This window comes from Marivirga sp. (assembly GCF_051117495.1).
Lineage (GTDB): Bacteria > Bacteroidota > Bacteroidia > Cytophagales > Cyclobacteriaceae > Marivirga.
This window is the reverse complement of sequence record NZ_JBNPEF010000019.1, coordinates 68187-125857: the sequence shown is the minus strand read 5'-3', so window position 1 is coordinate 125857 and position 57671 is coordinate 68187. Positions and strand designations below refer to the sequence as shown.

Here is a 57671-nt window from a genome sequence, read left to right as displayed (position 1 = left end):
CAATTTCACAAAAAACAATTTATGCTTATTGATAATAAGTTTCCCTTTGAAAGTATGTGCTAAAAAATTGTGATTATTGAATAAGCCTATTTTTGAATAATAAATCTTTCACTCGCAGTGATTCTTTTTGTATTGAGCCTTAGTATGTACATACCATCCGCCAATTGAGATACATTAAAGCTGATAAACTGATTTAGAATTTTTGGTTCTGTAAATTCCAGCATTACTTTTCCTCTCATATCCAGGATCTGAAAGAAACCTTCTTCTGCAATATCCAAATTCAAATGTAAATTCAGATCATTTTTAGCAGGATTAGGATAAATCACAAAAGGTCTGGCCGTGTTTGGATAGGGAGGTGGAGGCGACTGACCTACGAAAAATGTAATATTTTTTAAATATAAGTTATGGCCATTGTCGTGAGTAACCTTAAATGCTAACCTAATTTTTTCTTTAAACACATAAGGTGAAAGGTCAATAAATTCATTTCTCCATATTAATTGGTTCGAAACATCATTGCCAAAAGAGGTGGCTAGGGAATCTCCTGATTTACTATAGATTAGGGTGTTAAAATTTCGCCCATTGTTGTTTGAAATGAAAATCTCAAACTTTTCTGCTTGCCTAAATGCCTTTCTATATGATATATCGAATATTAGTCCTAAATAATTGGTATTGCTAACATCCATTAATGGACTTACTAACCAATCTTCGGAGGACTCTTTTGTTATTTCTGATGAATTACTATTAACAGCCATATTGTTACTACTGTAAGTCCATCCGGCATCTTTGTCCGGATTGAATTCAAACCAGTTGTCATTATTATTATCTCTTAAACTTAATCTTAATGGTGGTAATTCTTCGAAACAATTATTTTCAAAAGGAAGATAAAATGTATTGATGATTTCATCCTCTAATGAGCTAGTAATTGACCGAATTTCATATTCTCCAATATTTTGCTCTGGTTGAGGTATTAAAATGTCTATTTTAGATTCTTGACCTGCAACCAGCACCCCCTCATTTAAATTATATTCTTTTATGATTTCATCTTGCTTGCGTATTTCAATTTTGAAATTATTAATATTTTCCCGCCCCACATTTTTGACTGTTAATTTTCCCTCCAAAATCTCATCACAGAAAAGCGGATTGATATCATCCCATCTTATAATTTCAATCTCTCTATTTTTTTTGGTTGATTCTTCAACTTTGAATTCATTTATGTAGAAATTATTGGATAATCTATTTTCAGCCACTATGCTAAAACAGACCGATTCTTCATTTTTAAGTCTATTGAGGTCAATATTTAATGTGTCCCAATCAAGACGGTGTTTTGGAGTGAAAACAGAGTCAATTTCATAGGCTGTAGATATGTCCGTAATCGTATTGGTAAAAATAAGGTCATTAAAAGTCCTTCCACAGTCATAGGAGGCATAAATACTAATCTTATTTGGAATGGAATCGCCAACTTGTGCAAAAATAAAACTGAGTTCAGGCACATCTATACTTGTGAAATCAAAAATAGGGGAGACGATTTGTTCTATTTCGCCAAAGTTTTGACGGTTATCAAAGAAGGGCACACCCAAGCCTACATCAAACATTTTCCAAGTTTCCTCTCCATCCGGATTTCTTATAAACCACGGATTAATATTATTCTGGAATTTCTTTTCATAAGGAAGGCTTGCTTCTTCAAGTTTTTGATAATACTCTAATTTTTGGTTGTTTTCAAGCCGTTCATCTTCAAAACTTCCCTCTAAATTGACCCTATAGAAAAGGGAATACTGGCCAGTTTCATCAAAATTAAGCAAGGAAAAATATGCGATTTTTTCTTCACCGCTTTCTAATGTCTCATTGGATTCCAAGGTTTCTTCTAAAATACCATCAATAAATAATTGAACACTGAATTCCTCAATAGGAAATAACCCCTGATTCTTAATGATAATCTGAGGGTTGAAGTTTCCACTGCAACTACCATTAAACTGGGAATTTATTTCAGCCAAGCCCAAATCGCGATTGAAGATAGGGGGGGCTTCCAATCCCTTTGATTCGGTTAGACTTTTTCTTCTTGGGCTGTTTTCAACCACTGTTCTTACTCTCGATTTTTGATCAAAAGTGAAAATATTCATGCATGCATCATTTGTGTAGTCCATGAAATTTTGAACCATATCTAAACTTCCACATGTGGTTTTGCTGAGATTACAACCTGAACTGGAGCTGCTTGCAGATGGGGTATCTTCGCAAAAATCATCAATAGAACAGCCTCCATCTCCCCAAATATGGCGCAAACCAAAAAAATGACCCATTTCATGAGTTGCTGTTCTTCCTTTGCTTTCAAAGCTTGGGCTATCAGGATTTTCACCAAAATAGACATAATCAATGGTTACACCATCAATCAATCTGTTATTACTTGCCGCATCTAATCCTGCAAGATTCGAAACGGGAAATTCCGCCCAGCCTAAACTTCCTCCTGCCAAATCAGCCACCCATACATTGAGATAATCCTCTGCGGGCCAATAACTTTCAGAACTTAGTACAGCTCTTTCTTGATAGCTATAATTTGCTTGACTGCCCGGTACTCTAACAATTCCGTTTGTTTCAAATCCGTCCGGGCTTTGTTTGGCATAAATAAATTCGATTTCAAAGGAAGTAGCCAATTCTTGGAATTCCTCCAAAGTCTCACTTGCATCTATATTCAATCTATTAAAATCTTCATTTAGAATTTCCAGTTGTCGATCTATCCTACTTTTGAGCAGGTTTCCGCCAACACCAACAGGTTCTCCATTATGAATAATGTGGAATACAACTGGAATTTGAACTGTGGCTTGTTGTCTTTGAGAAAAATCACTGATTATTTTTTTATTATGAGCCAACCATTTTTCAAAATTTTCGGTATTGAGTTCCGGATATTTTTTTTCTCTTTCCTCTAAAATTTTTGGAACTGCACACCTTTCTTGCGCAAGAAGAAGTGGGGAATTGATTAATTGAAAAAGAATAAAAATACCACTCCCAACGATTATTTTGAAATAAGAGTGGTATAGTTTTTTCATTGGGTCTAAATAGTTTTCTCTAAATTTAAATAGACTCTAAATTAAAACCAAGTATTGCGTTGTAACTTAATTGAATGCATAATTTTCTATTGAAAATAATGTGAATTCAAAATATTATTAACGCATTGTTTCTGGTAATTCAGCATTTGGATCATCTGCGGAAGTAATGTTAATGGCTTCTACTGCAGTTACTTCCGGCACTGCCTTTTTAACAGCTTCTTCCACTCCAGCTTTTAAGGTCATAGTGGACATTGGACAATTTCCACATGCACCTAATAGTTCCAGGCGTAATAGCCCATCTTTTAAGTCCAAAACTTTTACATTTCCACCATCAGCTTCCAAATATGGCCTAATGGAATCTAAAGCTTTTTCTATTCTATCTAAAACATCCATAATTTTATTAATTTCAACTCGTCATTTCTACTGTTTTGGTTCCCGCCATGCTTGCATTTCTAATGGCAACTTGTCGGGCTAATTTTTGGGCTAAATCCTTAAATGCATCAGCAGACGGCCCGTCCTTCATTGCAGTTGGATAGCCCGAATCCCCACTTTCACGTATTGATTGTACCAATGGTATCTGACCTAAGAATGGAATTTCGTATTCTTCACTCATTTTGTAGCCTCCGCCTTCACCAAATATAAAGTACTTGTTATCAGGTAATTCGGCAGGGGTAAAGTAAGCCATATTTTCAACCAATCCTAAAATAGGGACATTGATTTGGGGCTGCTTGAACATTCCAATAGCTTTTTTGGCATCTGCTAAAGCAACTTTTTGTGGTGTGGTCACCACTACAGCACCTGTTACCGGAATGGTTTGTACCAAGGTTAAATGTATATCACTAGTGCCTGGAGGCAAGTCAATTAGCAAATAATCTAAATCTCCCCAATCTGTATCTCCAATAAATTGTTTTAAGGCTGAGCTTGCCATAGGTCCTCTCCAAACCACCGCATTATCCGGTGGAGTTAAAAACCCTATGGAAATAAGTTTTATCCCATATTGCTCAATTGGAACAATGATGTTTTTACCGTCAACTTGCTTAACTTCCGGCTGTTCTGCCTCACAATTGAACATGGTAGGTATTGAAGGGCCAAAAATATCAGCGTCAATCAATCCAACCTTAGCACCTTCTTGAGCTAGAGAAACTGCCAAATTTGCGGTAACGGTAGATTTTCCTACCCCACCTTTTCCTGATCCAATTGCTATAATGTTTTTTACATTAGGTAATAAAGGAGCAGTGCTTCTGGTGGAAGTAACATCAGAAGTCATATTAGGGAATACTTGTAAATCAGCATCAACATGTTTGTGAATTGCATTTATGCAATCATTTTTGATGATTTCTTTTAATGGGCAAGCAGGTGTGGTTAATACTACCGTAAAATAAACTGCATTTCCATCAATACTAACATCTTTTATCATATTGAGGGTCACCAAATCTTTTTTGAAATCCGGATCTTCTACTGTGCTTAATGCTTTTATTATGCTATCTTTAGTAACAGCCATATATGTTTTTTGTAATTAAAAAATCTTACTTTTACTTTTAATTTGTTGCAAGTTAATCTTTATCAATTTAGCTAACAATTCATACGGGAAATTAGTTGGAATTAGTTTAAATAAACACTAAAAAATTTAATAAATCAGTGGGTTTAAGTCCAAAAACGATACAAGATGTTCAAGATAGAGCTGAAATAGAGGAGGTAGTAGGCGACTATGTGCCGCTGAAAAAGAAAGGGCAAAATCTTTGGGCATGCTGTCCCTTTCATGATGAAAAAACACCTTCTTTTTCTGTGGCGCCTAATAAAGGGATTTATAAATGCTTCGGTTGCGGAAAGGCTGGTGATTCCATACAGTTTATCATGGATCTGGAAGGGTTGAATTTCCCCGAAGCTATACGGCAATTGGCGGATAAGTATGGGATAGAGATTGAAGAAACAGAATCTTCCCCCGAACAACAGGAAGCTTATAATGAAAGGGAGAGCTTATACATCGTTCTCAATTTTGCGGCTGAATATTTTAAAGATTTATTGCATAATCATCCTGAAGGCAAATCAATAGGTTTAAGCTATTTCAAGGAACGTGGATTTTCCAATGCTACAATTGAAAATTTTGACCTCGGATTTACACTTGATCAATGGGATGGCTTGATCAAAGCGGCTAAAAAGGCTGGGCATACAGAAGAAATATTAGAAAAAGCAGGTTTAATTATTAAAAAGGAAGATAAAACCTATGATAGATTTCGTAATCGAGTAATATTCCCCATTCATTCTATTTCAGGTAAACCTATTGCCTTTGGCGCCAGGATATTAATAAATGATAAAAAGCAACCAAAATACATCAATTCACCCGAAACAGATGTTTATCATAAAAGTGAAGTTCTCTATGGAATTGCTCAAGCCAAGAAAAGCATACGGGATGAGGAAAACTGCTATTTGGTAGAAGGTTATACGGATGTAATTTCCCTACATCAATCAGGGGTGGAAAATGTGGTAGCTTCATCAGGAACCTCATTAACAACGCAACAAATTAAGCTAATAGGAAGATATGCCCAAAATGTTACGGTATTATTTGATGGTGATGCAGCAGGCTTAAAAGCGGCCATGCGAGGGATAGATTTGATTTTAGAGGGTGGCTTAAATGTAAAGGTTGTCATCTTTCCTGACGGTGAAGATCCTGACAGTTATTCCCAAAAAATGGGGGATGAGGCTTTCAAAAGCTTTTTGAAAGAAAATGCCAATGATTTCATACGCTTTAAATCTGATCTTTTATTGGAAGAAACCAAAAAAGACCCTATAAGAAAAGCAGAAACCATACAGGATATTGTACGCTCCATTTCCAAGATTCCCGATCCCGTAAAAAGGGCTATTTACATTAAAGAATGCAGTGATATACTAGAAATTGATGAAGCACTATTAATTGCAGAACAGAACAAAGTAATTCTTAGAGAAAAGCAGAGTAAAGGAGATATTAGCAAGCGCCAAGCAAACTATCTAAGCGAAAGTTTTAACCAGGCACCAGAGCAAATTCAAAAGCAATATACTCCTTTTGAAGTGGCCGTCCTCCAAGAAAAAGAAAGTATCCGTTTATTGTTAACCTATGCTGAGTTACCCTTGGCAGATGATAAGTTGGTAATAGATTATTTATTGCAGGAATTAGCCGATACTGAATTTATCCATCCTGTATATGCTGAAATACTTCATGATTTTGTATCTCATTTGAAAGATGGGTCTATTTTAAATGAATCTTATTTTATTAAAAATGGATCAGAAGAAGTTAGGAAAGTAATATTCTCACTTTATACTGACCGTTATGAATTAAGTGAAAATTGGGAGAAAAAGTTCGAGATTTACACTCCGCATGAACGGCAAATTCTCAATGATTCGGTCTATACTCATGTGTTGAGATTAAAGCATCGATCCATCTTACATTTAATGGAGAAAAATACAGAAAAATTGAAGGACACCAATTCTAATGAGGACGAACAAATAATTTTGCAATATCTAATGCAACTCAATCAGGCCAAAATGGAAATTGGAAATTTATTGGGAATGGTAGTGGTGAAATAATACAATATTCAAACACTTAAAGCATGCATTCGTTTTAGTTTTTGTCGGGTAATCATGAAATAATGGCTACCTTTGTGATTTATTATTTTTCAAAGATTTATGTCATCAGAAAGAATCCAGTTAGACACTATAGAATCTGCTATTGAAGCGATTAAAAACGGGGAAATCATCATTGTTGTAGATGATGAAGACAGAGAAAATGAAGGTGATTTCATTTGCGCTGCCGAAAAGGTAACTCCTGAAATTATAAATTTTATGTCCAAACACGGAAGAGGATTAATTTGTGCCTCACTTCCGGAAGATAGATGCAATGAGCTAGGACTTGAATTGATGGTGGGTAAAAATACTGCCCAATTCGAAACTCCTTTTACGGTTTCAGTTGATTTAATTGGACAAGGCACTACCACAGGTATTTCAGCCAGTGATCGTTCCAAGACCATCCAGGCATTGGTAAATCCTAATACAAAACCTGAAGTTTTAGGTAAACCTGGCCATATTTTCCCCTTAAAAGCCAGGCAAGGTGGAGTTTTAAGAAGAACAGGTCATACCGAAGCGGCAGTTGACTTTTCAAGATTAGCAGGCTTAACACCAGGAGGTGTTTTGGTTGAAATCATGAATGAGGACGGTACTATGGCTCGACTTCCTGATCTGAGGAAAGTAGCAGATAAGTTCAATTTGAAATTAGTGGCGATTAAAGATTTAATCGAATACAGGTTAGATAATGAATCATTAGTAGAAGAAAAGGTAGATGTTGAAATGCCAACTGATTATGGTGATTTTAAACTTGTAGCTTTCGAACAAACTACTACTAAAGATAACCATTTAGCTCTGGTAAAAGGAGAATGGAAGGAAGATGAGCCGGTTTTGGTTCGTGTGCATTCTTCTTGTTTAACCGGTGATATTTTTGGTTCATGCCGATGTGATTGTGGTCCTCAGCTTCATCAAGCTATGGAAATGATAGAAAAAGAGGGGAAAGGTGTTATTGTCTATATGAATCAAGAAGGAAGAGGGATAGGTTTGATGAACAAGTTAAAAGCCTACAAACTGCAAGAACAGGGAATGGATACTGTGGAAGCAAACGTAGCGCTAGGCTTTAAAATGGATCAACGTGATTATGGCGTTGGAGCTCAAATTTTAAGAAAGCTGGGTGTTAGGAAAATAAGATTAGTTTCAAATAATCCAACAAAAAGAGCTGGTTTGCTTGGATATGGCTTGGAAATTGTGGAGAATGTTGCATTAGAAATTCCACCAAATAAGCACAATGAAAACTATTTGCGAACCAAACGAGATAAAATGGGACATAGCATTCTTAAAAACAGTTAATGTGAAATTTTTTATTCTCTGTACCATATCATTTTTTATTTTCATTTCGACTTCATTAAGTCAAAATTTGCCTCAAGAAATGTGGCATCCTGGCTATATTGTTTTAGATTCGGAAGATACCCTACAGGGAAAAGTACAATATGATTTTGAATCTAATTTAGTACAGTTTACTGTGGACAAAACAGTTAAGACTTTCACCTCTCAAAATATTCTTTTTTTTAGTTTTCATTGCCAATACTTTAAAAGGGTACGGTCAGTATATTCAATACCTTATGAACTAAAAGGGAGGGTTAAGACACCTGTTTTTTTTGAGATATTGGAAGAGGGGAAAATTACATTGATGACAAGGGAATACGTAACTATAGAAAATAATAATAGGTTTGGAAACCCTATGTATAGGACAAGAGGAGGGTTTGGAAGTAGAGAAATATTAACTTATGATTATTTTTTACTGACTGATGATGGTAAAATCCATAAGTTTAGTGAAAAGAAAAAGGACTTATTACTGTTTTTTGGAAGGTTTGAGTCAGATATGAAGGATTACATAAAAGACAGAAGATTAAAGGTGGACAGACAAGGCGACTTGGTTACCATCATGAAATATTATAACGGATTAGTTTCATCGAGATAATCGATATTGAAATATGGAAAAACCATTGATTTTAGTAAGCAATGATGACGGGGTAACCAGTAAAGGTATTCGTCATTTGGTCGAGTGTATGAAGGAATTCGGCGAAGTGGTAGTGGTGGCACCTAATAGCCCTCAATCCGGAATGGGGCATGCAATCACGATTGGTAACACCTTAAGATTGGATAGGACTGATATTTTTGGAGATGATATTTTGGCGTATGAATCTTCAGGAACTCCTGCTGACTGCGTAAAGTTGGCAAAACATCATGTTTTAAAAGATAGAACCCCTGATTTAATTGTGAGTGGAATTAATCACGGAAGCAATACATCGATCAGTGTACTTTATTCGGGTACAATGTCTGCCGCAATAGAGGGGGCTATCGAAGGCTGTCCCTCCATTGGTTTTTCATTGTGCGATTATGCCCAGGATGCAGAATTTGAACATGCTTTGGAATATGTAAAGGCTATTGCTAAACAAGTGCTTGACACTGGTCTGCCAAGGTACACCACCTTAAATGTGAATTTCCCACCTAAAAGGAATGAAAAGATTAAGGGAATTAAAATTTGTCGCCAAGCCAGAGCCAAATGGGAAGAGGAATTTGATCAAAGATATGACCCTAATGGCAGAAGATATTTCTGGATGGCTGGAAATTTTGTAAACTTTGATAAAGGAGAGGATAATGACGAATGGGCTATTGCCAATAATTTTGTTTCGGTAGTCCCTTGTCAATTTGATTTGACAGCACATCATACCATCAGCATGTTGAATGATGAATGGGATATCAAAATTGATTAGTAATGTTGATTAGATAGTTTTAAAGATTACAATGATATCATTTAATACTCAATTATAAATATTTATCATTTATTAATTTAATTTTAGATTTTACACTATAATGGCGAAAAGTAAAAAATTGGGATATGAAGAGTCTCTTCAAAAACTGGAAGGGATTTTACAAAAGGTAGAAAATGAAGAAATCCCTATTGATCAATTGACAGAATTAGTCAATGAGTCAATGGATTTGCTTAAAAATTGTAAATCCATGCTAAAGGGAGCAGAAAAACGAGTTGAAGATGCCTTTAATGATATGGAGGAATAGCACTAATCCTATAAGTTAGCCACATTGCAATATTTTATTAAATATTCTCTTGCTTTCTCTTCATTATACTTCGCCAATTCTTGATAATCTTTGCAGGCATTTCGATTTTGTTGGATATTTGAATAGCATTTTCCTCTTTTTAAATAAATATTTTCGTTTTCTAAGCCCAGTTCAATAGCCTTAGAATAATCATGTATTGCCCAATTAAAATTGTTCATGTGTTGATATATAATTCCTCTATTGTAGTAAGCATTTTTAAGAAGTTTTTTATTTCTTATCAGATTGTTGAAGTCAGACAAAGCAAATAAGGTATTGGCTTGGATAGCATAAAGGATTCCTCTGTTGTATCTGGCCTTGTAGTGATCTGGATTCATTTCCAATAATTCAGTAAATGCCTTTTGAGCCTTGCCGTAGATTGAATCCTTCATAAAACTTAATGCACCATAATAAAGGGCGTCCTCATTTTGATCATCATAGTAAAGGGTATTTCCAAAATCTATTACAGCACTTTTATAATTTTCACTTTTGAAATATGATCTTCCTCTCCCTAAGTATGCAATGGTCAGATCTCTTTTATAATAGATGCTTTTGTCATATTTTTTAATTGCTTTTTCATATTGTCCTAATTCCTCATAGCATCTCCCTGCATTATAAAGCATCATTTCATTTCTAGGATCAAGTTCCAGTACTTCCTCAAAATGTGTTATTGCAAGTTCATATTCACCTTTTTCAAATAGCTGGCTACCTAATTCTTTATGATTGGTGCATGCCGTAAAAATGAATATAACTATACTTATGATGAATAAATTTTTCATTGTAATTTTATGAGTTGGATCACTAAACTAATGAAATAGTATTTATTTTAAAAATTGGACACTCAATTTATATTAATTAATACGTTTCATATATTACTTTCTATAAAAACGAGTATGTTGGAATTCTCAAAGGCACAATCATTAAGGGATTATAATACTTTTGGATTTGATGTAAAGGCAGATTTATTTATTAAAATAAATACTTCTGATGAATTCCAGGATTTGCTGAAAACGAAAGAATGGAAAGAAAATAAGCATTTAATTTTAGGGGGTGGTAGTAATGTTTTGTTGACTGATCATTTTAATGGCTTGGTAATTTTAGATTGTATTTCTGGAATTGAAATTATAGAGGAGAATGATCAATCAATTGTTGTAAAATGTGGTGGAGGTGAGAATTGGCATCAATTTGTACTTTATACGCTCCAACAAAATTGGGGTGGATTAGAAAATTTATCATTAATCCCCGGAACAGTAGGAGCGGCCCCTATGCAAAATATTGGCGCTTACGGTGTAGAAATTAAGGATACATTCCACTCGTTGGAAGCAATAAATTTACAAACAGCTGAAATTGAAGTTTTTAATGCAAATGATTGTCAGTTTGGATATAGAGAAAGTGTTTTTAAGCATCATTACAAAGGAGAATATTTTATCTCTTCAGTTACTTTTAAATTAAGTAAAGTTGGTTATCATCATCTACATCTTGATTATGGTGCTATACAAAATGTATTAAAGGATAAGCATATCAAAAATCCTACTATTCAGGATGTGAGTGATGCAGTTATACAGATTAGACAATCAAAACTTCCTGACCCGGCTAAAATTGGCAATTCAGGCAGTTTTTTTAAAAATCCTATCATAGATTCCGCTCAATTTAATAAGCTAAAAGAGGAATTCCCGGACATGCCATTTTATGAATTGGAAAATGAGCAAATAAAATTAGCAGCTGGATGGCTAATAGAAAAAGCGGGTTGGAAGGGCCACAGTGAAAATGGAGTAGGGGTGCACCAAAAACAAGCATTGGTATTGGTGAATTATGGAGAAGGGAAAGGGAAATATATATTGAATTTGGCCAAAAAAATTCAGGACTCAGTTCAAAGCAAATTTGGAGTAGAATTGAGTCCTGAGGTTAATTTTATTTAGTTAATGTTAGATCCATTGACACAGTAAATTCATCTGGATTCCCATCAAAATCAATGTCAGAATCATCTGTTTCACTGTAATTTAATACCAAAGTATTTTTTGTAGAAGAGACAATATTAAAAGTAAATTCATCTGCTGTGCCATCATCTAAAATAAGAACATTTCCATCAGAATTTAATGACCAAGTTCCAGTATCAGTAGAACCATCACTGTCTTCTGATAAATAAGTTCCGTCACTATTAAATTCAATTGATACATCTTCAAACTCATCTTCAAATGCTTCTGTAAAGAAGGGTTCAAAAAGATCGGCTTCGTCCTCTCCAAAGTATTCACTTAAGCTTTCTCCATTAATAGTAATATCAAAAACTAATTCAGAAACTGCCCATACGCCCACTATATCGGCTTCCTTAGCTTCATCATCATTGTTACATGCTTGGAAAGCAAACAATACTACAAATAGAACTAATAATAATTTTACATTTTTCATGGTATTAAATTAGGTTTAAAAAACGAAATTAAATAAATAATTAGTTTTTTAGATCCTTTTGAGTATTTAAGTAATAAATAATATGATTTTAAATAATTCTAAATCATATGCGTAACATTCTCCAAACTCCCATGATATTTTTCTACTTCTACTCCGAATTTTTCCAAAAAATCTAATCCTTCATCTCTTTCTAAACCTTTATATTCAGCATAGGAGTTGAGGTAAATTACCTTTTTAATCCCCATGCTAAATATGATTCTGGCACAAGAAAGGCAAGGAGAGAGCGTCACATAAAGTGTGGAATTTTCAACCGAGGCATTATTTTTCACGGCATACATAATGGCATTTTGCTCAGCATGAATGGCCAGCATACAACTGCCTTTAGAGTCCAAGCCACATCCTTTGCCCGGAAATTCTTCATCGCAATTATGGGTGCCTGCTGGTGGTCCATTATAACCTATAGAAATAATCCTAGTCTCTTTTGTTAAAACAGCTCCCACATGTCTCTTGATACAATGAGAGCGTTTGGCCAAGTTAACGGCTAGTTCCATGAAAATATCATCGAATTGTGGTTTTTCCATGAAACAAATATAATGGATTATAGTGCGATGATTAATAAAATTGTAAATTGCTTTTAAAATAAAAACAGGATATTATGAAAAAATTAATCACATCGATTTTTGCTTGCTTTGCATTAATAGCTTTAATAAGTTTTGATTCACAGGCTCAGGAAGCCTTAAAACAGAAACCCAGTCCTTTGGGAATGGTGACCTACACTTTTGAAGATATTTATATGAAAGTAACTTATGGAAGACCCCATCTTCGAGGTAGGGAAGCTTTTACTTCTGGAGCTGAATTGGCTCCTTTAGGTAAAATCTGGAGAACTGGTGCGAATGAGGCTACTGAAATCACCGTAACGGATACGGTGAAAATGGCCGGAGAAACAGTGCCAAGCGGGACTTATTCGGTATTTACCATTCCGGGGGCGAAAAGCTGGACTATTATTTTAAACAAAGACGTAGGTCAATGGGGTGCTTATAAGTATGATGAGGAGAAGGACTTGGTTAGATTTGAAGTACCAGTTAATAAGGCAGATCAAATGTACGAGCCTTTTACCATTAGATTTGATCAAGTGGAAGGTGAAGTAAGTTTGCAAATGATTTGGGCTAATACTATGGTAAGTATTCCGATAGAATTTTAAAAATATTAAGACTTGATGGGGATTTTCCATTTAATGTAATTCATTTATTTCCCACATTTAGATGTTTTTATCTAAATGACTTGAAAACTCCTCCAAGAAGAACTTAAAAGATTTGAATACTCTAAAAATGATGAAAGGCTATAAGGAAAATAATCCTTGTAGCTTTTTTGCTTTTATAGTAATTTAAAAAAATCAATAATCTTATATTATTTTATTATGACTTTCTTCAAAGAATTTAAGGAATTTGCTATAAAAGGAAATGTTTTTGACATGGCGGTTGGTATTATCATTGGAACTGCCTTTACCAAGGTTGTCAATTCCATTGTGGCCGATTTGATTATGCCTGTTTTGAGTATATTCATTGGGAAAATTAATTTTCAAGATTTGGCCTATGTGTTTAAAGAAGCTGAATTAGATGCACAGGGAAATTTGATAAGTGCCGCGATCACCATTGAATATGGTAATTTGATTCAAGTTACTATAGACTTTCTCATCATTGCTTTTTGTATTTATTTAGTGGTCAGGATGTTTAATAAACTGAGGAAAAAATCGGAAAATGAACAAGATGGGACTGTGTCCACACCTCGCAATATTGAGCTATTGGCAGAAATACGGGATTTATTGAAGGAAAAGAAATAGCTAATGTTTTTGGCACTCTTATTTCCATGTATGTACAATTATTGTTAAATTCCGATATCAAAACATTAACACTATGAACAGACGAAAATTTATACAACAAGCAGGAATGGCTTCTGCTTTAGCATTAGTTTCACCATCCATTCTTTCATCTTGTACGCCTAAAACCCAAGGAGTCGCTAATGAAGCAGGGCTTCAATTATATACTTTAAGAGAAGCATTGGAGAAGGATTTTAAAGGGACAATTGAAAAAGTTGCTAAAATTGGCTATAAAAATCTGGAGTTTTTTAATTATTCTGATGGTAAGTATTTCGGAAATAATATAAAAGAAGTTAAGACTATTTTAGATGATCTTGGTTTAAAAGCCAAAAGCAGTCATGTTTTAACGGGCTGGGCGATGCCTAACAATGTAGGCACTATGACCAATGATTGGGAAAGAACAGTTGCCGATGCGGCAGAACTAGGTCAAACTCATATTGCATGTGCCTATCTTTTTGATTCTGAACGGGAAAGCATTGATGATTATAAAAAACTATCCGATTTAATGAATAGCTGTGGTGAAACCGCAAAGGAATATGGGATACAAATGGCTTATCATAATCATGACTTCGAATTTCAGGCTTTGGACGGAAAAATTCCTTATGATCTGTTATTGTCCCAATGTGATATAAACCTAGTAAAATTTGAATTGGATTTATATTGGACAGCAAGAGCAGGAGTCGATCCCGTGGAATATTTTAAAAATAATGAAGGTAGATTTCCTTTATGGCATGTGAAAGATATGGGAGCAGGGGAGGAACAATTCTTTTCAGCAGTAGGAGAAGGTGTTATTGACTGGCAAAGAATCTTTAATCATGCATCCACTGCAGGTTTAAAGCAATTCTTTGTAGAACAAGATGATACTAAAAGTGGTCAACCTTTTGAAGAAATCACGAAGAGTTACGAGTATTTGAAGGGAATTAAAAAGAGTTAAAAGTTAGAAGTCAGAAGTTGGAAGTTACTTCGAGCTTCCAACTTCTGACTTCTAACTTACTTCAATTCCTTAATCTTAATATTTCTGAACCATACATTATCTCCATGATCTTGAAGCGCAATATAGCCTTTAGAAGCGATATTACCCCAATTATCATTGCCGATGTCAGCCCATTTGCTATTGGCAATTAAGTTAGCCATTTCTTCAGACCCAATTGTATATTGCACTACGGTATCTCCATTTTGAATATGAACAATATTGTTTCCTTTAGCAATAACTTCAGCTGTATTCCAGGTGCCGTGACCTTTGAAATTTTGCGGATCTGCCGCAATAAGATCATATAGAGAGCCTGCTTGTCTGTTGCCATTCTTTCCTAATTTTGCATCAGGATGGTGCTTGTTATCCAAAACTTGCATTTCAGGAGCAGTTTTCCAGATGTAATCATATTCTTCTTTACCTCGGTACAAAATTCCTGAATTGGCAGCACTGTCCACCATCCATTCTACTTTTAGATGAAAATCACCGAATTCTTTATCATAAACGATATCTCCGCCATCTTTCGCACCTGCTTCGCCTCTGCCAGATCCTTGAATGTGCAGTGCATTTTTTTCAATGTTCCAAGCTACAGGGAAAGTTTCTTTTTTGTATCCTCGCCATCCATCAGTGCTTTTTCCATCAAATAAAAGTTTCCAACCATCTTCCTTTTCTTTTTCGGTTAATGTATTCGGTCCGGTTATTTCTTCTACTGCTTCAGAAACAACTTCTTGGACTTCTTCTACAGCACCATCGCTTTCTTCAGAATTAGATTTTTTATTGTCGCAAGCATAAATGGCAAACATTGCCAAACAGCCTATAAAAATTGATTTTTTCATTGTTCTATAATTTTAGTTTATTTAATAAAAATGTTGATTTCTTTTTTGAAAGTCAATAGCTGTCAGGTTTCATTAATTTGATTTTTAAATCAAAAAAGTAACCTGACAGATTTATTCAATTATTTATTTATTAATTAATAATTCCAGCCTTTTCTGTAAGGTCTCTTGATGTAATCCTCAGAAGCTTTTTTCGCATTGATGGTTTCATACTTAGTGTCGAACCTTGGATTGCCATCAACAACCGTGAAACTATCTGTACTTACCACTCTGATTTCTTCATCATCGCCAATGTTGGTGATTTTCATGTTTTCAGCATCCCAATCAAGTCTTCTTCTTAAATCTTGAAGTCTTACAGCTAGGTTACCAGCCACTACTACCTCATTTAAAGGACCTGCATAGGCAAAATTAGAGCTACATTCCACTCTTGATTTTTTATCCTCTTTGGCAGCACGAACAAAATCCATTTCATGACCGCCTTCCATTGCCTTAGGAATTCTTCTTAATTCATTGGTCACTGGGGGTGGATTGTCTTCTCTTCCAATAATAAATGGTTCCATGGCATAAGTACCACAGATTAATGTGCCTTTGGTACCGTAAAAAATAGCACCACCCCAGCCCATTTGGTCACCAGGATACCATCCATCTTTTAATCCTTCTGGTCTGTCAGGCTTCAATCCGCCATCATACCAAGTAAATTCAACACCTGGCATGTTGATTTTGCCTTTTTTAGGTCTTTCTCCAAAGTAGTATGTTACTTTTTCTGCCATTGGAGCACTCTCAGTATTTACTTGAGAAGAAGTGGCTTCAAATGCATAAGGATAGCCTAATTCCAATGCTTTATAAACCGGATCCATAATATGGCAAGCCATATCCCCTAAAGCACCAGTTCCGAAATCCCACCATGCTCTCCAATTCCAAGGGGTATAGGCTTCATGATAAGGTCTTTCAGCAGCTGGTCCTAAGAAAAGATCCCAATCTAAAGTGCTAGGTACCTCCATTTTCTCTTTTGGCCTCTCCAATCCTTGTGGCCATATAGGTCTGTCGGTCCATGCATCTACTTTGGTCACTTCACCGATTTCACCATTCCATATCCATTCGCAAACTTTGCGCATATCATCAGATGAATTTCCTTGGTTACCCATTTGAGTGGCAACACCTGTTTCATCTGCTAATTCCCTAAGTTTTCTTGACTCATATACAGAGTGAGTGAGTGGTTTTTGAAGATAGATATGTTTTCCTGCATTCATAGAATCCTTTGCAGACACGTAATGCGTATGGTCAGGGGTGCTAATCATCACTGCATCAATGTCCTTATCCATCTCTTCCAACATTTTGCGATAATCCTTATACTTTTTAGCCTTAGGGTAGTCTTTGAAAGTTTTATCGGCATACTTCCAGTCCACATCGGCTAAAGCCACAATATTTTGGGAATTCATATTCCTTAAATTGGTGCGACCCATACCACCAACTCCAATACCTGCGATATTCAATTTATCACTAGGTGCTGTGTGTCCTAGGCCTGCAATAACATTGCTGGGTACAATGGTGATTCCGGCAGCCGCCAGTCCCATATTGCGCAAGAATTTACGCCTGTTCAAATGATTGTCTTTATTCATGTCGTCCATATGAAATAGTTTTTAATAAGTTTAAGTGGAATGAAATTAGGAAATCTCTCGATTAAAACATAAAAATATTTGGTGAAAGGTTATAGTCTCGAATTTTAAAGGAAGTTAACTCACTGAAATACAGGGGTTAATTTGGTAAAAAAGATAGTGTAAAATTTACACTTAGTTAATATTGTCTGAAAGAAATATGTGCTTAAAACTAAGTTTTCTAAATTAATCTTCTTGTAAAAACAAAAAAGCCTTTCTGCATCACTGCAAAAGGGCTTTCTGTTTCTTAAATCTTTTAGTCTTAGAACTTAAGAATTATTTTCTTCTTCCACCAGAACCAGCTTTCACTCTAGCTCTTCCACCTGGTTTTCTATCGCCACTTCTTTTCTTGAATCCACTTCCGCCTCCACTATTTCTTTTGCCTTCCGGTCTGCTTGATTTCCTTGGTCCACCACCTGTTTTCGGTTCTGCCACCACTTTTCGTCCATCAAAATCACTTTTGTTCAAAGCTTCTAGAATAGTTTGCTCATGCTGGCTTTCAACTTCCATGAAAGTAAAGCTTCTTTGAACATCTATCTTACCAAATTCAATTCCGTTTGGAACGCTTTGTAAACCATTGATCCAGCCCAATAAAGTACCAGCATTCAAATTATCCTTTTCACCTATGTTCAAGAATAATTTATTGAAATTACCGTCTTTTCGTCTGCTGTCTCCTCTACTACCTCTTTCGCCTCTGTCGGAATCTCTACCCGCTTTGGCTTTTTGATTTAAGTCTGCAGAATTTTTGTAGTATTCCAAAAACTTATTGAATTCCAATGAAACGAATTTCTTGATTAAGTCTTCTCGGCTTAAATCTTCGAATTCAGCATTAATACTTTCAATGAAAGGCTCCATTTGTTTTTCATCTACCTCAGAAGCTTTCACTTTTTCAATAAAAGCCATCAATTGCTTTTCAATTACAGCATTTCCGGCAGGGACTTCAGATTTAGTGAAAGTCTTGCCTAAAATCTTCTCTAATTGTTTGATTTTATTGATGTCTCTTGGGCCTATAATGGCCATTGAGATACCTGCTTTTCCAGCTCTGCCTGTACGACCACTTCGGTGCGTATAAGTTTCCAAATCATCAGGGATATTATAATTGATGACGTGCGTGATTTCATTTACATCCAAACCTCTGGCTGCCACATCAGTAGCTACCAACATTTGCAAATTCTTTTTTCTATAACGACCCATAACAGCATCTCTTTGCGCTTGTGATAAATCACCGTGCAAACAATCAGCATTGTAGCCGTCCGCCATTAGTTGGTCAGAAATTTCTTGTGTTTCTCTTTTGGTCCTGCAGAAAATGATCCCGTAAATATTAGGATTTATATCAGCAATTCTCTTCAAAGCCAAATATTTATCCCTTCCGTTTACGACAAAATAGAAGTGCTCTACTTTATCAGCACCTTGGTTTCTTTTTCCTGATGATATTTCTTCAGGATTGTTCATATAGTTATTAGAAATCCTTAAAACCTCTTTCGACATGGTCGCAGAGAATAGTAAGGTTTGCCTTTGATCAGGAGTATGAGATAAAATGAAGTCTAAATCATCTTTAAAGCCCATATTCAACATTTCATCGGCTTCATCTAAAACTACCCACTCAATGTCTTCTAATTTCAATTTCTTTCTCTTGATCAAATCCACTACTCGGCCTGGAGTACCCACTACGATTTGTGCACCTTTGTTTAAGGCTTTGATTTGAGTTTCTATGCTTGAACCACCATAGACTGGTAAAACATCCAATTTCTTGGTGTATTTAGTATAAGCGTTAAAATCATTGGCGATTTGAATAGCCAACTCACGAGTTGGGCATAAAACCAATGATTGTGTCTTTTTGGAATCGCCATCAATTTGATTGATAACAGGTAATCCAAATGCAGCCGTTTTACCAGAACCTGTTTGGGCTAGGGCAATTAAATCTTGCTTAGTGTTTAATAAATGTGGAATCGTTTTCTGCTGAATGGCAGTAGGCTCCACAAAGCCAATTTCTAAAATAGCTTTTAGGATTTCAGGCTTAAGGCCTAATTCTTCAAATGTTAACATGTGTTGTTTTAAAAATTTAATACAATATCAGGGATATGTTGTGACATGACTGCTAAGCAGCCTATTGCATTAAAGCGACTCTCGATTATTCCCTGGCTTTACCCAAGCCATTTTCGAACCTTTCGAGTAGCCTAGGATTGTAATTGTGATGCAAAGGTATTAATACTTTTTAAATTAATCACTATGTATTTAAAAATAACCAAATAATATTTTGTTAGCTAATGGATTTAAGTGCATAATTTGATGCATATATTTCGTTTAAATAAAAATAGCTCATATTTGTGATGATATAATAATTGAATATTAGTGAAATATAATTTTCTACTTGTCTGTTTTATTTTCGTTTTAACGTTTTTAATTTTTAATAAAACTTATGCTCAGGAAAGATTTATTGAAAATGAAAATATAAATATTTATGTCAGAATAGGATTGAGTTTTCAACAAGGATCGCATCAAAATAGAATTGGCGTGAATTTCACCTCTTCCTTGGGTAAACCCAACAGCAATCTATCAATCCAATATGATCTTCTTTATACCCTCAAAGATCTTGGTTATTTTGAAAAATCGTTTCAGCATATAGTCGGACTCAAATTGGCTAGTGCTTTTCATGAGAATCCTACCATATTTCGACCTTATTTTTATTCACCCTTTTCCAATGGATATTTTTACGAATTTTATTATTTATATCGTTACTATTTTAATAGCTGGAGTACCCATCAGCCGACAGGGGAAATAGGATTGAATTTTGGGCATTTTTTCTTAATTCATGAAAATGATTTGTTAGCGGCAAATTCGGTTGATAAATTTAGAACTGCGGCCATGAGGCTAGGATACCAAGATTCTGTTCAACAAATGGCTACTTCTTTCATTCTCTGGACGGGGAACAAAGATCATCCTAATACTAAAAGGATTAATTCTTCTGATTTTTCAAGGTATGGTTATTTCGATTTGACTGAAACTCCTTATGGAAAGTATTCTCATGGAATATTATCCTTTGATTATATTCGCGAAATTTCTAATGGCAATAATCTGAGGTTTTCAGCTGGTTTTGATCATGAAAAAATCAGAAATACGATTCAAAATAAATTTATGCACGATTTACCAATTTGGCCACGTAAATGGAATACGGCAAAGAGTAGGCATATTCCCATGGTAGATGAAAATGGAAATGCTTTTTTATATAAACCAATTCAAAAATTACCTAAAGGACAATTCTATTGGAATCTTGCTTTAAATCCAACAGCCTTTTACTAATCATTTTTTGATTACCAATCCTGTAAAATTGAATTTGTCATAATTAATTAGCCTGTGATTTGATTATATTGGCAATCAAATTTACGCAATATTTAAAAATCATAATATGAAAAAGATATTTTACCTACTGTTTTTAGGGTTATGGGCATGTAGCGAGAAAAGTGAAACTAAAATAGAAACTTGGGTTCCATATGATGAAACGGCTATCATAGCTGAAAATGCTGATCATGAATCCCAGCAAATGAGGTTTAAACTGATTCAATCCAAAGTAAGCGACCGCAATGATTTATGGGCACAAATTGAACCCCAAATCAGTGATTTTTCAGCAGAGGATTATGAACGTTTAAAGCCACTTATCCTGGAACAGGATATGATGAGTATGCAAAATGCCATTTCAGAAGATATACTGAGCTATAAAGAATTAACCCAATGGTATTTGTATAGAATTGTCCTTTTTGAAAATGACAGTTTGAGCACATTAAACAATATCATATCCATTAATCCTACTGCTGTTGAAGAAGCAATAGCAAGAGATGAAAATAAATCAGATGATCATCATCCCATTTATGGAATGCCGATTTTATTAAAAGATAATATTAATTTTGAAGGGCTACCTACCACGGCAGGTTCCGTAGCCTTGCAAAATAATCAAACAGATGATGCCCATATTGTGAAGAGATTAGAAAACAGTGGAGCTATTATCCTAGGTAAATCCAGCTTGAGTGAATGGGCTAATTTCCTTTGTGATGGTTGCCCGAATGGATACAATGCCATAGGTGGACAAACACTAAACCCTTATGGAAGAGGGAAGTTTGATACAGGAGGTTCTAGCTCAGGTAGTGGTTCTGCCATAGCCGCAAATTATGCAGCTGGGGCAATTGGGACAGAGACTTCTGGTTCAATTTTATCACCCTCCAGTTCTAATTCCATTGTGGGATTAAAGCCTACTGTAGGTTTATTGAGTAGGGGAGGCATAGTGCCTATTTCGAGTACCTTGGATACGCCAGGGCCAATGACTAAAAATGTTATGGATAATGCCATTATGCTTTCAGCATTAACAGGTGAAGATTCAGAAGATAAGTTAACGATGGGTAACTCTCCTCAAAAGGATTACTGGAAAACGTTATCAAATGGTGATTTAGAAGGTATGCGATTAGGCGTCATGAAGGGCTTTCTGGAAGATTCTTTATACAAAGTAAATGTAAAGCAATTAGAAGATTTGGGAGCGGACCTAGTGGAGGTAGAAGCTCCAGAAGTCAATTTATCTGGGTTCTTAACTTTATTGAACTTGGATATGAAAGTAGATTTACCGCATTATTTTGAGAATTATGCAGGTTCAGAAATTGCACTAAAATCTGTTCAGGATGTAATAAATTTTAATATGGAAGATTCAGCCAAAAGAATTCCTTATGGACAAGCAAGATTTATAGGTATTGTAAATGATTCTACTTCGGCAGAAGCTTTTGATAGTTTGAAAACACGCTTAATGAGTGAAGGAAAAAGATATTTTGAAACCATGATGAATGAAAATAAACTGGATGCGATTTTATCCATCAATAACTGGAGTGCCGGTTATGCAGCAGTGGCACATCATCCTGCTTTGACTGTACCGATGGGGTATGAGAAAAGTGGTCAGCCGAAAGGGATTACTTTCATAGCTGAGCCATATTCGGAAGAAAAGTTATTGAAGATTGCTTATGCTTTTGAAAAGAAAACTAAAGCGAGGGAGATGCCTGCTGATTATAAGTAAGAATAAGGCAGTGATGCATGCGGTTTGATGGTTAAAACCGACTAATCGCTAATTTTGAGCAGTGATTTATTCATGCGGTGCTTTATCGGTCAGACGGTGTTTGATTTCAGGAAATATCTTTTTCATAAATCTGCTTTAGAGGATTTTGAATTACTCTTGCTATAATGTTCAAAACCGTCAGACCGAAGGTGCAAACGCTTTTGAACTATTCATTTTGCTCCGTGAGTGCGTCATTCCTGCGAAGTTTGTCCCATAGTGAAAAAGTCTGGGAGCCAGGAATGACGACTCGAGCTGGGATTGTGCTTGAATTGGATGTTTCGATTTTGAAATTCATTTGAATCCATACAAAAAAAAAAGGTTGCTGGAATAATCCAACAACCTTTTTCATTTATCTAACATCTAGATACTTGATACTAGTAACTAGATACTATTCTTAACAATATTCTTCAAAAACCTGCACTAAATGATTTCCGATCATTTCTGCAGTTCTTCCTTCAATATGGTGTCTTTCTACAAAATGAACCAATTCACCGTCTTTAAATAAAGCAATTGATGGTGAAGATGGTGGATATGGAGCAGTTAACTCTCTAGCTTTTGCTACTGCTTCTTGGTCAACGCCAGCGAAAACAGTTGTTAAATTGTCTGGCTTTTTAGGGCTTTGTTGTACCGCCCACTTAACACCTGGTCTAGCCGCCCCAGCAGCACAACCACAAACTGAATTTATCACCATTAAAGAAGTTCCTTTATGGTCTTTTAGGTGCTCAGCCACCTGATCAGCTGTTTTGAATTCTTCAAAACCAACTTCTGTTAAATCTGCACGCATTGGTGCTACTAATTCTTCAGGATACATATTTTATAGATTTAAGATTTTAGATGATGAGATTTAAGACTAAATCCGCTAACTCTCACCATTTCTATTTATTATTTGTACAATTATTTTCTTCTAACTTCACACTTCCAACTACTTGTCACCAATTATTTCAATTTAAAACAACTTCCGGTCTGACCTTCAATACTGACCTAATCATCCAACATCCCTCATCCTACACTCAACTTCTAACTTTCATCTTCCAACTTTCTGCTACATAAAACCCAATTCCAGCTTTGCAGCCTCGCTCATCATTTCCTGAGAGTAAGGTGGATCAAAAGTTAATTCCACTTTCACATCGCTTACTCCTTCAATAGATTTTACTTTCATTTCCACTTCACTTGGAATTTCTTCCGCAGCAGGGCAGGAAGGAGAAGTTAAAGTCATTAGGATATATACGTTGTTGACAGGATATACATTCACCTCATATATCAAGCCCAACTCGTAAATATCCACTGGAATCTCAGGATCATAAACTGACTTGATAGCTTCCAGCACTTTATCTCTTAAATTGGGAACTTCTGTTTTCTTTTCAAATTTTGTTTCTTCTGCCATAACGCTTCAATTTAAGCTTCGTTTTCTAATTTTGTTTTATACGCCAATGCATACATTTTGATTTGTTTTATCATAGATAAAAAACCATTTGACCTTTGCGTTCCTATAAAACGATTCATGCCGATTTTATGCACAAAATATAAATCAGCATTTAATATGTCATTTATTCTTCCATTATTCAAAATAGAAACTAAAAGACTCACCAATCCTTTTGTAATGGCGGTATTACTATCTGCTTGAAAATGAAGTTTTCCATCATTCTCATCAGCAGTCAACCATACTTTTGACTGGCAACCTTTCACTATATTGTCTTCAGTTTTTAATGATTCGGGCATTTCAGGAAGTTTTTCACCCAATTCCATCAAATAACCTATCATCATTTCCATGTCTCCGTCCAGCATGGAAAATTTTTCAATAATTTCGTCTTGTTTTGTGTTGATTGTATTATCAGCCATTTATAAATTTTTAGCTAAATTTTGCTACGATATCTTTTAAAGAATCTGCAAAGAAATCAATTTCTTCTATTGTATTATAAACAGAGAAAGAAGCCCTAATCGTTCCTTCTATTCCGAAATGATCCATTAAAGGTTGTGTGCAATGATGTCCTGTCCTTACGGCAATGCCTTTTGCATCCAACATCATACCGGCATCATAAGGATGCACATTATCGATAGTGAAAGAAACCACACTTACTTTTTCTGCTGCCGTTCCATAGAAATTAATTCCTGGCACTTCCGATAATCTTTCATGAGCATGTTGCGTCAATGCCTGTTCATGAACCATGATATTTTCCTTTCCAATAGCATCAATATACTCAGCAGCATATTTTAAAGCTACAACATCCGCAATATTAGGTGTGCCTGCTTCAAATTTATATGGAATGTCATTATAAGTGGTTTTATCGAAACTCACATTATGAATCATTTCTCCACCACCTTGATAAGGCGTCATTTCTTCTAAAATAGCTCTTTTGCCGTAAAGAATTCCACAGCCAGTTGGCCCATACATTTTATGACCTGAAGTTGCATAAAAATCGCAATCCAAATCTTGCACATCTACCACGCAATGTGAAGAAGCTTGTGCGCCATCTACCACCATTATGGCATTTTTAGCATGTGCTAATTTTGCAATTTCTTTAACAGGATTTACGGTTCCTAATGAATTGGAAGCATATACTACAGATACAATTTTTGTTTTATCTGTAATAAGTTGCCCAACATCATCAAGTGAGATTTCGCCTTTAACATTTACAGGAACCACCTTCAAAATGGCACCTTTTTCTTCAGCTATCATTTGCCAAGGTACAATGTTGGAATGATGCTCCATAGCCGTGATTAAAATTTCATCACCTTCTCGAAGAAATTTCCTTCCGTACGCATTGGCAATTAAATTGATGCCATCCGTTGTGCCTTTTGTGAAAATTACTTCTTCAACTTCTGAAGCATTGATGAACTTTTGAAAAACCTTTCGAGTATCTTCAAAGGCTGTGGTCGCTTTTTCAGCTAAAGAATGTAAACCTCTGTGTATATTGGCATTATACCCTTGATAATATTCAGAGATAGCGTCAATTACCTGCTTAGGCTTTTGAGTGGTAGCAGCATTATCAAAATAGATCAAAGGTTTTCCGTTCACCTTTTGCTCAAGGATAGGAAAGTCTTTTCTGATTTTTTGAATATCCAATTTTGGTGCTACTGCTGTGCTCATATTCTTTATATTTATAATCTTGTCTTTAACAACAAAGACTAGTTTTACATTCCTTTAAACCAATCATTTGTGGTTTTATATATTTTCAAGTCCTAAAATGTTTAGGTTAGGATATAAGGTCGCTCCTACGGAGCTTGTTCATATATGTCTATATTTTTGTTACCATAAGTTCGTTCCTATGGGACTTACAATATTATTGTGTTTTGATTTTACTAAAAGGTAAAATAATAGGTTTAAATTAAGTTCATTTTATGAATTTTTACTTACTTTATATAGCCCCAGAGGAGCTATATTATAGTAATTATCATGCAAAACTGCTAGCCAAGCTCCGTAGGAGCGACCTTATTTATAATTTATTCCTCCAAAAATTCTTTAAACTACTTAAGCTAGATTATCCTATATAAAAGGGGAATATTTTTACTTAATACAGTGTTTATAATCTCTCGTTTATTTTATTTTCAATCAGTGTTCTGAAAGCTTCAATTTTAATATTGCTCAAAACATCTGATGCAAAAGCATTCAAAAGCATTGATTTCGCTGTTTTTTTGTCAATACCCCTAGCTCTTAAGTAGAATAATTGATCAGCATCAAGTTGTCCTACGGTAGCTCCGTGAGAACATTGAACATCATCCGCCCAAATTTCTAACTGTGGTTTAGTATCTACCTCAGCATCATCAGAAAGTACTACATTTCTATTTGATTGAAATGCATTAGTTTTCTGAGCATCTTGCCTTACAAAAATTTTACCGTTAAAAACACCTCTTGATTGACCATCCAAAATGCCTTTATACATCTCATTACTTTCGCAATTCGGTACTTTATGATCCACAACTGTGTGGTTATCAACATGTGTTTTTCCGTCCAATAAATACAATCCATACATATTGGTTTCAGAATGCTCTTTGTGAATGGCAATGTTTAAGTTATTTCGAAGCATAGCTCCATTCAAACTTAAAGTAACACCATTGAACACAGATTTTCCTAGCTGATGAACCATAGTGGCACCTACTTGAATTGCCTGATTGGATTCGTTCTGATATTTGTAATAATTGAAAATGCAATCACCTTCAACTACAATTTCGGTCACTGCATTGGTGAAACTGGTATTTTCACCTAAAGTAACATAAGACTCAATCAATGAAACTTGGCTGTTCTTTTCTGCAATCACCAAATTTCTTGGTTGACTGATCACATCCGCATTTTTTGCATCATTAAAATAATAGCAAGCAATTGGTTTTTCTACCGCTGCATTAGCATCTATTTTAACAAATACCCCACCATTGGTGAAAGCTGTGTTTAACTCAGAAAAATTATCAGCACCTTCGATTTCGTGTGTATTGAAATGCTTCTCAAAATCTTCAGCGTAATCATCCGCTGCAGTTTTGATAGCTTGGATGTGTACCCCTTTCGGAAGCGTATCCATATCAGATAATTTGTTATCCAACACTCCATTTACAAATACCAATCGAATGGCATCTAATTCGGGAATAAAATATCTAGAAGCTTCATCCAAGCTTAATGAAAAACTATCATCAGATAGGTTTTCAACATTAAAAAGCTTACCAAAAATCTTGGCTATATTACTGTACTTATATTCTTCATGCTTTGCGTGCGGGAAACCAAGCTCCTTGAAATTATCAATTGCTTTTTTTCTTTTTGCATGCAATGGCTTTTTGCTTTCTCCATTTAGAGATTTTTCAAAAGCATCAAATTGCCCGATGAAAAATTTATCTATATCTTCTTTAATCAATTTACTCATATGTATTGATGATTAAAATTATGCAATGCTTGCTTCTTCCTTAATCCAATCGTAACCTTTTTCTTCTAGCTTATGCGCTAGCTCTTTTCCACCAGTTTTAACGATTTTTCCATCAAATAAAACATGGACGAAATCTGGTACGATGTAATCCAATAGTCTTTGATAGTGTGTTACGACTATGGTTGCATTGTCATCATTTTTTAATTTATTAACACCATTTGCTACAATGCGCAAGGCATCAATATCTAAGCCGGAATCTGTTTCATCTAAAACAGATAATGTAGGCTCTAACATGGCCATTTGAAAAATTTCATTTCTTTTCTTTTCTCCACCTGAAAATCCTTCATTTAATGAACGGCTTAATAAAGATTGGTCAATTTCTACCAATTTCATTTTCTCCTTCATTTGACCTAAAAAAGAAACAGCATCTAATGGTTCCAATCCTTTATGTTCCCGGATTTTATTGATAGCCGTTTTCATAAAGTTGGTGGTAGTCACCCCAGGAATTTCAATTGGATATTGAAATGCCAAGAAAACGCCTTCTTTGGCTCTTTCATCTGCATCCAATTCCAAAAGGTCCTTTCCGTTAAAAGAAATTTCACCTGAATTTACTTCGTAGTCTTCTCTACCTGCTAAAACAGATGCCAATGTACTTTTTCCAGAACCATTTGGACCCATGATGGCATGAACTTCACCTGGCTTTACTTCCAAGTTGATGCCTTTTAATATTTCTTTGCCTTCAATTGAGGCATGTAAATTTTTAATCGATAACATGATATATGCTTATTTCAAAAAATTATTCTTCTATTTCTGTTCCGACAGGTTTATCACCAGCCGTAATATTTTAATCTTTCATTCCGGTCGGTGGCACACCGACCGGAGAGCTATTTTTTGAGAAGTGTGGTGTTTAACCACGATGTTTGTCCATGGTCGGTGGCACACCGACCATCAGCCCACTACTCAATACTATTTACCCAACAGAACCTTCTAATGTCAAGGCTAATAACTTCTGTGCCTCAACAGCGAACTCCATTGGTAGGTTATTCAATACTTCTTTACAGTAACCATTTACAATTAATGCCACTGCACTTTCTTCATCTATCCCTCTTTGTTGACAGTAGAAAATCTGATCTTCTCCAATTTTGGAAGTAGTAGCCTCATGCTCTACTTGTGAAGATTTATTTTTGATTTCTATGTATGGGAATGTATGTGCTCCACAACGATCGCCCATTAATAAGGAATCACATTGAGAGAAGTTTCTTGAATTTTCCGCTCTTTTATGGATTTCAACCAATCCTCTGTAGGAGTTTTGACTTTTTCCGCCAGATACCCCTTTAGAAACGATTCTACTTTTAGTGTTCTTACCAATGTGAATCATTTTGGTACCTGTATCGGCTTGTTGCATATTATTAGTCACAGCAACAGAATAAAACTCACCTTGAGAATAGTCTCCTTTTAATATACAGCTAGGATATTTCCAAGTGACTGCAGAACCGGTCTCAACTTGTGTCCATGAGATTTTTGCATAATCACCTGCACAAATCCCTCTTTTGGTCACAAAGTTGTAAATTCCACCTTTCCCGTTTTTATCACCAGGATACCAGTTTTGTACAGTAGAATATTTTACTTCAGCATTTTTGGCTGCGTATATCTCTACAACTGCGGCATGTAATTGATTTTCATCACGCATAGGTGCAGTACAGCCTTCCAGGTAACTTACATAGGAATCGTCTTCCGCCACAATTAAGGTTCTTTCAAACTGACCTGTGTTGGCAGCATTAATTCTAAAATATGTAGAAAGTTCGACTGGACATCTTACTCCTTTCGGAATGTAACAAAATGAACCATCAGAGAATACAGCAGAATTTAATGCTGCATAAAAATTATCATTAGATGGAACTACTGATCCTATGTATTTTTTAACTAATTCAGGATGCTCTTTTACCGCCTCACTGAATGAGCAAAAAATAATTCCTAATTCTCCTAATTGCTTTTTAAAGGTAGTTCCAACAGAAACTGAATCCATAACGGCATCTACAGCAACTCCAGTCAGTCTTTTTTGCTCAGTTAGAGAAATCCCCAATCTTTCGAAGGTTTTTCTCATTTCAGGATCTACTTCATCTAGACTCTTAGGTTTATCCTTAGGTTTAGGAGCAGAGTAATATATAATATCTTCAAATTCAGGTTTTGGATAATGCACATTCGCCCACTTAGGTTCAGCCATTTTTCTCCAATTCCTATAAGCTTTTAATCTCCACTCCAAAAGCCATTCCGGCTCTTCTTTTTTGGCAGAAATAAAACGTACTATATCTTCATTCAGGCCCGGAGGCGCAGAGTCTGCTTCAAAATCTACTGTCCAACCATGCTCATATTCTTTTGAGGCGAATTCTTCCAGTATTTGATCGTCTTTACTCATATATGAATTATTTAGACTAATTTCAATTAAATTACAAAGCTAACACAAATTGTGTGTTTTAGTTATCAAAAACCTATATTTTTTAGTGATAGATTTATAGATTTTTGTTATTGGTTTTATGTACGTTGAGAAGTCTGTGGGGTTTGGGGTAAAAGTTATAATATGGAAGTTGGAATTTTGGAGTTAGAAGATTGATCTCTGTCGATCCCTAAATATAATAAATAAGAATCCGAGTTAGTTCCAGCGGAACGACCTTAAGGTAACTACCCAAAGTATATCTCTAAAAAGTTCCTTAGGAAAGACCTTATATTTTGATTTTAATTAAGCTGATTAGCAATTTCACTCAAAAGGAACATATGCTTATTAAAAAGTTTTCCACTTCGAGGAAGTAAGCGACATATTTTCCTTCTTTAATGCCAATTATCAACTGTTTACTGTCTTATTTCTAAAATCCTAACCATTTGATTTACAGCTTATTTTATAAATTTATCCACAAGTGTAGAAATGTTGTTTGAAATAGCTCTATGGAAGAATAATATTTTTTATTAATTTCCGATCCGAAACGATTAAATTGAAACTAAATATACGACTATGAGCGATTTTCCATGGTACAATCATTATCCGAAAGGAGTACCGAGAGAGATTAACCCTGATCAATATAAAAACCTTCCTGAATTATTTGAAGAAATCTTCCAAAAACATGGTGGCAATGAAGCTTATGAAAATATGGGCAAGGTTTTGACTTATGCCGAGGTAGATGAGTTGTCTAATAATTTTGCCGCTTATTTACAAAATGAAGCAGGTATGAAAAAGGGTGATAGAATAGCTATTCAAATGCCGAACTGTCTGCAATATCCAATTGCGATGATAGGTGCTTTGAAAGCAGGTCTGGTGGTAGTGGGGACTAATCCGCTTTATACCGCAAGAGAGATGGCACATCAATTTAAAGATTCAGGTGCCAAAGCCATCGTAATTGTAGCTAATTTTGCCAGTAACCTTGAAAAGATTTTGGATGAAACTGAAATCAAAACAATTATCCATACGCAACTAGGTGATATGTTGGGCGGTTTGAAAGGTGGAATTGTCAATTTTGTAGTTAAAAACATCAAAAAGATGGTGCCTAGCTATAATTTGCCAACTGCCGTGAAATTTAAGGATGCTTTAAAGAAAGGTAAAAATCATACCTTCAAAAAGCCCGAAATTGAACCTTCTGATTTAGCATTTTTACAATATACTGGAGGAACAACAGGCCTAAGTAAAGGTGCGCAGCTTTCACACCGAAATTTGGTGGCGCATACCATGCAAACCAAAGAATGGTTTAAGCCACTGTTCACAGACGGTTTACAAGAACAAATGATTACAGCACTACCGCTTTATCATATTTTTGCCTTAGCGGTGAACGGTATTTTAATGTTTAGCATAGGAGCTAAAAGTATATTGATTACCAACCCACGGGACATGCCTGCTTTTATTAAAGAGTTGAAAAAACATCCATTTACCTTAATGACTGGTGTTAATACCTTGTTTAATGGACTTTTAAATCAACCAAATATTAAAGAAGTTGATTTTTCTCATTTGAAAGGCTCTATTGGCGGTGGAATGGCCGTACAAAGAGCAGTGGCTGAAAAATGGAAAGAACTTACCGGTGGCCCATTGGTTGAGGGCTATGGATTAAGTGAAACCTCTCCGGTTTTAAGTGTGAATCCCTTAGATGGAACAGAAAGAATAGGCACTATTGGAATTCCAACTCCTAGTACTGATATGAAAATTATGGACGAGGAGGGTAAAGAATTAGCGATAGGAGAACCAGGTGAGATTTGTGGAAAAGGACCTCAAGTGATGTCAGGCTATTGGAACAAACCTGAATTAAATGATACTACTTTCTTTAATGGTGAATGGTTCAGAACTGGAGATGTTGGTGTTCAGGATGAAGATGGATTTTTCAGGATTGTGGATAGAATAAAGGATATGATCAATGTGTCCGGTTTTAATGTTTATCCTAATGAGATTGAAGATGTAATTGCAGGTATGGAAAAAGTACTAGAAGTTGCTGTAATTGGTGTGCCTGATGAAAAATCTACTGAGGTGGTAAAAGCTTTTGTGGTGAAGAAAGACGAAAGCTTAACAGAACAAGAGGTTATTGATTATTGTAAAGAAAATTTAACAGCATATAAATGCCCTAAATCAGTTTCTTTTGAGAAAGAGTTGCCTAAATCGAATGTAGGGAAAATTATTAGAAGGCATCTGAGGGAGAAATAATTAATAATTTTTGAATTAGGAATTAAGGGCTTCTCAGAAATGGGAGGCCTTTTATTTTGTTTGAAGTTTAAAAATGAACATTAAAAAACTAATGCATGCTAGAGAAGGTACTGTTTCATTATTTGTTAAGAAATAGGATTAAAATAAATGGAAATAAAGTTGTTTTTTAGGGGTTGTTAAACATTATCAGCTTTTTGAATTGGGATTAGAGAAAAAGAGAAAGCCCGATTCTCACCGGGCTTTTAAGTTTTATAAATTTTCCAACCACCATTGAGTCATCATTCTGAATAGGTGAGGCCTGGCGCCTTGTTCTCCAATTCCATGAGTTCTATCTGGATAATAGAACAAATCAAATTGTTTTCCTGCTTCCAGAAGCGCGTCCTGATAAACTATGGTATGCTGAACATGTACATTGTCATCTCCCGTTCCATGCACTATCAAATATGGATCTTCCAATTTATCAATCTTGCTAAGTGGAGAATTATCATCATAGCCGTCCGCATTGTCTTGTGGCAAGTCCATGTAGCGTTCAGTATAAATGGTATCATAATATCGCCAGTTGGAAACCATAGCCACAGACACAGCTGCATTAAAAACATCAGCGCCATCTAAAATAGCATTTCCGGCCATATAGCCACCATAAGACCATCCCCAAATACCGATTCTTTCTGCATCCACATAATTTAAACTTGCAAGGTATTTAGCTGTTTCAATCATATCCAGGGTTTCATATTTTCCTAATTGACGATAGGTCATTTTTTTGAAAGCTTCTCCTCTTCCTCCTGTTCCTCTTGGGTCAACTACGGCAACTATATAACCTTTCTGCGTCATCATCTGATGCCAATTGAAATGTCCTCCGCCCCATGCATTTTGCACTTGTTGACTGCCGGGGCCACTATATTGGTAAACTATTACCGGATATTCCTTTAACTCATCAAAATTAGCTGGTTTTAGGAAATAGCCATTAAGACTTACATCTTCTGAAGTGGTAAACTGGAAATATTCTTTTTCTACAAAACCGAATTCCTCTGTGATTGCGCGATAACTTTCGTTATCCTTTAAAACAGTTAATTCCTTGTTGCCTTTTGTTTGATGTAAACTAACTCGATTTGGAGTGCTTGGATTGCTATAGTATTTCAAATAATACTGAAAATCATTGCTTATATTGATGCGGGTCATTCCTGATTCTTCTCCCATTAATTTTTTTCCTTTTCCATTTAGTCCAATGGAATAGAAAGTTCGATCTAAAGGAGATGTCTCAGTACTGATATAATAAATTTTGCTATCATTTTGGTCAATACCCACGATGCTGACTACTTCCCAATCTCCTTTTGTAATTTGTCTTACTAATTTCCCATCTAAAGTATAGAGATAAAGATGTTTATATCCATCTTTTTCGCTAGATTGAATGAAATATTTCCCGTCATTGGTGTAAGTTAAATCATCGCAATAGTTCAAAGCCACATAGGTGTCAGATTCTTCTTTTAGCACTACTTTGCTTTCACCTGTAGTTGCATTGGCATGGAGGATTTCCAAAATGTTTTGTCTTCTGTTCATCCGGATAATGCTCAATAAGTTAGAATCCTTTGTCCATTGTACACGAGGAATGTATTGGTCTTTTTCCTCTCCTATATCCATTTTATTAGTGTTCTCGGAAGCTAAATCATAAACTGAAATCCACACATAAGAATTGGCTTCTCCTGCTTTTGGATATTTATAAACGTAATTTTCTGGATACAACTCTCCGTCATTCCATTTCTGTAATGTATATTCTTTTACATGACTTTCGTCCATGGTATAGAATGCTAATTTCTTGCTATCCGGTGACCAATAGAAGGTTTTAGTAACGTAAAATTCCTCTTCATACACCCAATCAGATCCTCCATTGATGATTTCATTTACTTTTCCATCTGAGGTTACTTGAGTAGTATTTCCAGATGCTAAATTGAAGATGTAAATGTTGTTTTCAAATACATAAGCTACTTTCTTAGCATCTGGAGAGAAAGTGGCAAACATCTGAGGGTTTTCAGATAGTGGCTTTAAACTTTTATTCTCCAAATTGTAAACGTAATACTGGGCAGTGAATGATCTTCTGTAGATGTAGTTCACAGCGGTTGCCAACAATAATTTCTTTTCATCCTTGCTGAAGGAATAACTTCTAATTTTAAGTTCCGGCTCCAATTTGTCTCCATCCACTAAAGTTTCTTGAACCTTTCCATTTTCTACATCAATTTTTTGGACTTTATTGTCATCCAAAGCGGAATAGAATTTTCCGTCATTCATCCAATTGACATTGTAAACGGATTCTTGGCGGAAAGTGCCTTTCTCATAGATGTCGGAAACGGTGATTTCTTTTTGAGCGAAAACAATGCTCGTACTAATAAAACAAAGTATAAATAATAGGTTTTTCATGTTTTAGAAATTGATTTAAAATCAAAAATAGTAAGCTTTTTGCAAATTGAAAGAATGAAATAGATTTAAAGGGAAGAGGAGAGGTTGAGTGGTAGATTAGGTTGGCAGGTTTTCAAGTTGGCTTGTTGACAAGTTGTAGATGTGCTAATTCTTTGATATGCTGATAATTGATTTATAATTTAGTAATCCTTTTGATACCAGTCGTTCCCTACGTCATTCCCACGCAGGTAGGAATCTTGTCTTATTAAAACGAAGTTTTAATTATTTTAGCCAAGAAATAATGGGTATGAAATACTGAAATAAGTAAACTGATATCCAGCGAAGTTAATATTTTAACCTTTGGTTAAAATCAATAGATTCCCACCTTCGTGGGAATGACGCACTGAGCCAATTATCTGAGAACCTTTCTTCCCCACATCAAATTTTAGTCACTTTTTACCCAAACAAATAGGCAAATCATTAGATTTGTGATTTAAGCCTTCAGAAGTAGAATGGATAAAAAAGCAGCCGAACAAAAAATTCAGGAGTTAAGCGAAAAGCTTCATTATTATAATTATAAATACTATCAGGAAAGTGTTTCTGAAATTTCTGATTATGAGTTTGATATGATGCTTAAAGAACTCATGGAATTGGAAGAGCAATTTCCTGATTTGAAAACTTCAGATTCTCCAAGTCAGCGAGTGGGTGGTGATATCACGAAGAATTTCGAAACGGTTGAGCATAAAATCCCAATGCTTTCTCTAGGTAATACTTATTCCAAAGAAGAGCTGGATGATTTTGATGGTAGAGTAAAAAGGGGATTGGGCGATGAAGAGTATGAATATTTTTGTGAGCTTAAATTCGATGGGGTCGCCATCAGTTTACATTATGAAAGCGGTAAATTAATTAGAGGGGTGACCCGGGGAGATGGAGCCAAAGGAGATGATATTACCAATAATGCCAAAACCATCCGAACAATTCCTCTAAAAGTTAGAGGTGAACAATTCCCGGAGTATTTTGAAGCCCGAGGTGAGGTGTTTTTGCCCAGAGAAGCTTTCAATGAAATCAATAGAGAAAGAGAAGAAAATGGAGAAGCGCTTTTGGCAAACCCAAGAAATGCAGCTTCAGGAACATTGAAAATGCAGGATTCAGGAGTGGTTGCCAAAAGAAAATTAGACTGCTATTTATATTCCTATGCGGGTGAAGATTTGCCTATAGATTCACATGAAGAAGGCATTCATCAATTGGAGAAATTTGGATTTAATGTATCTCAAACCTATAAAAAGTGCCAAAACATCAATGAAGTATTTGATTTCATAAATGAATGGGAAGAAAAAAGACATTCTTTGCCAGTTGATACAGATGGAATTGTGATAAAAGTTAATAGTCTGGCACAGCAAGAGCAATTAGGCTTTACAGCCAAAAGTCCGCGTTGGGCAATTGCTTATAAATATAAAGCAGAAAGTGCTACCACTATATTAAAGGAGATTACTTATCAGGTCGGAAGAACTGGAGCAGTAACTCCCGTGGCCAATTTAGAGCCTGTTTCTTTAGCTGGAACAACGGTTAAACGAGCATCTTTACATAATGCTAATGAAATTGCTCGGTTGGATTTAAGAGTTGGGGACACAGTCCATGTGGAGAAGGGGGGCGAAATTATTCCAAAAATTACTGGAGTAGATTTAACTAAAAGAGATTTGGGTAGCACTGAGGTGGAGTATATTAAAAACTGCCCAGAGTGTGGAACAGAATTAGTGAGAGCTGAAGGAGAAGCGGTTCATTATTGTCCGAATAAAAAAGGCTGTCCACCACAAATCAAAGGGTCGATTGAGCATTATATTCAGCGAAAAGCAGCTGATATTGATTCCATGGGTGAACGAACCATTCATTTGTTGTATGAAAAGGGTTTGGTTAAAAATATAGCCGATCTTTATGACTTGACCTACGAAGATGTTTTTGAACTAGAAGGATTTAAGGATTTAAGTACCAAAAACCTTCTAAAAGGAATTGAGGAATCTAAGCAAATTCCTTTTGAAAATATTTTATTTGGCCTAGGCATTCGCTTTGTGGGAAAGACAGTAGCAGAAAAATTAGGAGCTCATTTTAAGAATATTGATAATTTGTCTAAGGCATCCTTTGAAGAATTGGTAGAAGTTCCTGAAATTGGCGATCGAATTGCACAAAGCGTGGTGGAATACTTCCAGGATGACGATAATATTGAATTAATTCAGCGTTTGAAATCTGCCGGCTTACAATTCGAAATCAAGGAAACTATAATCGAACAAAAAGGTAATGAGTTAGAAGGCAAATCTTTAGTAGTTTCCGGAGTGTTTGAGCATTATGGCAGAGATGAAATTAAAGAAGTGATTAAGCAATATGGCGGCAAAGTAGTTTCGGCTATCTCAGGAAAAGTAGATATATTAGTGGCTGGAGAAAATATGGGGCCTGCCAAGAGGCAAAAGGCAGAAAAATTAGGGGTTAGAATTATTGATGAAGCAGCATTTCGTAGCCTGATAAAAGAAAACTAAAACAGTGATTAAGCATAAGATTTTATCATATAAAGTTAAAAGAGGACAGAAGAAAAGTAAATTTCTACATCAGGCTTATCCTTACAATAAGCTTAAGAAGGTAGGGGTTATTTTTTCCTTTGATGATTTAAAAAAGCACGAAGCAGTCAAAAAATTCATTAAAACGCTAAAAGCGGATGGTATAGAGGTGACTGCATTAGCCTATAAACCAAAAGCCACTCAAAATTTTGAATTTTATTTTGATTTTTTTGAAGACAGGGATGTTGGCTTTTTTGGTAAGATTGACAACCCGTATTTTTTGAGTTTTCTTAATCAAAAGTTAGAATATTTATTTTGTTTGGATGATTCGATTAACTTATACATGCAATATTTGTTAGTTCATTCGAAATCAGACACAAGAATTGGAGCCTATCAACCAACAGAAGACTTAGCCTCATTTTTCGAATTGATGATAAAGCCTAAAGAAAGTGGAGATACTAAAATTTTAACAGAAGAGATTATTCATTATGTCAGAAAAATTTCAGGAAATAACTAAAAGATTTACAGGGGTGGGACCCGCATTAATTACCCCATTTAAGGAAGATTTAACAATAGATAGAGAAGCTTTAGAGAAGGTTTTGGAGCATACTGCCAAAGGAGCTGATTACTTTGTGGTACAAGGAACCACAGGCGAATCTGCTACTACCACCTTAAAAGAAAAACAGGAGATTTTAGCTTTTGTAAAAACGCACAATCCTAAGAATTTACCTATCGTATTTGGAGCTGGTGGAAATAACACACAGGCTGTTATAGATCTTTTAGGTGAAATGGATTTATCAGGAGTAGATGCTATTCTTTCCGCTTCACCTCATTACAATAAACCATCTCAAGAAGGAATCTATCGACATTTTGTGAAAATCGCAGATGCTTCACCTGTGCCTGTCATTTTGTATAACGTGCCTGGAAGAACAGCTTCCAATATGAAAGCCGATACTACTTTAAGATTAGCACAGCATGATAATATTATTGGTATAAAAGAGGCTTCAGGTGATTTAGGTCAGTGCATGGAAATTATGGCCAACAAGCCTGATGAATTCTTACTAATTTCCGGTGATGATTTACTGACTAATTCCATGATCACTTTAGGTGCAGTAGGTGTAATTTCTGTAATGGCCAATCCATTTCCGGAAGTCTTTGCCGATATGGTTCATAATGCTTTGAAGGGTGATTTTTCAAAATCAAATGAAAGCCTTTTTAAATTATTGACTATCAATCCATTGATGTATGAGGAAAGTAATCCGATAGGAGCAAAAGAGGCATTACGCCAACAAGGGGTATGTGAAAATTTTGTTAGGATGCCATTGTTGCCAGCAACTGATGGTTTGTCGAAAAGAATTGCAGAGAAAATTAAGGAGTTTGGGTTGAAATAAATTTTTAAATTGTAGATGCAAGGCATGTCTTGCATCTACAATTTAAAAAACATTGGGTATCATAAATCCTCAAAAGAATACAATTTCTTGATCCTTGCCCTTATAGCGCCTTTAGTTCTCCCAAAATGATTGGCTAAATCCTTGGTACTTAGGCCTTCTTCAAACATATATTTTAATTCTTTATCCAATTCGTCATTCCAAGGGGCATAGGCTTTTTTGTGCTTCTTTCTAATTGCTTCAATATCATAAGCTTTTTCCTCGAAGCTGTTGAGTTTTAAATCCTTAATGGATGCTTCATCACTATCTTCTTTTTTCTTTAGTAAAACAATTTGCTCATTTTTAGTCCAGTTATCAGGTAAAAGTTCTTCCTCAATGTAGAGTTTGTTTTGAGTTCTGGTTATGGCCACATATAGCAAATTGATTTCCTCATTCAATTTTTGCTTTATCAAATCAGGCAGATCTTTTTGCTGGGCTAATTTCTTGAGTTTCTCTTCCGTCAGGAAATCATTCACCAACTTCACAGAATCATATTCCATTCCTTTGCATCTGTGAACTGTAGAGAAAATAATACTGGCTTTATCTCTATCAGCATTTTCCACATGTTTTTCCTTAAGCTGTTTGATATAGCCGGGAATTTCATTGCCATATTCCCGTACCAATTCCACCATCATACCCAGTTGCATATCTTCTGTTTTGTCAATATATTCTTCCAAATCCTCTAGGGTGCTCATCTTTTTGATCAAGGGGTCTCGGATGAATTTTCTTCTGCCATTATAAAGGTTTAATACATCATAAAGGGAAGTGCCGTCATCGGCATAGGTATAAGAATTGATATTACCTTCAAAATAAATACCCTCTAAATTTTCCCTTTCGGAAATGTAGTCGATGGCTTTAGTCAATAATCCGAGATTTGTCCGAGCCAAAACGGCTTTTTGTTGTCCTTTTGAAGGTTCTCCCTTTCCATTAATTTTAAATTTTACATCAGCGTAAAGATGCTTTTTTCGCTCTACTATCGCTTGTGCTAATTGCGCTATTTTTTCATTAAACCTAAAACTACTGGATAATTCAAAAGCTTTGAAACCCACCATTTCCAATGAATTTACCGCATAGCGCCATGAGTAAATTTGTTGATGCGTGTCACCCACGATTACTTTCACGGCATTTTGATGGAGGAATACATCCAGCATGGCAGGAGAGGCGTCCTGACCTTCATCAAATAAGATGTAATCATATTTTAGCTGTGGTTTGATGAGTTGAAATTTCTTCAAATAAAAATCGTGGGTTATGGCAATTTCTCCTCGGTTCATTTTAGCCAGAAACTCCCGGGTTTTCTTTTTGATATAGGAATAATTACCTTTCACAAAAGCTTTTGCTTTTTTGTCAGATATGGTATCCTGATAATTCAATTCCTCAACTTTTGAGGCACTGCTATTACAGAAATATGCAGAAAATTTATTGATATGGTTGGCAATAATCATTTCTGCCAAAGGCTCACTCGTTCCTTTTATTTTCAAAATTTCAGCTAATTCATGGTTCTTATACCCATTGCTGTTGATTTCCATGTTGTTTCCCATTACAACATACTTGAAAGCCAATGAATGGGCAGTTTGTACATCTACATTGAAAAGCTTTTTGGATTTGAATTTCTTGCTAGCTTCTAACTTTACAGATTTGTTAAAGGCCAAGTAGAGAATTTTACTGTTTTTAGGTCGGCTTTCAGCATAGGAAATCAAAGTAGTGGTTTTACCTGAGCCTGCGACAGCATTGATTTTGATGTTGCCTTCGGATTTGATAATGGAGGATTGTTCTTTGGTTAATTGCATTGGTTGATAATTTTAAGCGCATCCTTTTGTACTTCGCTACTTTAAAAATTGTTAAGGATTTAATTTTTAATCTTAAAATTATTGAAAATTCAATAAGCGCAAAACTATAAATATCCAATTTTCAAATATTGGATATAAGTTGTTTATTTCGCCACAATAGTAAATTCTACTCTTCTGTTTTGAGCCCTACCCTCATCTGTATCATTACTGCTTATAGGGTCGGTTTCACCCCTTCCTGTTGCAGTCATTCTTTCTTCCGCAATTCCTTTTTCAATTAAATACTCCATAACGGATTGTGCCCTACCTTCACTCAAAGTTAGGTTGTAATCGTCACTTCCTTTGCTGTCAGTATGACCAATGATATCTATTTTAATACCGGGATTTTGAGTCATCAAATCAGTCAACCTATCCAATTCCGGAAATGAAGCTTCTTTCAAGGTGGTTTTATCAAAATTGAAATAGATATTGTTGATAATGACAGTTTTACCTACTTCAATTGGTGACATTTCCAATGTAGTGGAATATTCTCTAAAATCTTGATTATCGGTTATGGTCAAACTGTCCTCCAGATTCAGGTAATTTATTTTCTTACCTCTAATTACCAATTCTCCATGTTTCAAAATTTTTATTTGAAAAGTACCATCTGCATTACTGCTTAAACTGCTAAAAGTAGTGTCCTGTATTTCAAAGCTCAATTCTGCTTCTAATGGTTCTTTAGTTTTTTCATCTATTACAATTCCCGAAACTATATAAGGCTTAATAGCCTTGCTCATTTGATAGTCCTTTCTGATTTCGTAGGCATATTCGCCTTTAGGAATAGTTACCGTAAAGGCTTCGGATACATCTTCATAATCATCTGAAATTACTTTTATATAGTATTCACCAGCACCATCTAAGCTAATATTGTATCCACCGTCTTTAAACCTTGTTCTTGTAGAATCTATGAAATTATTTTTCTCTACTTTTACTACTGCATTTACAGGATTTAGGGTTCTAGCATCAGTAACCAGTCCGCTTAAAGAGACTTTAGTTTTGATGGGATTTAAGTACAAATCCTTATTGATGACCGTATCTTTTAATATTTCTGATAAATCTAAAGACTCATTGAATTGCTCGTAGCCAATTTTGGCTGTAATAAAATTGAAAACTTTGTTTTTATAGGTGATGAATTGATAATTCCCATCGGGTTTAACTTGATAATTTAATGGTTTATCGTCTTCGGGCTCTGCAGTTAAGTAAACATCTAGTGGTTTTTTAGTTACTGCATCCAAAACCTTTCCTTTTAAAGTAATTTTTGCTTTAGGAATTAGGCCATAGATGTTCATATTACTTCCGTCAGCACTGACATAGGTCCGGGTCGTAAAGGCATTATTACCGGACTCATCCACCGAAAAATAAGAGTCAAAACCATCAGTATTGATGGGCGGCCCAATATTTTCAGGTTCGCTCCATTTCAGCCAGCTGTCATCCAATCTTCTTACTTTCCAAATATCCACTCCTCCCAGTCCACCATCGCGATTGCTAGCATAATACATGACTTGGTCATTTTCAGCTAAATAAGGGCCGAATTCATCCTTATAGGTGCTTAAAGATTCTATCATTATTGGTTTGGAATACGAACCATCTGCTTTTCGAAGGCTTAAATAAAGGTCACTATAAGGTTTTTTCGAGCGTTCATTCATATAAATAATGATAGCGCTACGATCCTCGCTGATGGTAGCTCCTGAAAAAACTCCATTATTCATGTTTTCATATCCTTCTACTTCCAGCTCTTCCGGTCTGCTCCAACCTTTACTCTCTTTAGTTACAATAGAAAAGCCATCCTTGTTTTTATTTTTTCCGCCTCTAATAAAAAGTGCATTTCCATCATCTAAAATGGTATATACTTGATTGAATTTTCTTTTATTGAAGGGCGATTCCATATGGATTGCTTTACCCCAAGTTCCGTCTGCTTGCTTATCCGAATACCAAATATCCTGGGAATTATCCCGCCCATCATTGTTTTCTGGATGGTCTGATATAGTGAAATATAATCTTTGATTGTCTGGTGTAACTAGTGGAGCACTTTCGTGATATCGGGAATTAACTTCTTTGTTTAGTTCTACCAATTGATATAAAACCTGTTCGTTTTGAGCAAAAATGAAATTAGGGAGTAGTAAAAAAAGAAATAATAGCTTTTTCATATTTGATATTTTACTGTAAATATTAACAAAAAGAAGAAAAATAGCTATTCATCGATTAATAATATCCATTTGTCTGTAATATTTACAATTAGATTGTATCTTATTACCTGGATTGGCTTTATTTTTTACTCAGATTTGAAATGATATTTTAAACTTTTATTTCAGAAATGGTGAGCTGTTTGAATGTGAAAGAATAAAATTACTCCTCAATAATATCCTTGTTTTCCTTGTAATATGCCTTGGCTTCCTCTTTACTTTTATTGATACCAATGCTGCTAACAGCACCACTCAGTAAGGCTTTTGCCCAATAGTTGAAAATGGAACGGCTTTTTATTCTCTCAAAAAAGATATTCCCTTCCTGTAACTTGAACCATCTTGGATTTTTTGAACTAACTACAAAGCTGTTAGCAAATATAGTTTTAAGGTTATTGCCAAAACCTTTGGATTGATAAGTTTCCCTGTCCAAGATATCAATTTTAAGATTATTGTATTGGAACTCCATTAAGCCTTCCGAAAAATCATCATTGCCTTTAAAATTTATTTTTACACCCTCATTATAACCTGATCGGACTTCAATTGCTCCCAAGGGAATTAACATTTCATTTAAATTTTTTAAATCCATTGGGCCAATATTCCCCACAAAATGAAATTCACCATTTTCAGATGGTATAGGGAAATCTACTTTTGTGTTAAAATTGGCTGTTTCATTTAAACTTCCTTTTGCTTTTAAAAGCATTGGTTTATTGTTTTTAAAATGGCGGGTTCTCATGTTAAAAATATAACCACTATCAATATTTAGGGTCATAGTCCCGATACCTGAAGCTTCCTTTGGGACAATATGCACATGTATATCAGAGTTTACAAATACGGAGTCCACGTTAAAGGCAAAATCAGATTGTGCAAGTACTTGTTGTGGCATGGGTACTTTTCGGTCATCGTTGTGAGGAACATTTAAATCACGGAATACTGTAAAATTCCCTTTATCAACTGTGATTTTATCGAGTATAAATTTTTGGCTTATTAGTAAACTATCAACATTCAAATTTTTTAGTTTTAATGTAGCAATGTCTAATTGAAACCAATCATTTTGAGATTTAATATGTTCGCTATATTCAAATCTGTCATATTTTGAACGCATTTTGATATCAACAGCTTCAAAGTTGGATTCTGGATAACGATAAGTATAATCATCTGCAAAAACGGTATAATGCTTTCCGAAATTTTCCCTGTAGTTCTTCCCACTGAATACCAATGATTTTATGTGATGATGAATTTCTTTTGGATTTAAGGTAGAATCTAAGAATAATGTATTAATGGATAAATTGGCTTGACGAACATAAAAATTTCGATTTCTTTCTTGATGAATTATTTTAATGTTGATATCATTTGAATTTAATTTGTTGATTGTTAACCTTTTAAAAGGAAAATTAATTCTATTAGGAAGTTGTGATTGATCCTGCTTCCTGATTTTAATATTAATAGTGGTTTTTTTGCTGCTAAATTCCCGAATATCTATCCAATTATTATTGATGTAATTGGTCAAATTAGCATTTAGCATTTTTATTTCTTCTATTTTCAAATTAGTAGTACTATCTGCCCCATTGAAATTAAACAATTGAATTTCACCCAATTCTTCTACACTACTATAGTTAATATTTTGAATTGAAATAGTGTCTAGCTCAGGAGAGTAATAAGTGAAATTTTTACTACTTAGATCAAAGTCTTCAGCATAAATTAGGTTTTGATTTGGTATTTTTGGGAAGTTTAAATTTTTGATATTCAATATTGCATTTGAGATGAGTAATTTACTTTTTTTATTTTCTTGATTAAGCAAAAGAATATTGGAAGCTGTCAAATTAATTTTTGCATCATTAACAGAAAATTTAAATTCACCATCAATATCATTTTCGGTTTCAAGATATTTTTTTAATTCAGTTGATCCGATATAATTCAGTTGACTTATACTTGTCAACATGCTGTCAGCTTCAAATTTTTTATTTTGAAAAACAGCATCTTTATTAAAGTTAATAAAACTGATTTCTGGTATTTTTATGGATAAAGACAAGCTGTCATTTTTTTTCTGGGGCTTTATCTCAACATCACTAAGCATTAGTTTATTTTGATTTTTGGGTAAATTCAATTTTGTTATTGAGATTTGATGCTTTAGCTTATCATCTTTTAGTATTATTTCATTTGCAAAGATTTGAAACAGCTTTAATTCATTTTGATAATTGACCTCAATGTTAAAATCTGCTATATTCAGATCTCGATATTCATCAATTTGATATTTTAGCTCGCCTTCCTTTAATAGAATATTAATTGGTTTTTCAGGAAATTGCCAATCGTTGTTTTGGGTAGATTTTTGCTTTAAGTCCTTATAGCTGATTTCCAGTTGAGGTTTAAATAGGGTAATACTGTCAATGTTAATTTTTTTCTTATTGAGAATACTATCCAATTGAACGCCCTTAAAGCTCAAATAATCAACTTTTATCTGATCTCTTAAGTTTTCGTATGTAAGATCCAATTTGGTTAAGTCAAGTGAGTGAAGATTGTCCTCAGACTGAAATGTACTGATTTTTAATTGGCCTTTCTCCAAATTATAAACTAATTCCTGCCCATTCATTAAAGTACTATCGGCTATTTTATGCCATGATTTTAGCGTTGAATCAATTTGTAAAAATTGGGATTGAATATTCAGCGATTTCCCTGAAAATATGTTTCCTATATTTAAATTGGAATTAAGTACAGAGAATTTATCTAACTTTATTTCATTAAAATTTCGACCTAGAATTTTATATAATTTTTCAGGTGTAATGATGGATTTTTGAATGCTATCGCTTTTTAAATAGGGAGGTGTAATTGTGATAGTGGCATTTCTTAGTGCCAAATTTTTTAAATCAATTCTGTCATTATCATATATATCCCGATGTGCTATTCCTTCCACTTTCAAAATAGGCAGATTAAGGTTGTATTGAGTTAAAGTGCTGTCATCTAAACTTCTTGATGGTTTAATCTCTAGATTTTGGACCAGCATAGTTGAGTCAATTGTATTGAAGTTTAATTTTTTGAATTTGATATTGTGAAGATTATCGGGCAATAAATAATCATAATCATTTATTTCTACAGTGGCATGTTCAAAATAATGTATGATATTCTGAATGTCTCTTTGGGTAGAATCTAATTCAATATTGAATAAATCAATACTGATGTTGTCAGATAAAAACCTTTGTTGATTATCACCTTTTAAGGTAAGATTAAGGCCACCTTCATTAATTTTGAAATCATTTATTTTTATCAAATCAAAAAGTGCTAAAAGTGAGGCACCTATGCTGTTTTCAGCTTGTTCGGTATTTTGTTTTTTAGATTTTAAAACGGATTGGATTTTTATTTTGGGTTTTGGAATATTGACCTGTTCCACTACCAAAAAGTTATCTTCATAAGCTTTAAGGTAATTTATTCCTTTGAGCTCTAAGGTTGGGATATCAATATCATAAACATTCTGGTTTTGATTTTTAAATACTTCCACAGCATCAACATCATCTCGTGCTTGAATTTTAAAATTATTGAAATTGAGTATGGAATCTTTGGTAGAAAGTTCGAATCCCTCAAAGCTCAATTCATGTATGCTGTCGGGCAATAAAATGGCTTGTTGATCCACCCCAAGGTTAATTGCTTCGGAATAGAATATTTTTTTCCTTTTTTGGTTTTGAGAAACTGTGAAATCCTCCACGGAAAAATCAATGGCTTTTAGTCTGAAATTACTGGGTGAGTGATCGACAGTTCCGCTTCTTACTTTTAAATAGTTTACATGTAGTAAGTCTAAATATTCCGAAATGATTTCATAAAGCTCACCTGTTTCCCGGCCAAATTTCAGGGGCTCCTTTTCAGGATTTACTTTGGTCATAAATAGCTTTGGGTCAATTACTTCAATTCCATCTACTACCAATTCCTTGTTTGTGTAAATTCTGATAACCGACTCTAGCGAAATGTTAACTTCTGCTACTTGTGCTTCATAAATATTTTTGGCATTGATAGAATCCTCTCGATTTTCGGGAGTTGCCTGAAGTTCAAGATTTCTGATGTTAATGGATTTTCTAAGTATATTTAAATCTATTTCCTCAAAAGCTATTCGATAAAGTCCTTTGCTTTCTTTTGAAATGAGTTCTTGTAAATATTCACCCGAAATTCTGTTACCCATTTTCCTTAATTGGTCATTTACAATGAAACCAATAGCAAAAATAAGTATGGCAAAGCCGATAGTGCGGTATAATCTTTTACGTTTTCGGTTCATATAAAATCTAAAAGCTTAAGATAAGCTTTTTGGATGAAATAGTTGGGATTTATAAACTAAAACTAACTGTAATTTTTAATATTTAAGTAGCAGTAATTAAAACCGCAACTATATATTAATATCTAAATTATGGTGAAAGAATTAAACGTGCCTCACATCCAAAATCACATCAGGATACTTTACCAAATTATCTATAAAGTGAAAATACTTTTCAGCTACCTCTTCCTCACTGCTTAGCTGATTTTCCGCTTTCAAGTTTTTGAATTTATCCACTCCACTGAATGATTTTTCGTTCGTACTGCGGATTTGAGTTTGCATTTCGGTGTCCACTACTCCAGGCGCAATGGCTTTAATGATAAATCCTGTTCCATCCATTTCAGCCTCTTTGGCAGCTACTTTTGATGCCATATCCAAAGCAGCTTTGGAAGCACAATAACCTGACCAGCCATCCACTGCATTTTTGCCCGCGCCAGAACTGATATTGATGATGATTTTTTCTCCTTTAAAATCTTTAAAAACTTTCATAAACTGATTCATCAATAGGAGAGGGGCGCTAACATTTAAATCAAATAAATGCGGAATGCTATCATTTTCAATGTTTCCTAAATGTTCAATATCACCCAAGGTTCCGGCATTATTAATGAGGACAATTTTTTCGTAATCTATTGCTTTTGAAAACAATTGAGGAAGCTCTTTTAGTAGATTGGGTATGTTAGCTAAATCATAAGTTAAGGCTATATAATTTTCATGCTCAATGGAATGAGTTCTATTGATTCCCCAAACCTCAGCACCTTCTTTTAAGGCCTTTTCAGCCAATCCTTTTCCAATGCCCTTGCTTGCTCCTGTAATGATGAATAGTGATTTTTTCATATTTTGTGTTAATGCTATTCTTATATAATCGAATGAGAAGATTTTAAGTTTTGTTTTTTAAGACACAAAAAAGCCCGAAATTCCAATGTGAATCTCGGGCTTTATATGTCAATAATATTTAGATTAAAGTATATACTGACTCAAATCTTTATCCTTAACCAGTCCATCTAATTTTTCGCCTACCATTTGTTTGGTGACGATTACTTTGGCATTAGGGCCAATTTTATCTGGAATATCGAATAACATTTCATTCAATAACTTACTCATCACCGTCTGTAATCTTCTGGCACCGATATTCTCAACCTCAGAATTTACTTGATAAGCTATTTCAGCCAATTCTTCTAATGCTTCATCATCAAATTGTAATTCTACCTCTTCTGCCTTTACTAAAGCTGTATATTGCTTGGTAAGGGCATTTTTTGGTTCTTTCAAAATTCTTAAGAAATCACCTTTAGTCAAGCTGTCCAATTCTACTCTAATCGGGAATCTACCTTGCAATTCTGGAATTAAGTCAGATGGTTTGCTAACATGAAATGCTCCAGCTGCCACAAACAAAATATGGTCGGTGTGAATTATTCCATATTTAGTGTTCACTGCACTTCCTTCCACTATGGGTAAAAGATCTCTTTGGACACCTTCTCGGCTCACATCTCCACCGCTTGAATTCCCACTTCCTTTGGCAATTTTATCAATTTCATCTATGAAAATCATACCAGTGTTTTCCGCCTTTTTGATGGCTTCTTCCTTCACTTCATCCATATCGATCAGCTTAGAAACCTCTTCATCAATCAAAATTTTCCTGGCTTCTTCAATGGTGACTTTCCGCTTCTTATTTTTCTTTGGCATCATGTTGCTGAGCATGTCCTGAAGATTAATCATAGATGCTTCATCCATCATTCCTCCACCTATCATGCCCATGCCATTGTTGGCAGGGGTTTTTACATTGATGTCAATTTTACGGTCTTCCAATTCCCCATTTCGCAATTTTTCTCTGAATCGCTCTCGGGTTTTTTGGTTTAACTCATAATCATTCTCAGGAACTTGATTATCAGCCGTTGTATTAACAGGTCTCTGGTTTGTTGATTTCATGGGTGGAATCAAAGCATCCAAAATGATGTCTTCCACTGCCTGTGAAGCTTTTTCCTTTACTTCTTCTTTTTTGGCAGCCTTCACTAAATTTACGGATTGCTCTACCAAATCACGTACCATGCTTTCCACATCTCGTCCTACATATCCCACTTCCGTAAATTTGGAGGCTTCCACTTTCGTAAATGGAGCATCCGCTATTTTGGCCAATCTTCTGGCAATTTCGGTTTTACCAACCCCAGTTGCTCCAATCATTAAAATATTATTGGGAACAATTTCTCCTTGTATTTCCATAGGAGTATTCATCCGTCTCCAGCGGTTACGCAAGGCAATAGCTACATTTCGCTTAGCGTCATTTTGTCCAATAATATATTTATCAAGTTCCGCAACGATTTCTTTCGGTGTCAAAAATAAATTCTTGTTCATGATTTCTTTTTTACAATTTCTTTCAAATTACTTCCTAGCGTTATAAAATGGGCTAAACCACCCGCTTGGTAAATGGCATTTGAATAAGCCATATTAAATTTTTTGGTTTGAAAATAGACTCCAAATGTAAAACCACCTGCTCCGCCTACTTGTTCAGCTCTTAATGATTGTCTTATTAAATGATTATAACCAGCTCTAAGATTCACATTCTTTCCTAAAACAACCTCTGTTCCAATGGTTACATGCTGAAATATTTTATCAAAAGTAGAAGGTGGATTATTGTTCACGTCCGTAAATACCACATTATCATCATCACTCAAAAGACTTTCATCAAAATAGCTTAAATCATATTGATAAAGCCGGTTCAATGTTAGTGAGAAACGGAATGGCATGAATTCAGGTTTATAGGTTCCGCCTAATTGTACATCAAAAGGTAAATTTCTACCTTCATCTACAAATTTTGAGGTAAAAAAACCTAAATTTTTAATGACCAATCCCAAACTTAGCTCTTCTTCAGGATGTACGAATGCTCCTCCCAAATCTGTTAAGACTGCGGATTGATTGAATCCACTTATTTGATTGGCTACAAATTTTAAACTAGCCCCATATCGAAAAATCCCATCTTCTCTTGAATGACTCACTTGAATGGCATAATCTGAAGCACTAAAATCTTCAGTCCTGCTACCAGTATTATCAAAACCTTCAAACTGCCCATAATGAAAATAGCTAACACCAAAACTAAAAATCCCTAGATTTTCGAATTCTTGTGCATAGGTAATTTGGCTATTATAAATATCAGCAAAATAGGGATTCAAGCTAAATGATAGCTGTCCGTTCATTTCTGAATTCAACAATGCAGGGTTTTGCCAAATCATATTGAGATCCCCTGCATTTGAGCTTACATTGACTGTCCCCAATCCAGCTACTCTTGCATGATTGGGGGTTTCCAAAAATTCGAAGGCACGCAATCCTCCTATCTGACCAAATGAAATGGAGATGGTCAGACTTAAAATGACAAGGCTTGCTATGACCTTCTGCCTAATCATAAGGTGCTAGCCTGAACCGTCTTTTTATTGTCTTCTTCTGGGATCACAAAATCAATTGGATTTTTGATTTTTTCTTTCAATAAAGCAATTTCCAAGACCTCATTTACTTGATCTACAAAATGAATATTCAAGCCTTTGATATAGCGAGAATCTATTTCATCTATGTCCTTTTTATTACGCTGACATAAAATAACATCTTTAATTCCAGCTCTTCTGGCGGCTAATATTTTTTCTTTCAAACCTCCAATTGGCAATACTTTACCTCTTAAGGTAATTTCACCTGTCATGGCCAATCTTGATTTAACCTTTCTTTGGGTAAAGATGGATGCCAAAGAGGTAATCATCGCAATACCAGCAGATGGGCCATCTTTTGGTACTGCCCCAGCTGGAACATGTATATGAAGATCGTAGTGATCAAATATTTTATGATGTATCCCCAATTCATCAGCATGAGAACGCAAATAGGAGAGGGCTGTCATGGCTGATTCTTTCATCACATCTCCCAATTGCCCAGACAGAGTTAATTTACCTTTACCTCTGCTCAAGCTTGATTCAATAAATAATATTTCACCACCCACTGACGTCCAAGCTAAGCCTGTTACCAATCCTGCAGTTTCATTGTCTTGGTAGATCTCTTTCTCGAATGATTCTGCACCTAAAATTCTTAAAACATCTTGAGGCTCAATTTTGCTATTGAATTCCTCTTCCATCGCAATGGATTTGGCAATATTTCTCACTACTTTTCCAATCGTTCTTTCCAAACCCCTAACACCAGATTCGCGAGTGTAGTCTTCAATAATTTTAGCAATAGCCTTTCTACTGAAAGTAACATCTTTGGCTTTTAATCCATGTTCTTTTTTCTGCTTAGGAATTAGATGTTTCTTAGCAATTTCTACCTTTTCTTCTAAAGTGTAGCCTGTGACCTCAATGATTTCCATTCTATCCCTCAAGGCCGGGTGAATGGTATCCAATGAGTTGGCAGTTGCAATAAATAATACGTTTGATAAATCATATTCCACTTCCAGGTAATTGTCTTGGAAAGTTTCATTTTGCTCAGGATCTAAAACCTCAAGCAGAGCGGATGATGGATCGCCCCTGAAATCAGAATTTACCTTATCAATTTCGTCCAATATGTAAACAGGATTAGACTTCCCTGCTTTTTTCATGTTTTGAACGATTTTGCCTGGCATGGCGCCCACATAGGTTTTTCTATGACCACGAATTTCTGCTTCATCGTGCACGCCACCTAATGACATGCGAACATATTTTCTGCCCAGTGCATCAGAAATGGATTTACCTAATGAGGTTTTACCCACTCCAGGAGGTCCGTATAGACACAAGATTGGAGCTTTCATATCCTGCTTTAATTTCAATACAGCAAGATATTCTATAATTCTTTCTTTAACTTTCTCAAGACCATAATGATCACGATCTAATATTTTCTTAGCTCTTTTTAAGTCAAAATTATCCTTGGTCATTTCGCCCCAAGGCAATTCCAATAACAATTCCACATAATTCATCGCCACAGGGTATTCTGCTGCTTGTGGATTGATGCGGGAAAGCTTATCTATTTCTTTATCAAAATGCTTTTGAACAGTTTCTGACCATTTTTTTTCTTGAGCTTTCATTCTCAAGTTATCCAATTCTTGGTCTGGGCTGTCTTGTCCTAATTCGTCTTGTAAAACTCTGATTTGCTGTCGAAGAAAATAGTCCCTTTGTTGCTGGTCTATATCGGTATGAACCTTTTTATGGATTTCATTTTTCAATTCCAGCATCTGGATATCTTTTAACATGAATTCCAAAAGCAATGTAGCACGTTCTTTAGCATTGGTTTTCTCCAATAGCTTTTGTTTTTCTGCTACATCAGAATTGATATTGGATGATAGAAAATGGGTTAAGAAATTAGGGTTTTCTATGTTATCCAAGGCCACCTGTGCTTCTTGAGGAATTTCAGGGTTAAGTTTTAATATTTTGCTAGCGGCATCTTTCAAAGACTGAATTACAGCTTTATTGGATTTTTGCTTAGGGTCTAATTCCTCATCATCCAGTTCTTGGTAAGTAGAAACTAAAAATGGATCTTCCTGAACAACTTCCTTTACTTCAAATTTCTGTTTTCCTTGAATAATGATAGTGGTATTACCATCAGGCAAAACAATCATTTTAAGAATTCTGGCAACAGTACCAATACTGTAGATGTCATCTTTTCCAGGATCTTCAACCTTACTGTTTGATTGTGCAACTACCCCAATTATTCTATCGCCTTTATAAGCTTTTTTAACTAGTTTAATTGATTTTTGACGGCCTACGGTGATGGGAATGACAACTCCTGGGAAAAGAACAGTATTACGAATAGGTAAAATTGGAAGTTGATCAGGTAATTCATCTTCACGCATACTATTTTCCTCATCTGTTGAGATGAGTTGAATTAATTCACCAGTCTCGTCATCATTAATATCTGAAAATACTTGTTGATGCTTAATTATTGAATCCATATATATATTTAATATTTCAGCCAATATGGCATTTGAAATCTCTTATTTGTCCTAATTATTAGGATGCTTGCCTATTTCAATTGTTATGCCAATAAAATAATTGGTAATTTTAGAATTATTTTAAATGTAATTCCGACATTTTTCGGATATTATAACTTAATATACTGACATATTTACCGTAAAACTATCAAATTGTCTTGAAGCACACATTTATATATTGCTTTTTCCTAAGCTTACTATTTATTTCAGTCGATCTAATAGGTCAATTCAATCCTCAAGTTGAATTATCGAGAAAAGAAGCTGAAGAACTATTTCCGTTTTATTTCCCAAATGTAAATCAAATTAATTTTTATCAGGATGAAAATGCCATGAATAAAATTAATAGGGCACAGGAGAATAAAAATTGGGAAAAATTTAAAGATTTATTAGAAGATTATGTTAAGAAATTTGCCACAGAAAATTTCTATAAAGACACGCGTTTGATTTGGCAGTTGGCGAAAATGGAGGAACTCTATGGGGATTTTGAAACGGCTAAGAGTCTCTACAGACTGGCATTAAAACATCATCAAAGTAGAATTGATCTTAAGCAAATGGAGATTTTCATGGATTCTGTACAACTTGAGCAGACAGATGATTACGTACCTATTGATTATTATTATGAATTGGTAGATTTTAGACAGTCCATAGATACACTTGTTCCTCCCCGTGGTATTTTACTTAGCATGGGAAAGCAAATCAATTCAAACATGGAAGATTATGCCCCTGCTTTGACCTTGGATAATAAAACAATGATTTTCACTTCTAAGAGAAGTCTGAGCGGTAGTTTATTATCAAGCAATTCCAATGAGGATTTATATATAGCAAAACAGGAGGATGGCATGTGGCAAGATGCCGTTCAATTAAGAGATATAAATAGTAGATATAACGAGGGTTCAGCTACTTTAAATGCCGATGGTAATCAAATCATCTTTGCCCGATGTGGCTCTCCGGATGGGTTTGGGAATTGTGATTTATATGAAACTCATCTTCAAGAGGATAGTACCTGGAGCAAGGCGGTTAATTTAGGAGCAAACTTAAATTCCAAAGCCTGGGATTCCCACCCTTCTCTATCGGTAACTGGTGATTCATTGTTTTTTGCGTCAGATAGAATTGGCGGTTTTGGATTATCGGATATTTACTTTTCAGTTAAGGATGCTGATGGTAATTGGACAAGAGCCAGAAACCTTGGTCCTGTTGTCAATACAAGAGGTAATGAAGTAAGTCCATTTATTCATCCTCGTTATAAAATTCTTTATTTTAGTTCCAACGGGCATTTATTGAATTTTGGTGGTTTTGATATTTATAAGGCCAATGCTAAATCTTTTTTATGGGATGAACCTCAAAATATTGGCCCATTAATCAATACAGAAGGGGATGAATATTATTTTACCATTGATTCCGAATCAGAAGATTTGTTTTATGCTGGTTCTTCTTCAATGAGAAGCAGCAATCTCGATTTATTCTCCTTTCCGTTGCCTATGGAAGCCCAACCGGGTGCTAATACCAAAGTGTCTGGTGTTGTGACGGATACGGTTAAGGGTGAACCCTTTAGGGGGATTGTATCTATTGTAGATATAGAAAATGGTATTGAAATAGCGCCTAAATTCACAAGAGAGGATGGGAGTTTTGAGTTTAATCTGATCAATAATGCGAATTATGTAATGGTGGTGCAGTCAGATAAACTTTTCAGAATAGAAGAAATGTTTTTCCTGTCAGGCGATACGGTGATGAACAAAAATATCGATCCTATATCTAGTAAGATTAGATTTAAATCCATTGAATTTGAAGAAAATTCGGCTAAATTAAGACCAGACATGTATAGTGATTTGGATAAAGTCGTAGATTTTTTGCTCGATTATCCTGAATTTAAACTTAAGATTTCCGGCCATACGGATTCTTCTGGTGATGAGTTAAGAAATAAATCCCTATCACAAGAAAGGGCAGATGCCATACGAGATTACATTATTATACTTCATCCAATTGAAGAAGAAAGAGTAGTGGCAGAAGGTTATGGAAACAGTCAGCCAGTAGTTGAAGATGAAAAAACTGATGACGACCGAAGATTAAATAGGAGGGTAGAGTTTGAAATCTACCGTCCTAAATCGGAATAATTATTTCAATTCCAATAAAACCACGTTTTCCACGTGATGAGTTTGAGGGAACATATCTACAGGTTGAACAGCAGTTACCTTATATTTTTCATCTAATAAAGCTAAATCCCTTGCCTGAGTTGCCGGATTACAGCTAACATAGACTATTTTTTTAGCACCAATATTCAGTAGTGTACTGATCACATCAGGATGCATTCCAGCTCTTGGAGGATCAGTTATGATAACATCAGCTTTTCCGTGTTGTGCTAAAAACTCATCATTGAAAACATCTTTCATATCGCCAGCAAAAAATGCAGTGTTTTCAATTTTGTTGAGTTGGGCATTGACTTTAGCATCTTCTATGGCTTCAGGTACATATTCCACACCAATTACTTTTTTGGCACTTTTGGCAATGAAGTTTGCTATTGTCCCAGTACCAGTATATAGATCATAAACAATTTCATCACCTTCTAAATCAGCGAAATTTCTTGCTACTTTATATAATTCGTAAGCTTGTTCTGAATTGGTTTGGTAAAAGGATTTAGGGCCGATTTTAAATTGCAGACCTTCCATTTCCTCAATGATATGGTCTTTTCCATGAAAAACTTTCACATCCAAATCATGAAAAGTTTCATTACCTTTTTGATTGAGAATATATAGTAGTGATGTAATTTCAGGGAAGGTCTCTTTGATATGATTCAACATCATATTAAGCCACTCTTCATTTTCTTCCGCAACTTGCAAAATAACCATGGTTTGGCCAGTTGAAGAGGTACGGATGATCAAGTTTCTTAAAAAACCAACTTGCTTAATTAAATTGAAATAGGTAATGTTATGATCTTTTGCAAATCTATCAACCGAATTTCGGATCGCATTGGAAGGATCAGCCTGTAAATAGCATTTTTCTATTTGCACGATCTTATCAAATCTTTTTGGGATATGAAAACCCAATGCATCTGATTCAAATTCTTTTCCGGATTCAATTTCTTCAGTTGTTAACCATCTATTGTTAGAGAATGTGTACTCCATTTTGTTCCGATAGAAAGTAGTATTCTGAGAACCCAGAATAGGCTGGATTTCGGGGAGCTCAACTTTTGCAATTCTTTCCAGAGCGTCTTTTACTTGTTCACTTTTGAAGCCTAACTGGTCTTCATAGCTTAAATGTTGCCATTTACAACCACCACAAACTCCGTAATGACTGCAAAAGGGTTCTATCCTCATCTCTGATTTTTTATGAAATTTGATAGCGCTCCCTTCTAAAAAGCTCTTCTTCTTTTTATGAACTCTGACGTCAATAACATCTCCGGGGGCAGTATTGGCTACAAACACTACTTTATCATTGTAGTAGCCTATTGATTTACCCTCAGAGGCAATCTTTTCAATTGTTAATTCTTTTATAATTGGATGCGGTTTTCTTCCCATAGCCTGCAAAATTAGGCTAATAATTTTGAAGGGGAAAGCTTGGATAGAGAATTAATGATAGATGCTTATTTCAGACGTTAAAAATGTTGGATTTATTTTATTATGGTTAGAACCGTCTAATCACTAACTAAAAAAACGGCAGGTCTATTTATCGGTCAGATGGTTCTAACCGCCAGACCGAGGGAAAGTTTATGCTTACATTGCGTGATACCGTTGATAGATTTTTTGGGATGCATAGGTGGATAAATGCATAGGGAAATCAAAGTTTCTTAATCTGAGAAGTTTTAATATAAGCTTCTTTTTCTTCGAAAATTACTTTACTCCAAACATCCACTTGTTTTTTGACTTGAATTTTTGCCGGGACATCTATTTTGCGCACTAAGTTAGCCCCTGCTGAGGGCCCCTCATGAAGAAAGCTAGGATTAGTAGTGATAATGGCTTCTGACCTTCCTTCGTAATTATTTAAGAATGCTACAATCAAAATTGGAATGAGAGCAACTGTAAAATAATATCTTTTTTTCGCAGTTGATTTTTGATTTTTAATCATCATGCCTAAACCCAAAAACAAAATGATCGAAAAGAATAGCTTAAAATATATTTTCCATTCTTTATAAAATAAATCAGCTTTATAGCCAATGCCATAATCAAACCCTAAAGCATTCTTTTTTTCAGTACTTTCCCTAAGGTAATCCAATGCTTTTTCATCTTTGGTTTGTTGATAATAATTTTCCAAATAATAAATCGAAGCGCCTATATTATTCATGCCTTCTTCAATTCTTGCCAATTTTAAAAGCATTGCAGGGCTCGATTTTCCCTCTTTATAGATTTTATTATAAATTTTTATTGCGGTGATGTATTGTTTTTTTTCATAGAGAGAATCAGCCTTAACTAATTCCTTTTCAAGGGACTGCGCTGAAATCAAATAAGTATTTGTTACGGAAAGAATAAGAAAACAAATTAGAATTTTAAACTTTAGCATTTGCATTTTATTATTTAGTACTTACCTTTGCAACGCAATTAAGGAAAACGACTCCTTAAAAGCAATTAAAACACTCACTACTCATCAAAATTGGGTTGCTTAATTAAACGGATTAGCAAGAGTAAAATTTTAATTGAAATGACTCGCTAGCTTGGCTGGTAGAGTTTCCCGACTAAGCGAGTCGGGAGGGTCTTGGGTTCCGAACCCAAGGTTTACATAAATTACTAATCAAAACATGACTCGCTAGCTCAGCTGGTAGAGCACATCCCTTTTAAGGATGGGGTCTTGGGTTCGAACCCCAAGCGGGTCACATTTTTTTAAAATTGTGAAAACAATTTTGAACAACAAATTCTTTTTAAAGCTCTGGTTAATTGAACTAGGGCATTTTTTTTCTTTAAAAATTGACTCTCTAGCTCAGCTGGTAGAGTATCCCGACTAAGCGAGTCGGGAGGGTCTTGGGTTCCGAACCCAAGGTTTACATAAATTACTAATCAAAACATGACTCGCTAGCTCAGCTGGTAGAGCACATCCCTTTTAAGGATGGGGTCTTGGGTTC

General features: G+C 35.0%; 42 protein-coding genes and 2 tRNA genes (1 of these 44 only partly in view). 18 read left to right on the top strand and 26 right to left on the bottom strand.

Annotated features, from left to right (window positions below; genetic code table 11):
• Positions 1-86 precede the first annotated feature (86 nt).
• The 3 genes from ACFE0M_RS10895 to ACFE0M_RS10885 form a co-directional block, all read right to left on the bottom strand.
• Positions 87-3038 carry a M43 family zinc metalloprotease gene (locus tag ACFE0M_RS10895; protein WP_434545791.1) on the bottom strand — a complete coding sequence of 984 codons (2952 nt, stop codon included), beginning with the start codon at positions 3036-3038 and terminating at the stop codon, positions 87-89.
• A 117-nt stretch (positions 3039-3155) separates the two neighbouring features.
• On the bottom strand, positions 3156-3431 hold the full coding sequence (locus tag ACFE0M_RS10890; protein ID WP_434545790.1) for a NifU family protein: 276 nt from the start codon (positions 3429-3431) through the stop codon (positions 3156-3158).
• A 13-nt stretch (positions 3432-3444) separates the two neighbouring features.
• On the bottom strand, positions 3445-4539 hold the full coding sequence (locus tag ACFE0M_RS10885) for an Mrp/NBP35 family ATP-binding protein (RefSeq protein ID WP_434545789.1): 1095 nt from the start codon (positions 4537-4539) through the stop codon (positions 3445-3447).
• 137 nt (positions 4540-4676) lie between these two features.
• Between ACFE0M_RS10885 and dnaG the strand changes: the two genes are divergently transcribed.
• The 5 genes from dnaG (at position 4677) to xseB (ending at position 9653) form a co-directional block, all read left to right on the top strand.
• Entirely contained in the window at positions 4677-6599 is a 1923-nt protein-coding gene (gene dnaG / locus ACFE0M_RS10880) for a DNA primase (RefSeq protein WP_434545788.1), read from the top strand.
• 99 nt (positions 6600-6698) lie between these two features.
• Positions 6699-7922, top strand: coding sequence for a bifunctional 3,4-dihydroxy-2-butanone-4-phosphate synthase/GTP cyclohydrolase II (locus ACFE0M_RS10875; protein WP_434545787.1), 1224 nt, complete (start codon positions 6699-6701; stop codon positions 7920-7922).
• Positions 7861-8553 (top strand): hypothetical protein, encoded by a 693-nt coding sequence (locus ACFE0M_RS10870; protein WP_434545786.1) that lies wholly within the window; start codon positions 7861-7863, stop codon positions 8551-8553. Before ACFE0M_RS10875 ends, ACFE0M_RS10870 begins: the two co-directional genes overlap by 62 nt.
• 13 nt (positions 8554-8566) lie before the next feature.
• Positions 8567-9349: a 5'/3'-nucleotidase SurE gene (gene surE / locus ACFE0M_RS10865; protein ID WP_434545785.1), complete on the top strand. Its 783-nt coding sequence runs from the start codon at positions 8567-8569 to the stop codon at positions 9347-9349.
• A gap of 100 nt (positions 9350-9449) precedes the next feature.
• A complete protein-coding gene (gene xseB / locus ACFE0M_RS10860; protein WP_434545784.1) occupies positions 9450-9653 on the top strand; it encodes an exodeoxyribonuclease VII small subunit in 204 nt (67 codons plus the stop codon).
• Positions 9654-9661: 8 nt separating this feature from the next.
• On the opposite strand, the gene ACFE0M_RS10855 is transcribed toward xseB, so the two are convergent.
• Entirely contained in the window at positions 9662-10468 is an 807-nt protein-coding gene (locus tag ACFE0M_RS10855; protein WP_434545783.1) for a tetratricopeptide repeat protein, read from the bottom strand.
• A 114-nt stretch (positions 10469-10582) separates the two neighbouring features.
• Here ACFE0M_RS10855 and murB point away from each other — a divergent pair, with 114 nt between their 5' ends.
• Positions 10583-11608: a UDP-N-acetylmuramate dehydrogenase gene (gene murB / locus ACFE0M_RS10850; RefSeq protein WP_434545782.1), complete on the top strand. Its 1026-nt coding sequence runs from the start codon at positions 10583-10585 to the stop codon at positions 11606-11608.
• Here murB and ACFE0M_RS10845 read toward each other — a convergent pair.
• A complete protein-coding gene (locus tag ACFE0M_RS10845; RefSeq protein ID WP_434545781.1) occupies positions 11601-12095 on the bottom strand; it encodes a DUF5004 domain-containing protein in 495 nt (164 codons plus the stop codon). The two genes, murB and ACFE0M_RS10845, sit on opposite strands and share 8 nt — an antisense overlap.
• A 98-nt stretch (positions 12096-12193) precedes the next feature.
• The gene (locus ACFE0M_RS10840; protein WP_434545780.1) at positions 12194-12676 is read right to left on the bottom strand and encodes a deoxycytidylate deaminase; all 483 of its coding nucleotides are present in this window, start codon (positions 12674-12676) and stop codon (positions 12194-12196) included.
• Positions 12677-12750: 74 nt separating this feature from the next.
• Here ACFE0M_RS10840 and ACFE0M_RS10835 point away from each other — a divergent pair, with 74 nt between their 5' ends.
• The 3 genes from ACFE0M_RS10835 to ACFE0M_RS10825 all read left to right on the top strand — a co-directional run bounded on the left by ACFE0M_RS10835 (position 12751) and on the right by ACFE0M_RS10825 (position 14905).
• Positions 12751-13296, top strand: coding sequence for a DUF2911 domain-containing protein (locus ACFE0M_RS10835; RefSeq protein ID WP_434545779.1), 546 nt, complete (start codon positions 12751-12753; stop codon positions 13294-13296).
• A 216-nt stretch (positions 13297-13512) separates the two neighbouring features.
• A complete protein-coding gene (gene mscL / locus ACFE0M_RS10830; RefSeq protein ID WP_434545778.1) occupies positions 13513-13935 on the top strand; it encodes a large-conductance mechanosensitive channel protein MscL in 423 nt (140 codons plus the stop codon).
• Between the two features lie 73 nt (positions 13936-14008).
• Positions 14009-14905 carry a sugar phosphate isomerase/epimerase family protein gene (locus ACFE0M_RS10825; RefSeq protein ID WP_434545777.1) on the top strand — a complete coding sequence of 299 codons (897 nt, stop codon included), beginning with the start codon at positions 14009-14011 and terminating at the stop codon, positions 14903-14905.
• 56 nt (positions 14906-14961) lie between these two features.
• Here ACFE0M_RS10825 and ACFE0M_RS10820 read toward each other — a convergent pair whose 3' ends face one another.
• The 3 genes from ACFE0M_RS10820 to ACFE0M_RS10810 form a co-directional block, all read right to left on the bottom strand.
• Positions 14962-15777: a 3-keto-disaccharide hydrolase gene (locus ACFE0M_RS10820; protein ID WP_434545776.1), complete on the bottom strand. Its 816-nt coding sequence runs from the start codon at positions 15775-15777 to the stop codon at positions 14962-14964.
• A gap of 134 nt (positions 15778-15911) precedes the next feature.
• Positions 15912-17402, bottom strand: coding sequence for a Gfo/Idh/MocA family protein (locus ACFE0M_RS10815; protein WP_434545775.1), 1491 nt, complete (start codon positions 17400-17402; stop codon positions 15912-15914).
• A 303-nt stretch (positions 17403-17705) separates the two neighbouring features.
• A complete protein-coding gene (locus tag ACFE0M_RS10810; RefSeq protein ID WP_434545774.1) occupies positions 17706-19475 on the bottom strand; it encodes a DEAD/DEAH box helicase in 1770 nt (589 codons plus the stop codon).
• A 306-nt stretch (positions 19476-19781) separates the two neighbouring features.
• Between ACFE0M_RS10810 and ACFE0M_RS10805 the strand changes: the two genes are divergently transcribed.
• Both ACFE0M_RS10805 and ACFE0M_RS10800 read left to right on the top strand, forming a co-directional pair.
• Positions 19782-20729, top strand: a complete 948-nt coding sequence (locus ACFE0M_RS10805) for a polymorphic toxin type 23 domain-containing protein (protein ID WP_434545773.1) — start codon at positions 19782-19784, stop codon at positions 20727-20729.
• 106 nt (positions 20730-20835) lie between these two features.
• Positions 20836-22479 (top strand): amidase family protein, encoded by a 1644-nt coding sequence (locus tag ACFE0M_RS10800; RefSeq protein ID WP_434545772.1) that lies wholly within the window; start codon positions 20836-20838, stop codon positions 22477-22479.
• Between the two features lie 433 nt (positions 22480-22912).
• Here ACFE0M_RS10800 and ACFE0M_RS10795 read toward each other — a convergent pair whose 3' ends face one another.
• The 7 genes from ACFE0M_RS10795 to sufB all read right to left on the bottom strand — a co-directional run bounded on the left by ACFE0M_RS10795 (position 22913) and on the right by sufB (position 29781).
• On the bottom strand, positions 22913-23329 hold the full coding sequence (locus ACFE0M_RS10795) for a BrxA/BrxB family bacilliredoxin (RefSeq protein ID WP_013453066.1): 417 nt from the start codon (positions 23327-23329) through the stop codon (positions 22913-22915).
• A 231-nt stretch (positions 23330-23560) separates the two neighbouring features.
• Positions 23561-23902 carry an SUF system Fe-S cluster assembly protein gene (locus tag ACFE0M_RS10790; RefSeq protein WP_013453065.1) on the bottom strand — a complete coding sequence of 114 codons (342 nt, stop codon included), beginning with the start codon at positions 23900-23902 and terminating at the stop codon, positions 23561-23563.
• 11 nt (positions 23903-23913) lie between these two features.
• Positions 23914-24357: a SufE family protein gene (locus ACFE0M_RS10785; RefSeq protein ID WP_434545771.1), complete on the bottom strand. Its 444-nt coding sequence runs from the start codon at positions 24355-24357 to the stop codon at positions 23914-23916.
• A 10-nt stretch (positions 24358-24367) separates the two neighbouring features.
• The gene (locus ACFE0M_RS10780) at positions 24368-25606 is read right to left on the bottom strand and encodes an aminotransferase class V-fold PLP-dependent enzyme (protein ID WP_434545770.1); all 1239 of its coding nucleotides are present in this window, start codon (positions 25604-25606) and stop codon (positions 24368-24370) included.
• A 433-nt stretch (positions 25607-26039) separates the two neighbouring features.
• Positions 26040-27365 (bottom strand): Fe-S cluster assembly protein SufD, encoded by a 1326-nt coding sequence (sufD, locus tag ACFE0M_RS10775; RefSeq protein ID WP_434545769.1) that lies wholly within the window; start codon positions 27363-27365, stop codon positions 26040-26042.
• An 18-nt stretch (positions 27366-27383) separates the two neighbouring features.
• The gene (gene sufC / locus ACFE0M_RS10770; RefSeq protein ID WP_434545768.1) at positions 27384-28139 is read right to left on the bottom strand and encodes a Fe-S cluster assembly ATPase SufC; all 756 of its coding nucleotides are present in this window, start codon (positions 28137-28139) and stop codon (positions 27384-27386) included.
• Between the two features lie 196 nt (positions 28140-28335).
• Entirely contained in the window at positions 28336-29781 is a 1446-nt protein-coding gene (sufB, locus tag ACFE0M_RS10765; protein ID WP_434545767.1) for a Fe-S cluster assembly protein SufB, read from the bottom strand.
• Between the two features lie 591 nt (positions 29782-30372).
• Here sufB and ACFE0M_RS10760 point away from each other — a divergent pair.
• Positions 30373-32040 carry an AMP-binding protein gene (locus ACFE0M_RS10760; protein WP_434545766.1) on the top strand — a complete coding sequence of 556 codons (1668 nt, stop codon included), beginning with the start codon at positions 30373-30375 and terminating at the stop codon, positions 32038-32040.
• A gap of 249 nt (positions 32041-32289) precedes the next feature.
• Here ACFE0M_RS10760 and ACFE0M_RS10755 read toward each other — a convergent pair whose 3' ends face one another.
• A complete protein-coding gene (locus ACFE0M_RS10755) occupies positions 32290-34452 on the bottom strand; it encodes a S9 family peptidase (RefSeq protein WP_434545765.1) in 2163 nt (720 codons plus the stop codon).
• A 491-nt stretch (positions 34453-34943) separates the two neighbouring features.
• On the opposite strand from ACFE0M_RS10755, the gene ligA reads away from it, so the two are divergent.
• From ligA to dapA, 3 genes are read left to right on the top strand one after another with little or no spacing between them, the layout of a single operon-like run.
• Positions 34944-36959 (top strand): NAD-dependent DNA ligase LigA, encoded by a 2016-nt coding sequence (gene ligA / locus ACFE0M_RS10750; RefSeq protein ID WP_434545764.1) that lies wholly within the window; start codon positions 34944-34946, stop codon positions 36957-36959.
• Between the two features lie 4 nt (positions 36960-36963).
• A complete protein-coding gene (locus ACFE0M_RS10745; RefSeq protein WP_434545763.1) occupies positions 36964-37494 on the top strand; it encodes a DUF6913 domain-containing protein in 531 nt (176 codons plus the stop codon).
• Positions 37466-38368, top strand: coding sequence for a 4-hydroxy-tetrahydrodipicolinate synthase (dapA, locus tag ACFE0M_RS10740; RefSeq protein WP_434545762.1), 903 nt, complete (start codon positions 37466-37468; stop codon positions 38366-38368). The genes ACFE0M_RS10745 and dapA overlap by 29 nt, the downstream gene beginning before the upstream one ends.
• Positions 38369-38427: 59 nt before the next feature.
• Here dapA and ACFE0M_RS10735 read toward each other — a convergent pair whose 3' ends face one another.
• The 7 genes from ACFE0M_RS10735 to lon all read right to left on the bottom strand — a co-directional run bounded on the left by ACFE0M_RS10735 (position 38428) and on the right by lon (position 52585).
• Positions 38428-40191, bottom strand: a complete 1764-nt coding sequence (locus ACFE0M_RS10735; RefSeq protein ID WP_434545761.1) for a UvrD-helicase domain-containing protein — start codon at positions 40189-40191, stop codon at positions 38428-38430.
• A 143-nt stretch (positions 40192-40334) separates the two neighbouring features.
• A complete protein-coding gene (locus tag ACFE0M_RS10730; RefSeq protein ID WP_434545760.1) occupies positions 40335-42374 on the bottom strand; it encodes an OmpA family protein in 2040 nt (679 codons plus the stop codon).
• 199 nt (positions 42375-42573) lie between these two features.
• Positions 42574-46665, bottom strand: coding sequence for a hypothetical protein (locus tag ACFE0M_RS10725; RefSeq protein ID WP_434545759.1), 4092 nt, complete (start codon positions 46663-46665; stop codon positions 42574-42576).
• 141 nt (positions 46666-46806) lie between these two features.
• The gene (locus tag ACFE0M_RS10720) at positions 46807-47535 is read right to left on the bottom strand and encodes an SDR family NAD(P)-dependent oxidoreductase (RefSeq protein WP_434545758.1); all 729 of its coding nucleotides are present in this window, start codon (positions 47533-47535) and stop codon (positions 46807-46809) included.
• Between the two features lie 123 nt (positions 47536-47658).
• A complete protein-coding gene (gene hslU, locus ACFE0M_RS10715; protein ID WP_434545757.1) occupies positions 47659-49047 on the bottom strand; it encodes an ATP-dependent protease ATPase subunit HslU in 1389 nt (462 codons plus the stop codon).
• A complete protein-coding gene (gene porQ / locus ACFE0M_RS10710; RefSeq protein WP_434545756.1) occupies positions 49044-50093 on the bottom strand; it encodes a type IX secretion system protein PorQ in 1050 nt (349 codons plus the stop codon). Before porQ ends, hslU begins: the two co-directional genes overlap by 4 nt.
• Positions 50090-52585: an endopeptidase La gene (gene lon / locus ACFE0M_RS10705; RefSeq protein WP_434545755.1), complete on the bottom strand. Its 2496-nt coding sequence runs from the start codon at positions 52583-52585 to the stop codon at positions 50090-50092. The genes porQ and lon overlap by 4 nt, the downstream gene beginning before the upstream one ends.
• Before the next feature lie 197 nt (positions 52586-52782).
• Between lon and ACFE0M_RS10700 the strand changes: the two genes are divergently transcribed.
• Complete coding sequence (locus ACFE0M_RS10700; RefSeq protein ID WP_434545754.1) at positions 52783-54735, top strand: OmpA family protein; 1953 nt, start codon at positions 52783-52785, stop codon at positions 54733-54735.
• On the opposite strand, the gene rlmD is transcribed toward ACFE0M_RS10700, so the two are convergent.
• Both rlmD and ACFE0M_RS10690 read right to left on the bottom strand, forming a co-directional pair.
• Positions 54736-56136 carry a 23S rRNA (uracil(1939)-C(5))-methyltransferase RlmD gene (rlmD, locus tag ACFE0M_RS10695; protein ID WP_434545753.1) on the bottom strand — a complete coding sequence of 467 codons (1401 nt, stop codon included), beginning with the start codon at positions 56134-56136 and terminating at the stop codon, positions 54736-54738.
• A 259-nt stretch (positions 56137-56395) separates the two neighbouring features.
• Positions 56396-57115 carry a hypothetical protein gene (locus ACFE0M_RS10690; RefSeq protein ID WP_434545752.1) on the bottom strand — a complete coding sequence of 240 codons (720 nt, stop codon included), beginning with the start codon at positions 57113-57115 and terminating at the stop codon, positions 56396-56398.
• Positions 57116-57352: 237 nt separating this feature from the next.
• On the opposite strand from ACFE0M_RS10690, the gene ACFE0M_RS10685 reads away from it, so the two are divergent.
• A tRNA-Lys gene (locus ACFE0M_RS10685) sits at positions 57353-57425 on the top strand.
• A gap of 190 nt (positions 57426-57615) precedes the next feature.
• Positions 57616-57671 (top strand) — tRNA-Lys (locus ACFE0M_RS10680) (it continues 117 nt past the right edge of the window).

Excerpts from the sequence above, each read along its gene's own strand:
- rlmD (WP_434545753.1), bottom strand. The coding sequence starts at position 56,136 with ATGGGAAGAAAACCGCATCCAATTATAAAAGAATTAACAATTGAAAAG.
- hslU (WP_434545757.1), bottom strand. The coding sequence starts at position 49,047 with ATGAACAAGAATTTATTTTTGACACCGAAAGAAATCGTTGCGGAACTT.
- ACFE0M_RS10755 (WP_434545765.1), bottom strand. The coding sequence starts at position 34,452 with ATGAAAAACCTATTATTTATACTTTGTTTTATTAGTACGAGCATTGTT.
- ACFE0M_RS10820 (WP_434545776.1), bottom strand. The coding sequence starts at position 15,777 with ATGAAAAAATCAATTTTTATAGGCTGTTTGGCAATGTTTGCCATTTAT.
- ACFE0M_RS10720 (WP_434545758.1), bottom strand. The coding sequence starts at position 47,535 with ATGAAAAAATCACTATTCATCATTACAGGAGCAAGCAAGGGCATTGGA.
- ACFE0M_RS10895 (WP_434545791.1), bottom strand. The coding sequence starts at position 3,038 with ATGAAAAAACTATACCACTCTTATTTCAAAATAATCGTTGGGAGTGGT.
- ligA (WP_434545764.1), top strand. The coding sequence starts at position 34,944 with ATGGATAAAAAAGCAGCCGAACAAAAAATTCAGGAGTTAAGCGAAAAG.
- mscL (WP_434545778.1), top strand. The coding sequence starts at position 13,513 with ATGACTTTCTTCAAAGAATTTAAGGAATTTGCTATAAAAGGAAATGTT.
- ACFE0M_RS10875 (WP_434545787.1), top strand. The coding sequence starts at position 6,699 with ATGTCATCAGAAAGAATCCAGTTAGACACTATAGAATCTGCTATTGAA.
- ACFE0M_RS10885 (WP_434545789.1), bottom strand. The coding sequence starts at position 4,539 with ATGGCTGTTACTAAAGATAGCATAATAAAAGCATTAAGCACAGTAGAA.
- lon (WP_434545755.1), bottom strand. The coding sequence starts at position 52,585 with ATGGATTCAATAATTAAGCATCAACAAGTATTTTCAGATATTAATGAT.
- porQ (WP_434545756.1), bottom strand. The coding sequence starts at position 50,093 with ATGATTAGGCAGAAGGTCATAGCAAGCCTTGTCATTTTAAGTCTGACC.
- ACFE0M_RS10810 (WP_434545774.1), bottom strand. The coding sequence starts at position 19,475 with ATGTTAACATTTGAAGAATTAGGCCTTAAGCCTGAAATCCTAAAAGCT.
- ACFE0M_RS10825 (WP_434545777.1), top strand. The coding sequence starts at position 14,009 with ATGAACAGACGAAAATTTATACAACAAGCAGGAATGGCTTCTGCTTTA.
- ACFE0M_RS10855 (WP_434545783.1), bottom strand. The coding sequence starts at position 10,468 with ATGAAAAATTTATTCATCATAAGTATAGTTATATTCATTTTTACGGCA.
- ACFE0M_RS10815 (WP_434545775.1), bottom strand. The coding sequence starts at position 17,402 with ATGGACGACATGAATAAAGACAATCATTTGAACAGGCGTAAATTCTTG.
- ACFE0M_RS10870 (WP_434545786.1), top strand. The coding sequence starts at position 7,861 with ATGAAAACTATTTGCGAACCAAACGAGATAAAATGGGACATAGCATTC.
- sufB (WP_434545767.1), bottom strand. The coding sequence starts at position 29,781 with ATGAGTAAAGACGATCAAATACTGGAAGAATTCGCCTCAAAAGAATAT.
- sufC (WP_434545768.1), bottom strand. The coding sequence starts at position 28,139 with ATGTTATCGATTAAAAATTTACATGCCTCAATTGAAGGCAAAGAAATA.
- ACFE0M_RS10845 (WP_434545781.1), bottom strand. The coding sequence starts at position 12,095 with ATGAAAAATGTAAAATTATTATTAGTTCTATTTGTAGTATTGTTTGCT.
- ACFE0M_RS10780 (WP_434545770.1), bottom strand. The coding sequence starts at position 25,606 with ATGAGCACAGCAGTAGCACCAAAATTGGATATTCAAAAAATCAGAAAA.
- ACFE0M_RS10795 (WP_013453066.1), bottom strand. The coding sequence starts at position 23,329 with ATGTATCCTGAAGAATTAGTAGCACCAATGCGTGCAGATTTAACAGAA.
- ACFE0M_RS10760 (WP_434545766.1), top strand. The coding sequence starts at position 30,373 with ATGAGCGATTTTCCATGGTACAATCATTATCCGAAAGGAGTACCGAGA.
- ACFE0M_RS10835 (WP_434545779.1), top strand. The coding sequence starts at position 12,751 with ATGAAAAAATTAATCACATCGATTTTTGCTTGCTTTGCATTAATAGCT.
- sufD (WP_434545769.1), bottom strand. The coding sequence starts at position 27,365 with ATGAGTAAATTGATTAAAGAAGATATAGATAAATTTTTCATCGGGCAA.
- ACFE0M_RS10730 (WP_434545760.1), bottom strand. The coding sequence starts at position 42,374 with ATGAAAAAGCTATTATTTCTTTTTTTACTACTCCCTAATTTCATTTTT.
- murB (WP_434545782.1), top strand. The coding sequence starts at position 10,583 with ATGTTGGAATTCTCAAAGGCACAATCATTAAGGGATTATAATACTTTT.
- ACFE0M_RS10690 (WP_434545752.1), bottom strand. The coding sequence starts at position 57,115 with ATGCTAAAGTTTAAAATTCTAATTTGTTTTCTTATTCTTTCCGTAACA.
- ACFE0M_RS10840 (WP_434545780.1), bottom strand. The coding sequence starts at position 12,676 with ATGGAAAAACCACAATTCGATGATATTTTCATGGAACTAGCCGTTAAC.
- ACFE0M_RS10790 (WP_013453065.1), bottom strand. The coding sequence starts at position 23,902 with ATGGCAGAAGAAACAAAATTTGAAAAGAAAACAGAAGTTCCCAATTTA.
- ACFE0M_RS10785 (WP_434545771.1), bottom strand. The coding sequence starts at position 24,357 with ATGGCTGATAATACAATCAACACAAAACAAGACGAAATTATTGAAAAA.
- ACFE0M_RS10800 (WP_434545772.1), top strand. The coding sequence starts at position 20,836 with ATGAAAAAGATATTTTACCTACTGTTTTTAGGGTTATGGGCATGTAGC.
- ACFE0M_RS10735 (WP_434545761.1), bottom strand. The coding sequence starts at position 40,191 with ATGCAATTAACCAAAGAACAATCCTCCATTATCAAATCCGAAGGCAAC.
- xseB (WP_434545784.1), top strand. The coding sequence starts at position 9,450 with ATGGCGAAAAGTAAAAAATTGGGATATGAAGAGTCTCTTCAAAAACTG.
- ACFE0M_RS10725 (WP_434545759.1), bottom strand. The coding sequence starts at position 46,665 with ATGAACCGAAAACGTAAAAGATTATACCGCACTATCGGCTTTGCCATA.
- surE (WP_434545785.1), top strand. The coding sequence starts at position 8,567 with ATGGAAAAACCATTGATTTTAGTAAGCAATGATGACGGGGTAACCAGT.
- ACFE0M_RS10890 (WP_434545790.1), bottom strand. The coding sequence starts at position 3,431 with ATGGATGTTTTAGATAGAATAGAAAAAGCTTTAGATTCCATTAGGCCA.
- dapA (WP_434545762.1), top strand. The coding sequence starts at position 37,466 with ATGTCAGAAAAATTTCAGGAAATAACTAAAAGATTTACAGGGGTGGGA.